Genomic DNA, 44,613 nt, shown 5'->3' with positions numbered 1-44,613 from the left:
ATAACATCTGCCGGTACATTGATCGTAGTCGTAGTACCGTTCTCTGAAGTATACGTATACGTACCGTCTTTATGACCGATAAGAGTCGTAACGGTCTCGTTTTTCTTAACTACTTCAGCCAGGTTTATATTTACAGAATTACCGTTTGCATCTATATAAGAAATCTCATAAGTAGATGGATTGTAGCTAATGTTTGTTGCTCCGGTTGAACTTCCCGCAGCGACCCATTTACTACCATCGTTGTAGTATATACCAGGTCTCACATCGTTTGCGGACACGGTATTGTATACCATCATACCCGCAACATGCTTATTCCCCTGTAATGGTGAAGGGTTTGTCGTTGAAACTAACTCTACACGTGAAAAAAGAAGCCCTTTGAACTTACTCTCAAGTTCTATCATAGCATCTTTATTCGGAAGAGCAGATTCTCCAGTAGTAGACCCATCACTGATTTTTTGCTGAGCATACACAGACCCTACTGATACAACGAAAAATAGGAGAAAGAGAGCCAAACGATTTTTCATATTCTGTAAATTATATTTTGCATTTCAGTTATTATCAAATAAACTTTTACGTCACAACACATATAAAAAAGTCAATCTGATCACGATAAAAACTACTCGTGGCTGCAAAACTAATAAAGGTATGAGAGGCTACTTTTTTTTATTTCGATAGTGTAGTTATCACGCTACAAAATGTGCGTATTTACATATATTCATTAAAATTTTATAGACAATCAACTACATTTAACTGTTAATTCTACATTAAAAAATACACTTAAGGCAATAGATCCGGAAGGTAAACGTTGATGACACATCTAAAAAAAATCACAAGCAGCATATAAAAACAGTTCCTGTTGAAAAACGAAACAGCAAGTATGGGTAACATATAAGGATCAAACCGTTCTTGATTAGCTATACCTCAACACTTTTACCAAAAAAGTGTCGGACATAATAAGAAGTTGATAAACCTGTAGGTAAAAATCGATAATTAAGTAATTAATTCTTCTATAATCAGCTGTATAGGAGAATCCGACCAAAAAAAATGTACTTTCGTATAGTTTTGACTGAAGATCACATTCAAAAATGACAAAATCAAAAAAAACTCATAAGAAGCCTACCCTGAAAAATGACAACAGAAAATCCACTGATGTCACCGAATCATTACCTCCTAAAGAATACGCAGCCAATACTTATGTTTATCTTATTTTCATCGCCCTCTACCTTATTGTAGATATTATTCCACGGGGAGATATTATTGATACGGCTGGTCAGCACAGAATACAATTGGATATCATTAATATCTCGGCGATTATCTATATCCTAAGGAACTTTTCAAAAGGATTTGGTTTTAAGATTTCCTTGTTCTTTAAACAGGTCATACCTGTACTATTTATTTCCTTTTTTGTACTATCCGGTATATCCATCTTTGCCGGTCTCAACAAAGTTGAAGGTCTGCTGGAGTATGCGGGTTACACCACTACATTAATTGCCTTCTTTAATATTTTCGCATTACTATTTTTAGCAAAAGATAACATTAAAGCAATCTCCATTATAGTTACCTGTATTGTTCTATATCAATCCGGTGCCGAACTGTATAAATTCATACGGGAGATTAAAACACTTCCGTTGTGGGATGCAGTCAATAATATAAAATGGAGTACGGGTAATAAAAACATTTTTGGGGCAACTTTGATCGTTAAACTATGCTTTGTAGTCTATACTTTTTTACGCACCAAAGGTATATTCAGGTACATTGCGCTGTTAACTTATTTTATCGCCCTGCTGACTTTATTTTTCATAAGTGCCAGAGCTATATACATCAGTTCTACCCTTATCATTTTATTCATAACTGTCGGTACAACTGTTCTGTATTGGAAATCTGAAAAAAGAAACATTACTCTCCTCCATAATGCTGTTCTCATTTCGCTCTTTGTTATCAGTTTCCTGATTGTTGATAATACCCTTACAAAGTATGCTAAAACCGGATCTGAGAAACAAGTTAATACAGAACAAACCCAGAATAGTTCTTTTATAGAAGAACGAGCACAGACAATTACGGATTTTGATAATGCAGGAACCAATATTCGGCTTTACATGTGGAAAGCTTCGTTAGAAGGTATTAAGGAGCGTCCTTTATTAGGATTTGGTTTAGGTAACTACAAAATAGAGTCGCCAAGAATTACAGGTAAATATTATACATCTAATGTTTTCAACCGCTATAATCACAATGATTTTTTACAGGTCGCTTTCGAAAGTGGTATAATTACTGGCCTCATGTATTTTGGTCTGTTTGTTTTTGCCTTTATTTACACGTTAAAAATTCTTTTCAGAGAGGAATATAATCAGGAAAGGAAATTCGCAGCAATATTGATTTTCAGTGGAATAATCGGATATTTTATAGATTCCGTCTTTAACTTTCCCCTGGCACGCCCCAATATGAATATCATGTTCGTATTATTATTAGCGATGATCATTGCTAATTATGTAAGTGTACAGGTAAAAACAGATACAACAAGCTATAAACCTGTTTACAAATACATCTATTTCTCTGTCTTAATTCTGGCTACAGGAGCTTTTTGCATCAATTACATTAATTACAAATCGTACAAAGCCCAGTATCTGATAGATACAGATTCTGACAATGTAGACTATTCCAATCCTCACCCTAAGTATACTTATCAGCAAGTTGAGCACATGTTGTCAGGATCTATTCCCAACCTGGGGGTTGACAGCGAACCTCTGATTCTCAAAAAAGCAAAATACCTTTACTTTGAAAAAAGATATGAAGAGATGCTTGATATCTTAAAGGATTATAATAAAATAAGCCCATACACGGTGTACGATGACAATATGAAAATGCTGATGTACTCCAATATGGGTAAAGTAGATTCTGCATACAAATACAGTCAGGTCATGTTTAATGAAAGACCATATAGCTATAATGACTATAAGATGAATATCGAACTAGCTGGCAGTAATAAAGATATCAATGGTGTTAAAAAAGCTTTTAATGCCTTTAATAAATACACACAAAGTCAGGAAGCCTACGAATATTATCTTAAAAATTTACTGAAATCAGAGTTTGATTTTAAATCTGACACAACTATTCTGGCAGAAGGAATAAAGCTGTATCCTGAAAGTGAGACTGTAAAATCCTTAAAGAAATATGTTGACTTCTTAAAATCTTCGAATCTGACAGCAGAACAACTCAAACACATCCTCAATCAGAAGCAAAAATAAACTAAGAAATAGTTTTGTGAATGCAAAATCCGAATACTGTACATTAGAAATATCTGTTGAATAATTAGATATTTCTAAATGTATCCCGGTCGAAGTTCTTTCTTATAGAACCGGCTATAATTCTTCTTTCTTAAAATTTTAGCACAGATTTTGCAATTATCCCATAACTGCTATTAACCAATATCAATTGCTTCCAACAAAATATGTGGTACATGTATAGCATTATCGATTCATTTTTTTAACAATTTAAAGCTATGAAAGGAAAAACGAATATTACTCCTTTTGAGCAATCTGTAATTGATTTTGTAGTTAAGTTAAGGAACAGAAAAAACCTTACGCAACAAGACATTGCGACAATTTTGCATGTTGAAAGAACATTTATTACAAGTGTGGAAAGTAAAAACAGCAGAGCGAAGTACAACTTAAACCACCTCAATATGATTGCAGATCATTTTGGCATGTCGCCGAAAGATTTCCTACCGGAAAAACCAATAATATAATTTGGAATAACAGGTATGCCTCAATAAATCCAGTGGCAGTGAAGTATTCTGACAATGCGCACACTAAGTTAAAAGACCAAAGGAGTTCGAAATGGACTAACCTTGGTAATCCAACATCAGGGTTAGCCTTTTCGGATGATCTTACAGTGACGAAAACTTTATCTGTTCTTTCTTACAATACTTATAGTGTCACTTTGCACACTAAAAATCTCTTTACTCACTTATTTCTACTACAACAGGGCAGTGATCTGAATGCATAGCATCATTCAGTAAGTACGATTTCTCAATCTGACTGGCCAACGGCGCTGATACCATATTATAATCAATACGCCAGCCCAGATTCCTTGCTCTGGCACCTGCTCTGTAGCTCCACCAGGAATACTGATGAGGCTCCGGGTTTAAGTGGCGGAAAGAATCAATATACCCCGAATTAATAAAATTTTCCATCCATTCCCGTTCTTCAGGTAAAAATCCGGAAGTATTTGCATTGGATTTAGGGTTATGGATATCTATTGCACGATGGCAGATATTATAATCCCCGCATACAATAAGGTTAGGAATATCCTTTAGAAGATGATCGCTGTATTGCTGAAAATCATCTAAAAACTGATACTTGAAAGTTTGTCGTGTTTCACCAGTTGTACCTGATGGAAAATAAGTACTCATAACCGAGAATTTTTCAAAATCAGCCCGGATTATTCTTCCTTCAAAATCGTACAGCTCGTGTCCGCATCCATATTCTACACGTTTAGGAGAGACCTTTGTAAAGATCGCAGTCCCGCTATATCCTTTCTTCTGTGCAGGATACCAGTAATGCTCATATCCCAATTGCTCCAATAAAGCTATTTCAGGAATCAGGTCCGGTGTAGCTTTTATTTCCTGAAGACAGATCACATCTGCATTCGTACTTTTCAGCCAGTCCAGCCACCCTTTTCTAAGAGCAGCACGCAGACCGTTAACATTATACGTAATGATTTTCACGAGAAAAAAATATAAAGTAAATCTTTAAATTAAATATTGATACAAGTCCTGATAGATCAATTATTCCGAGGTACTAATAATCTTTTCCTGAAAACATATCAAAAAACCGGGTTAGAAAACCTGTTTTAGGTTTCTCCCCTTTAAGTTCCAGTTCAAGGTTTAATGCTTCTCTTCGGGTTAACACTTTCATCGACATCCTTACATCATCTGTCGGCCTGTCCAAAGCATCTGTCTTCACTTTAGCAATTGTTTCCACAACCTCTACCCCATTCAAAAGTTCACCAAAAACGGTATAATTACCATCCAGATGAGGTGTTCCTCCAATAGTAGTATAAATTTTGCGTTGTGCTTCCGTAAACTTGTGCCCTTTTAATTTGAACTGTTCCAGACTATCCAGTCCGGCATTTGTAAATACACGCCCCTCAACCAGATAAAACTGAGATCCTGAAGATGCTTTAGCCGGATTATTATCTCTTGCAGCCCCTATGGTCCCCTTTTTATGGAATAAGGTATCCCGGATTTCCGCATTGATCGTATATTTCGGACCTCCCTCTCCAAGTGCCTGTCCCTTTGCAGCGTGTCGCGAATCAGGATCTCCTCCCTGAATCATAAAATGATTGATCACACGGTGAAACAGCAGACTATCGTAATATCCTTCTTTCACCAGTTTCACAAAATTATCCCGATGTAGCGGAGTTGCGTTGTACAATTTCAACAGACATATGCCTTTATCTGTAGTGATGCTAACATACTTAAATTCAGGTTTAGCAGCCCAGACATACAGGCTGCATGTCATTACAAAAAACAGTAAAATTATTTTTCTCATCATAAAAGAGTAAGCAAAAGCTACATCATTTCCATTTCCTGGAAATAATCGACTATTAAAGATTTTATAATTAGTTCTTGTTCTAATAATGTATAATTCGGAATAGGTTTAATTAATTCCCAGTGTGGCCAGCCTTCCTGATCAACGCCCTGCAATTCATAAAATCCCATTGCACTAAAAAGCTTGCAGGTAGCGATATGCATCAGTTCCTCTTTCTCTCTTTTAGAGAATGTCTGAGGTCCTTTACCTAATTCCTGTACTCCTATCAGGAAAAGCATGACTTTGATATCCGGTATATCCATATCAAAACTTTCCGCCATCTTCCCCTGTAGAACAGACCAACTCTTATTCACTTGACTAGCATTCATATCTATAAACTCAAAAGTAAAAATTAAAAAGGTAAAAACCTTTACAGTAAACGGTACTTATTCTCTAACAGTTTGTTGATAACAAACGATCTTTACTTGAGCTCATTAATCAGTTCTGCACAACGTTTTTCAATCATTTTGTAGACAGGGTCAAACATTTTAGCATCAAAATAAGGGTCAGGAACAGCATTATCCGGAATGAATAATTTTACTTTCTCCCGCTCAGCCACAGAAGTAGTTTGTGCGATTACATCTTTATAATTTTGATTATCCATTACCAGGATATAATCATATCTATCAAACAGAGTTGGATTAAAATGCTGTGCTTTTTGTTTACTGATATCGATTCCATATTTTGCTGCCACCGCTATCGACCGATGGTCCGGAGCCTGTCCGATATGCCAGTCGCCTGTGCCGGCAGAATCAATCTCCCAGTCTAAACCACCTTCATCTACTAAATGTTGTAACACACCATGTGCTAAAGGAGATCTGCAAATATTCCCCAAACAAACCATTAGAATTTTCATGCTCCTAAATTACGATTAAATATTGCAATCAAAAAAGGGTTGCCAGATGTATGGCAACCCTTTGATTTTATCATGACAGTTTTCGTTTAATATTCCACCGGAACATTCAACATAACTGTACTGCCTCTTTCCGGCACACCTTTGATACGGATAATGTTACGATCGGTATCTCCTAATGCAGATTCAATATCATCCACACTATTTACAGGTTTACCATTTATTTCAGTGATGACCAAACCTCTTTCTACTCCAAAGTATTCAAACAGTCCACCACGATTCACTTGCGCTACCACAACTCCGGAATTAACACCCAATTCTTTTTTGCGAGCTGCAGAAGCGGGTACAAAACTAGCACCTAATTTATTGTAAATTTCGGTTGCACTTTTACTGGATCCCGAAGCCGTTTTCTTAGCGTCTTCTTCTGCCTTCAATGTAACGGTTACATTTCTTTCTTTACCACCTGACTTGATAGTAAGATTGACTTTATCACCAGGACGAAGACGCGCTACACGTTCCTGAAGATCTGATGAAGAGTAAATAACTTTGTCTTCGATCTTCGTAATCAGGTCTCCCGGCTTGATTCCAGCAGCTTTAGCAGCCCCATTAGCTACTACATCCTGAACATAAAGACCGTTCAACTCATCAAGACCTTTTTGTTTAGCCAGTTCAGGAGACATTTCTGTAAATGTAACTCCGATCAAGCCTCTTTTTACTGATCCGAACTTCACAAAATCATCCATGATCTTTTTCATCAGATTCACCGGAATAGCAAAGCCATATCCTGCATATACCCCAGTAGGAGATGCAATAGCAGAGTTAATACCGATCAACTCACCGCGGGCATTTACTAAGGCACCGCCACTATTTCCTTTGTTGATCACAGCATCTGTCTGGATGAAAGATTCAATAGCGGTATTAATAATCGGCTCTTCTGATTGCTGACCATAACCTCTTGGATATCCTTGCGGATTTTGAGATTCTCCTAGAATACCAATCTGACGACCTTTTGCACTCACAATACCAGCTGTCACGGTAGACTGTAAACTCAACGGATAGCCTACTGCCAGTACCCACTCGCCAATCTGAACATCGTCCGAATTTCCTAACTTAACAATAGGAAGCTTTGTTGCACTAACTTTCAATAATGCCAGATCCGTATTGGGATCACGCCCGATAACCTTAGCTTCAAAAGTACGCTTGTCCGTCAGCTGCACTTCTATTTTATCAGCATCTTCAACAACGTGATTATTCGTTACGATATAACCATCATCGGAGATAATCACCCCGGAACCCGAAGCCTGTTGTGGGGCACGAGGCTGTGATCTGCGCCCTTGAGGCATTCCGAAAAATTCTTCAAACATATCAAACGGTGATCCGGATTCTCCTCCTCTTGAACCTTTATTTGAATAGGTGGTTCGGATATGTACTACACCCGGAGATACCGCAGCAGCTGCCTGTGTAAAATCAGGGTTACCTGTTGAAGCCATTACTTCACCAGAGGGATTATTTGCATAGTAAACTTTTTGTCTTTCTTCGAAAGACATGTTGTCATAACGTTGATTCTCGAAGAGTTTATACCCTCCGATGGCAATCGCACCACCGAAGGCCGCTGTCATCAATGTTAAAGTGATTTTTTTCATATTATCTTTCATCTTGTGTCTTTTATTAATTTACCAAAAAAACGTTAACACTCATTATTTATAAATCTTATATTCAAATGTAATACCATTTGGCAGCTGTTGTCAAGTCATGTCAGTTAAAAAGTGTTAACAATAAAGCATCTTAAGAAGATTTTAACAAGATTTAACGATTGGCCAAATTATTGTAACAAGAATATTAAATTTGTAGCATATTTCAGCAAAAATGACAGATCAAATCAAATTTTATAAATATCAGGGAGCAGGCAATGATTTTATCCTGATCGATAATCGAAAAGGAGGCTTTGAGCGTTCAAATGAAGACTTAGTAAAACAATTATGCGACCGCAGATTTGGAGTCGGCGCGGACGGATTGATGCTCCTTCAAGATACGAAAAATTTTGATTTTGAAATGGTCTATTATAATGCCGATGGCAGAGAAGGCAGCATGTGTGGCAATGGTGGACGTTGTATTGTCGCATTTGCCCGTGACCTTGATATCATCCGTCAGAACACTGCCTTTTTGGCAGTAGACGGTCCCCATCAGGCTCAAATACATGACAACCAGGTCAATCTGCAGATGATAGATGTAGACCAGGTCACGAAAGATGAAACAGCATATGTTCTCAACACAGGGTCTCCGCATTTTATTAAAACAGTAAGCGATCTCAAAAATATGGATGTGTATAAGGAAGGATACACCATTCGTAATAATGATACCTATAAAAACGAAGGCATCAATGTTAACTTCGTCGAGAAAGAAGAAAACGGATATTTTGTACGCACTTTTGAAAGAGGTGTCGAAGATGAAACATTAGCCTGCGGAACAGGCGCAACAGCAGCCGCAATGGCAATGGCCATCGAAGAAAATCTGGAAGGACAGCTCGAAATACCTATCCGTGTATTGGGCGGACAGCTCTACATTAGCTTCTTCAAAAAAGGGCTTACTTTCAAAGAAGTTTACCTCAAAGGTCCTGCAAACTATGTCTTTGAAGGAAATATTTAAAACGGAACACAAAATTTATCTACATAAAAGGTAGATTATCTCACAAACCAACAAAAAAACCACAAGAATCACTATATTAGAAACCTTTTTAGTGATTTTTAGCTTTTAAATGCAGCAGACAAAAGATAATCTGAGTTACAAACTTGTTTATTCCTTAGGGGAACATCCATATCTGGGGTTCCTGATCGAACCGCACATTGTATTTTTGAATGCAAATGGCAGCTATTCGCTCAAATACAAACGGGTGTTCAGCAACACAGTGGATGAATTTGCAGACAAACTTGATGAAACGGACTATAAGCTTATCAAATTATTAGACGAAACAGAGCAAACCCACGTAATCAAACGCTATCACAAAAAAGCCGTTCGGCCAATAGATTTCTTTGCCAAAATATTTGATAAGAAATTTTACGATTATATCCGTCCGAAATTAGACAACAAATTGCTGAAGGTATTGGATCTTATCGGAGATAAACCGCTGTTTTTAATGAGTAAAGATGGATATCCGGCAGAGCAGCAGCTACATCTTGCCCCTCTTCCGGCATCGGTATTATTCCATTTCCGGCGTAGCGAAGAAGAAACACGTTATTTCCCGACCATCAAGTACGATGACAACCGGATCGAATTTATGTTTAAAGATGCCCAGGTTGTTATCAATGAACAGGCCTGGTTGCTATTGGGAAACACACTCTATCATTTTGATCAGGCTGTGGAAGGGAAGAAACTAAGTCCTTTTCTCAATAAAAGATATATTTCAGTCCCGAGGGGAACGGAGAAAAAGTACTTTGAAACATTCGTATGCGGACTTATTGAAAAATATCATGTCTACGCAGAAGGTTTTGATATCAAAACCTATCAGCACGAAGCCACACCGATCATCAAGCTGGTGCATCTCCATACCGGATCACAATTACAGTTGTTATTTCAGTATGGCCCTTACCTTTTCGAATCCGGAGGTGAACATCGCGTCACAGTAAGAATGACCTATGATGAAGCTGAAGATCTCTACACTTTCCACCGCATAAAACGTTCTCTTGTATGGGAAGAGAAGCAATTTGCCCTTTTAGAAAAACTGGGACTGGAGAAAATCGATAAATTATTTAGCAATCTTATTCCAAACGAACAAAACGGAGGTGAGGTCAATACATTGGAGTGGCTTTCGAAGCATCAGGAACAATTGCTTGAATCCGGCTTTCAGGTTATTCAGGAAGAATCCGCAAAACGATATTTTATTGGAAAAACGGTTCTTGATATAGCCGTTGAAGAAGATAATGACTGGTTTGATGTAAAAGCAGTAGCTCGGTTCGGGCCATACGAGATTCCTTTTATACAATTAAGGAATAATATCCTCAATAACATTCGGGAATTTATACTTCCAAACGGGGAGATTGCGATTATTCCGGAAGAATGGTTCGCACAATACCAACACTTATTTCATTTCTCTTCCACAAAAAACGAGCTTAAACTTAATAAAGTACACATTGGGGTACTTAATGATATCAGTGAACATACCGCACTTACCTTCACACGTAAATTAGAAAAACTTGCTGATTTTGAAGAAATAAGTGATGTTGCCGAACCTAAAAATTTTAAAGGACAGCTACGTCCCTATCAAAAGGCAGGATATAACTGGTTTCATTTTCTGCAACATTATAAATTCGGTGGTGTGCTGGCAGACGATATGGGACTTGGAAAGACTATTCAAACGCTGGCTTTACTTCAAAAACAGAAAGAAGACACCGGAGAGGATGGACAGCCTCATACTTCTCTTTTGATTCTCCCGACTTCTCTGATTTATAACTGGCAAAAGGAAGCGTCCAAGTTTGCTCCCAAACTCAGAATCCTGCTGCATACCGGAACCAACAGGATCAAGGATAACTTCTCCCTTTCACATTTCGATCTGGTGATCACTACATATGGTATTGTACGAAGTGACGAGGAAATGCTTGAAAAGTTTTACTTTAACTACATCATTCTGGATGAAAGTCAGAATATCAAAAATCCTGCATCCAAATCATTTAAAGCTATCAAAAGCCTTAAGAGCCGGCATAAGCTTGCATTAAGTGGTACGCCGGTTGAAAACTCAGTCTCCGACCTTTGGGCGCAGATGCACTTTACCAATCCCGGACTACTCGGCACATTCACGTATTTTCAAAAGGAATTTGTACAGCCTATAGAGAAAAAGAAAGATGAAGAGCGGGCAAAGAAACTACAGTCTATTGTCAAACCTTTTATCCTCAGACGAACAAAAGATCAGGTAGCAACAGAACTGCCTCCTAAAACGGAGCAAATTATCTATTGTGAAATGACTGAAGATCAATCTGAGACTTACGAAAAGGTAAAATCCGAATACCGCAATGCATTGCTAAATGTTAATACTGAAGATAAAGCAAAGACTTCGCAGATAACATTGTTGCAGGGATTGACAAAATTACGTCAGCTGGCTAATCATCCAAAGATGATTGATGATGACTTTGAAGGAAATTCCGGCAAATTTGATTTGGTACTGGAAACCTTAGAATCTGTATTGCATGTTGGAAACAAGGTACTTATTTTTTCTCAATTTGTTAAGCAGCTAAGTATTTTCAGAACTTATTTTGAAGAGAAGGGAATTCAGTATGCTTATCTGGACGGTGCTACGAAAAACCGTTCGGAGGCCGTCGCTGAGTTTCAAAAGAATAAGAATACCAAGCTGTTTCTTATATCCATCAAAGCCGGTGGTGTAGGATTGAATCTTATCGAAGCGGATTATGTATTTATTCTCGACCCGTGGTGGAATCCTGCTGTCGAACAGCAGGCTGTGGATCGGTCGCATCGTATCGGACAGACCCGTAGTGTATTTATTTATAAGTTCATTACAAAAGATACTGTAGAAGAAAAAATACTGGCTATGCAAAACCGAAAAAGAGGAATTGCAAAAAGTCTAATCACTACTGAAGAAAGCTTCATTAAGTCCCTTTCACAGGAAGATCTGAAAGAACTTTTAGGATAAAAAAAGGCATAGGTATTTAATCTTATAAATACCTATGCCTTTTTATGGATTTACAATTGTTTTCTAAAATTAGCTACGCTCTCTTTCACATCTTCTTTATTGTTCTCCCAGTTGTATTCATATTCTGCAGAGATCATTCCTGCAAATTTCTGTCTTTTCAGTTCATTAATAACATCTTTCATTCCGATAACACCGGTGCCCCAATGTACATCGTGAGCTTTCTTATCTCCAAATACATTCAGATCCTTGAAATGAACATGGAAAATACGGCCTTCCAGTTTTTTTAAGGATTCTACAGGATTAAGTCCCGAACGTACCCAGTGTCCTACATCTGCACAAGCTCCCATTCTTTCACTTTTACCTTTTAATAAAGTCACGATTTTATCCGGATTCCAATAGAATGAAGGATTAGGATGATTGTGGATGGCAGCTTTAATATCATATTTATCACACAAATGAGATACTGTCTCCAGATCCGCCTCTTTTGGTTCACAATTAATAACCGGAATATCCATTGATTTTGCAAAAGCAAATATCTTTTCCCATTCTGCAGCATCTTTTCCGGATACTACTCCATATGCCTGAAGGGAAATATTCTTCTTCTTCAACAAAGCCTTAACTGCTTTTTTACTTTCTTCAGAAAGGTTATAATCCATCTTTCCTACAATTCCTCCGCCAATTTCCTGACCAGGAAAAGCCTCTACATAACGCAGATCACAGCTGTCAATTTTATCTAAAGCCTGAGCAAAAGTAAAGAGTCTGAACGTGTAAGCCTGTGAACCCAGCTTCCAGTTTAATTTTTTCTCAGGATAAGTTGTTGTCTTTTTCTGAGCGTAAACCGATACTGTCGTTAGTGCAATCAATGCACAAATAAGGAGTTTTATGTTTCTCATATTAGTAGTTTTTGCATCCGTAATGAGGATGGTTGATCTTCCAAATGTACTTATTTGGACTGCATTCATAAAGTGAATAGTCTATCATTTCTGTTATAAAAAAAGCCCGTCCGGAAATACTTGCATTCCGGACGGGCTTGTTCCTTTAGTACTGTGCTATTCTTTAGCTAAATAAAGGTAATGCTTTGCCAATACGTCGAATAACCTCGTCTTTACCCAAAAGTTCTGTTATCTGGAAAACATCGGGGCCAAACTTTCCACCTACCAGCATAATACGGTATGGCATCATCAATTCGCCCATCTTAAGGCCTGAACTTGCTATTTTCTCTTTGAACAAAGGCTCTAATATTTCTGCTTTCCAATCAGACTGTTGTTCAAAATCATGTATTATTTCCTGAAAAAAAGCTGTTTTTTGTTCATTCCATTTCGGCTTCACAGCTTCCACATCGTATTGTTCCGGAGTTACAAAAAAGAACGATGCCTGTGTCCAGAAATCTTCAACATAGGTGAGACGCTCTTTGACAGCGCCTAATACGGTTAACATATATGCGTCAGTCTGTGTAGAGGGGTCAACCCCATGTTGTTGTATATTTTCTTTTATTTTAGGTAACAGAGCAACATCATCCGTACGTTTGATCCACTCATGATTGAACCATTTTGCTTTTTCAAAATCAAACTTAGCTCCAGCTTTGCTGACACGTGAAACAGAGAATTTCTCGATCAGCTCTGCCAATGAAAACAATTCCTGCTCAGTCCCGTCATTCCACCCCAATACTCCCAGCATATTAACAAATGCTTCCGGTAAAAAGCCTAATTCTCTAAATCCTTTAGTCAGATCTCCGGTCTTAGGATCGGTCCAGTTCATTGCATATACCGGAAATCCCAGACGATCACCATCACGCTTGCTCAACTTACCGTTACCATCTGGTTTCAGAATTAACGGCAGGTGTGCCCATTGAGGCATTTCAGCAGACCAGCCCAGATATTCCCAAAGCAATATATGTACTGGAGCAGATGGCAACCACTCTTCCCCTCTGAAGATATGACTGATTTCCATAGCTTTATCATCTACGACTACAGCAAGATGATAAGTCGGCATTCCGTCCGCTTTCAATAGGACTTTATCGTCTACAAGACCGGTTTCAAAGCTCACTCTTCCACGAATCATATCCTCAAAAGAAACGGTCTCTTCCTGAGGCATTTTGATACGAATAGTATGAGAATGACCTTCAGCCAGCAATTGTTGCGTTTCTTCAGCAGATAGACTCAACGAGTTACGAAGGATCATACGATTCTCATGACTATATCTGAAGTTGGGCTGAATCTTTCTTTGCTCATCCAATTCCTCTGCGGTATCAAACGCATAGTAGGCATATCCCTTTTCTACCAACTGTTCTGCATACTGACGGTAAGAAGGTTTACGCTCACTCTGTCTGTATGGACCATAAGCACCTTCTTTGGAGGGGCTTTCGTCCGGTACTATTCCGCACCAGGCGAGGCATTCATTGATATATTCCTCAGCTCCCGGGACAAATCTTGTCTGATCCGTATCCTCAATACGAAGGATAAATTCACCTTGATGCTGACGTGCAAACAAATAGTTAAATAAGGCTGTACGTACACCTCCTAAGTGCAGACCGCCGGTAGGACTGGGAGCAAAGCGCACCCTAACTCTTTTTTGAGAACTCATACTGCAAAATTACCATAAAATTTTTTATTTGCGACAACTGTTATCTTCTGTTAAAGTTTGACCATATTTATCACAACTCATCTATTTTCCCTATTTTGCAGCATCATTTTGCAAAATCGGCGCATGAATCCTTATCAATACAATAAACAACGCTGGAAATTTTTATTACTGATTTTTGCAGCGATCATCGCTGGAGCATCTCTTTTCTACACCAATAATCTGGTCAAAAATCTGTCTGCATCTGAACGGACAAAAGCCCAGGTATGGGCGATGAGTACCAAAAGTATTATTACCATGCCCGATGTAGATGACGAGTTTATCACTTTCATCTATGCTGTAAGAGATAGTCTCGCACTGCCTGCCATTATCACAGATCAGAAGGATAACATTATATTCTGGAGAGATCTGGATCCTACTAAAACTAATATCAAACACAGCGAACAGGATTCTGTCGCAGCCAATACCCCGGTCTATGATCCCGGATACTTTCAGAAAGAACTGAAGGAAATGAAGCGTAGTCATCCGCCTATTACCATTAATCTGGATAATGGAGACCAATGGCAGGTATTTTATAAAGACTCTAATGAACTTATACAGCTCAGGATATTTCCTTATGTACAGCTATCCGTTATTGCAATTTTTCTTATAATCGCTTACACGGTATTTAATTCGATCAAAAAGTCAGAGCAAAACCTGGTATGGGTGGGTATGGCAAAAGAAGCCGCACATCAGTTAGGCACACCAATTTCCTCTTTAATGGGTTGGCTGGAACTTGTCAGAATGAGGTTTGATGCAGAGGATGATAATATTCTGAACGAAATGGAAAGAGATGTCAAACGGCTGGAGATTGTCGCTGATCGGTTTTCCAAGATCGGCTCCATACCGTCCTTATCTAACTACAATGTATATACAATTGTGAATGATTTCATCAATTATTTCAGAATACGGACCAGTGATAAAATTACATTCACCCTTACGGGTGACACCCATATAGAAGCCAAGCTTAATGCACCTCTGTTTGACTGGATCCTCGAAAATCTGCTCAAAAATGCAGTAAATGCTATTGAATCAGAAGGGTTAGTCAGTGTTAACATTTCAGAAAACATTGCAAAAGAAGAAATTTTTATAGACATTAGTGATACGGGAAAAGGAATTCCGAAATCAAATTTTGAGACCGTCTTCCAACCGGGCTTTACAACCCGTAAAAGAGGATGGGGGTTGGGACTGAGCCTGACCAAACGTATGGTAGACTATCATAAAGGACAGATTTTTGTCAAAGAATCCGAAATAGGAAAAGGAACAACATTTAGAATAGTATTAAAAAGTAATTTAAGATATGAACCCACTCAAATCGGATGAGTATCCGGCAATCTATGCGGACTACATTGAAACTATTGTCGGAGACGTAATGGAAGTCCTGGAAGAGCAGCTGAGCACCTTTCCTGCTTTTATTTCATCTATCCCCAAAGAGAAAGAGCTGTACAAATATGCAGAGGATAAATGGTCGATTAAAGAGGTATTGTGCCACATTCTGGATGCAGAACGCGTCATGTCCTACCGTGCATTGCGGTTTGCAAGAAATGATATGACTTCATTACCTGCATTTGAACAGGAAGAGTTTGTACAAAACGGACGGCACAATGAACGCACACTGGAAAGTATAATTGAGGAGTTCAATTATCTCAGACGATCAAATTTATCCTTGTTTCATACTTTTAATGAGACGGAATTGAATCGTAAAGGGATGGCTTCAGACCGTCTCATCAGTGTTCGTGCATTTGTTTATATTGTAGCCGGCCACTTGAACCATCATAAATTTATTATACAAGAACGTTATCTTAATCCTGACAATGAGTAGTATCTGGTTTAAAGAATATAATCTGGATGAACTAAACGTCATATTTGAAAAAAATATGACTGGTTTTCTGGGTATTAAAGCAACTGAACTGACAGAGAACAGCATTACGGCAACTATGCCTGTTAATGAAAAGACTAAACAGCCATTTGGCCTTTTGCATGGAGGAGCTTCTGTAGTATTAGCCGAATCTGTAGGAAGCATTGCTTCTAATATGGTTGTCAATGACGAAAAATATATGGGCGTAGGATTAGAGATTAATGCAAATCATATACGGTCAGCAACAGATAAAGAGGTAACAGCTGTATGTAGCCCCTTACATATCGGTGCTACAACACATGTCTGGGATATACGGATTAATAATCATCGCGGGCAATTGCTTTGCATATCGAGACTTACGGTTGCTATTGTTCCAAAAAGATAATTTGTTACAAAACTTTTTAAAAAATACATTGTCTAATACGTATATAAACCATTTTCTTGGTTTTGTGATACGGTTTAGGTTTTTAGAGCGGTTCCACCCCCTGGATTCGCTCTTCTTTTGTAATATCCTTAGTATAATTAATATAAAACTGAGGTTTTTTTATTAATATTATAAGATTTTTTAACCTGTCTATCGATTTAACAAACGTTTGCATAAACATTTGCATTTAAAAAGTGAAATTATTTCAGTAGCCTTGTAATAAAGATTTTTTCCAACAATAAAATAATCTATAATCCTAAACATGGAACCACAAAAAACTAATCAACAATCTACTCTGGGCCCAATGATAATCATTGGCTCGCTTTTTTTCATCTTTGGTTTTGCCACGTGGCTTAACTCTCTTCTTATTCCATACCTGAAAATAGCATGTGAATTATCAGAGTTTCAATCGTACCTGGTGACTTTTGCTTTTTACATTGCGTACTTAGTGATGGCACCTGTATCTACACGTGTACTTGACAAATTCGGCTTCAAGAAGGGGATGTCTATTGCGCTTGGCATTATGGCAGTAGGTGCGTTGTTATTTATTCCTGCAGCCTATATGCGTACCTATGCGATCTTTTTGATTGGTTTATTTGTTATGGGCGGAGGGTTGGCCATTCTTCAAACCGCATCTAATCCCTACATCACTATTATAGGTCCTGTCGAAACAGCTGCACGCCGAATCAGTATCATGGGTATCTGTAATAAATTTGCAGGTGCTCTTGCCCCTATTATTCTGGGTATGTTCCTGAATCTTGAACAAGCGGATCAGGTTACAAAACAGATGGACAGCATGACGCCTGAGCAACATGCCGCAGCACTGGATCAAGTTGCTCTTCAGGTTGTTAACCCTTACATCGGTATCGTTGTAGTCTTACTTATTCTTTCTATTTGGATTTCATTTTCAAATTTACCCGAAGCAAAAGGTAATGAAGAAGAGACATCGGATCATCATCAGGTCTCAGAAGGCAAGAAGAGTGTGTTCGATTTTCCACATGTTATACTAGGTTTTGTTGCTCTATTTCTCTATGTAGGAGTCGAAGTATTGGCCGGTGATAGTATTATAGCCTATGGAACATCTCAGGGCGTAGCGTTAGGCACTGCCAAATTCTTTACATCTTTCACTATGGGAGCAATGGTTGTCGGTTATCTTATCGGAATCGTAGCTATTCCTAAGTATCTGTCTCAGGAAAATGCACTTAAATTCTGTGCAATATTAGGTGCTATTTTCTCTATGGGAATTGTATTTACCAATGGAATGGTCTCCCTGACTTTTGTGGCATTACTTGGTTTTGCAAATTCATTAGTATGGCCGGCAATTTGGCCGCTTGCACTTAAAGGTGTAGGCAAGTTTACCAATGCTGTTTCAGGTCTGTTGGTAATGGGTATTGCCGGAGGGGCAATAATCCCGCTTCTGTACGGAAAACTTTCGGGATTAATTGGCTCACATCAGGCATACTGGATTGCACTACCATGCTATCTGTTTATTTTATATTATGCTGTATCCGGCCACAAAGCAGGTAAAGCATAAATTCAATCTTTAAATTTTAAACTTTTTAAAAGCAATTATAGACACGTATTATAATTGCTTTTTTAGCATAATTACACCTTAATACTATGAGCATCAAACCTTTTTTAACAGGCTTAACACTGTTTTGTTCTACCTTGTTGTTCGGGCAGATCGGACATGAGTCTGCTGATCCGAAACCCGGTAGTTCTGCTAATTGGAAGACCGTTAGTCCCGACATTAATCTTTCCTTTTCATCAACCAATTTTAGTCACTCCAAGACCACGCCCCCTCAGCAGCAGGTATTGACAAAATCATGGACTCAGAAGGCCTGGAAGGGTGAGAAAGTCGGAATACAGGCCGTGCTGTGGTCTTCAAAAGATTTTCAGGATATCGACTTGTCTGTAACAGACCTGACCGCTGCTTCTAAAAATACCATCAGCCGAGATCATATCACCATCAGCTATGTAAGCTATGTTATGTCGGATCTTATTGGAAATCTCAAATCTGGTTGTGGTATCAGCGGAAAACTGGATTCTATCTTAGTGGCTGACCGTATTGAAAACGAACAACACTTTCAATATGAGAAAAATACAACCCGCCCGATATGGATATCTCTGGATATTCCGCAGAACACCAAAGCTGGCATCTATAAAGGTAAGGTCATAGCAAAAAGTGGTAATAAAGCTCAGGAAATCAATTATAGTATAGAGGTTCTGGATCATACATTACCCACCAGCGACCAGTGGCAGTTTCACCTGGATCTCTGGCAGAACCCGTTCTCTACCGCACGTTACTATAATGTAGAGCCTTTTTCAGATAAACACCTGGAGATATTAAAACCCTACATGCAGAAGTTAGCCAGTGCCGGACAAAAGAGTATTACCGCCAGTATTATTCATGATCCCTGGAACGGACAGACGTATGATAAATATCAGACGATGATCAAATGGATTAAAACGAAAGATGGCAACTGGAAATATGACTACAGCAATTTTGATAAATGGGTCAAATTTATGACCGATCTGGGCATGGGTAAATTCATCAATTGCTATAGTATGATTCCCTGGGATCCAAAATTTTACTATGAAGATGAGGCTACAGGAAAGACGACCTTCTTAAAAGCGGCACCGACCTCTGAGGAGTATAAAAAACACTGGCTTCCTATGCTGAAAGATTTTGCCCGCCATTTAAAAGAAACTGGTAATTTTAACCGTACTACTATTGCGATGGACGAAAGACCTATGGATCAGATGCAAAGTGCCATTGCTATTATTAAAGAAGCTGATCCTTCTTTCAAAATCTCGCTGGCGGGAACATACCATAAAGAGTTGTCAGACGATCTGGCGGATTATTGTATTACGCTGAAGGAAGACATGGATAAAGAAGTCTTGGAAAGCAGAAAAGCCAAAGGGCTTACTACTACTTTCTACACCTGTTGTACCGAACCCTTCCCAAATACATTTACCAGTTCAGGCTACAGTGAAGCCACATGGCTACCCTGGAATAGTGTACAGCGCGGATTTGACGGATATCTCCGTTGGGCCTTTGACTGTTGGAACAAAAATCCTAACTTAGATACGCGTTTCGGGACCTGGCTGGCAGGTGATGCATGGTTTATCTATCCGGATGTAAAGACTTCAATCCGTTTTGAAAAACTCATTGAAGGAGTACAGGATGCAGAGAAAATCAGAATTATCCGAGAAAAGCTTAAAAAGGAAGGCAAGACTGCCGAACTTAATAAGTTAGAGTCTGTTATTCAGGGATTCAATAATAAAAATATCCATCAGAATACGATTCACGATCAGGTAATAAAAGCACGTGAATACCTGAATAGCTTATAATATTTAAGAATACACTAAACAGATATGAAAAAGTCAATTTTAACATTATTAGTTGCTTCAGCTTTAGCTTTCGGAGCTCAGGCGCAACTGAAAATACCTCAGCCAAGCAGTGCTACTGAAGTTAAGCAGGCGATCGGGATTCACAACGTAGTATTGAATTATAGCCGCCCGAATACAAACGGACGTACTATTTTCGGTGATCTTGTACCTTACGGACAAGTGTGGCGTACAGGTGCTAATACGGTGTCAACACTGACATTTGAAGAAGAAGTCACTGTTCAGGGAACAAAAGTTCCTGCAGGAACTTATGGGATTTTCACCATTCCTAACAAAAATGAATGGACAATTATTCTGAGTAAAAACAGTAAACAATGGGGAGCATATACGTACAAACAAGAAGAAGATCTTGTACGTTTCAATGTGAAACCAACCACATTAGCGAATAAAGTAGAAACGTTTACCATTAGTTTTGATCAGGTAACGACGACTTCCGGAGTAGTGAGCATCGCATGGGATAAAGTTTCCGTACAATTCAACATCAAGGTAGACCAGTCAAAAGAAATATTAGCTTCTATTGATCAGGCAATGCAAGGTGAGAAAAAACCTTATTTTCAAGCTGCATTATATTATTTCAACAACAATCTGGACATCAAAAAAGCAGTTGAATGGGTTAGTATTGCAGATCAGGGAAATACTGAGGCTCCGTGGATTAAATACTGGAAGTCACAGATTCTGTTAAAATCCGGTGATAAAAAAGGTGCTGCAGAGACTGCTCAACAAGGTATTGACATGGCTAAAGCGGGTAAAAATGATGAATATATCAAATTAAACACGCAGGCTTTGAATAACGCCAAAAAATAATATTGCGCATCAGCACAAATAATAATGCCCGGAAATCCGGGCATTATTTGTTTAATAAGGCATCGTACAGTATCTCGACAGGATGCATCGCTTTTACACCTGTACCATCTTGGATCTGATGGCGACAACTTGTCCCCGGAGCAGCAATAAGCTGTTGTGCAGCTTTATTTCTCACCTCTGGAAATAGGACAAGTTCACCGATCTGCATAGACACGTCGTAATGTTCCGCTTCGTATCCGAATGAACCAGCCATCCCGCAGCATCCTGAAGCAATTAATTCTACATCATAATGTGCAGGAAAACTTAATATCTTCTCAGAGGTTGCCTGAAGTTTCCAGGCCTTTTGCTGACAGTGTCCATGAAGTTTGATGGAACGTTGTTCCTGCGAAAACTCGGAACTGGAGATTTTACCTGACGAAATTTCTTTCAACAGAAATTCATCAATCAGCAAGGCATTAGCGGCTACCTTTCGGGCATCTTCCAAGAGGTATTCATCTACAAGATCTACATATTCATCTCTGAAAGTCAATATCGCAGACGGTTCTACTCCTATCAGAGGCGTCTCAGCCGTAATCCTCGATTTAAAAATATTGATCTGTTGCTCCGCTATTTTCTTTGCTTCACGCAGAAAACCCTTAGACATCAGCGCTCTTCCGCTCTGCGGATGAGGAATCATTAATACCTCATAATGCAAGCCTTCCAGCAGCCTTATGGTTTTCTTGCCTAATTCTACATCATTATAGTTTGTAAATTCGTCACAAAAGAAATAGACTGTACCTCTGATTTCTTTCGTATAAAGAGGTTTCTCCCGCGACAGGAACCATTTTCTAAGACTAAGAGTGCCAATGGTCGGGAGAGAGCGTTTCGGAGCAATGCCAACAGCTTTTTTAATCAGCTTACTTATCCATGCATTTGATACAGACCAATTGTAAAGCCCAGGGAAGAAAGAACCTAATCTGGATACCTGATCTATATTAGCAATCATACGCGTGCGCAACGGTACTCCGTTAGCATCATGATAAGCCTGTAAAAAGTCTGCTTTCAATTTAGCCATATCGACACTTGAAGGGCATTCACTTTTGCAACCTTTACAGCTCAGACAAAGATCCATGACAGATTTGATCTCTTCATGATCAAAAGGATTTTCCTTTGTCGAGTGCGTGAGCATTTCCCGCAGTATATTAGCTCTTGCACGGGTAGTATCCTGCTCATTCCGGGTTGCCATATAAGATGGACACATGGTACCGCCTGAAATATTTAGTTTACGACAATCCCCGGAACCATTACACTGCTCCACATGTTGCAAAATGTTTTGTCCGGGATATCTGAATATCGATTTTATGGTTGCCACAGGCGCATCCGGCTCATAGCGAAGCATAGTATTCATAGCCGGAGTATCCACAATCTTACCCGGATTAAAAATATTATCCGGATCCCATGTCTTCTTAATTTCCTTAAGCAGATTGTAATTATGTTCGCCGATCATGTAAGCGATAAACTCGCCCCTCAATCTGCCGTCACCATGTTCTCCGCTTAATGATCCTTTATATTTTTTAACCAGAACAGCTATCTCCTGTGCGACCGTTCTGAACAGCTTATTTCCTTCTTTCGTTTTCAGATTCAGGATTGGCCGGAGATGCAATTCACCGGTAGCTGCATGAGCATAGTGCACAGAATAAAGCCCGTATCTGGCCAGTATGGTATTGAACTCCTGAATATATTCAGGCAGATCCGCAACATCCACAGCTGTATCTTCAATAACAGCTACCGCCTTCTCATCGCCCGGTAGATTACTCAACAATCCTAAACCAGCTTTCCGAAGTGCCCAGATCCTTTGCATATCCTTTCCGAAAATAACAGGAAAGTGATATCCCAGGCCTTGCGACCGCATCTCATCCTCTACTACCTTCACTTTTTGCAGAATGGCTTCATCATCATCTCCATCATATTCCACAACCAGAATGGCTTCCGGATCTCCTTCTATAAAAAAACGATTCTGACGTTGTTCCAGATTATTTTTGGTACACTCCAGAATATAATGGTCTATAAGTTCACAACTTCGCGGTTGATATTTTAAGGCGATAAGATTCGCCCTCAATGCATCCTGCAAAGTCTTAAAATGGATTCCGGCCAAAGCTGTTTTCTTTGTATGTAACGGATCAACGTGCAATTTGATCTCCGTAATAAAAACGAGGGTTCCTTCCGATCCGGCAATCAGTTTGCAGAAGTTGAATGGTTCGGTTCCTGCTGTAAAAGGATCCGTTTCCAGTAACAAATCCAGGGCGTAACCCGTATTACGGCGAGGTATACTTTTCCGGGGAAATTCTTTTCGTATTTCTTCCTGATTACCATAATCGCCCAATATGGTCTTCATTTGCTGATAAAGCTTGCCTTCAAGTGTTTTTAATTCACTTTTTGCGATGAACTGATCAAATGCCAGCGGTCCGAACTCAACTTCAGAGCCATCACTCAGCAATCCTTTAATGGCTATACAGTGCTCTCTTGCACTTCCATATATCAGCGAATTGGAACCACAGGAGTTATTACCAACCATACCACCGATCATAGCACGATTAGCTGTAGATGTCTCCGGTCCAAAGTAAAGCCCGTAAGGCTTCAGATACATATTCAATTCGTCACGTATCACTCCGGGCTGTACACGTACCCATGACTCTTCTTTATTGATCTCTACTACTTTTGTCCAATATTTAGACACATCCACGACAATCCCATTCCCTACCACCTGTCCGGCCAGAGAAGTGCCCGCAGTACGTGGAATCAATGCACTTTTTTCCGTCCTGGCAAATGCAATTAACTCCTGCAGATCTTTCACATTTCTGGGATAGGCTACAGCAGTCGGCATTTCCCGATATGCAGAGGCATCCGTTGCATAGAGTATCTTTGTCTGATTATCCCACAACAGCTCCCCTTCGAGTACTTCACTTAATATCCGAAGTTTTTCTTCCATATATTCACCTGTTCTACCGAAGAGATATTACTTATTTTTTATTTGAGTTGTATAGGTACTTTCAAAGATTTTATCTGCATTATTGGTCTCGAATCCATCCCTGCGTTGTGCGGCTGTTATCTGATCCTTCGGCGTATCTTTAAATTCAGGCAATACACTTCTTTCCGCAAATTCTACATAACTTCCGGCAATCTGTAAAGTGACTCCATCCGAAAATTGTGCGTCATAAAGTGCCGAGACAGTACTGGACTGCCTCAATAATCCGTCTTCACTGGTCTTAATCTTACCACCAGATGTATTCAGCTTGATTCCCAGTCCTTCTACAAAATTGTTAAATTCTTCCAATGTATTATACCCATCTTTAAGTTCATGGATACTGATGGTATAATGATTCAGATAATACCGGTTGAAAATAACCCAGGCTGCATATTCACTTTCTTGAAGCAGACGTGTATAATCTGCAGACGAAGGGAGCTTCCACAAAGGTTTCTGAAGAAAATCTGCTGCTTCCTGACCATTTTCGAGATTCAGGGTATCAACAGGATCTGCAGTAATTCCATCTGTATATTTATGAATGATAGCCTGAGCCTCTTCACTCAATTGAGAAACTATAAGTTCAGAAACAAATATTCGCGGATAATCAGTACTCGGCGGTTTGAACCAGTACGCATCCAGTTTTTTTCCTTCAAAATAATAGTGATCCATTTTTTTATACCCATAGGCCAAAAAGATCTTTTCGAATGAGGCAATACCCAAATGAGGAACTCCCAGGGTACGGAAAGCAATATGATCATTTACAATATCTTCCTGTGACGATACCACACCTTTCTGCAATAAAGCATCTGTAATCTGACCTACTGCAGTCACATTCTTTCTGTAATGCTCAAATAAATCGTTAAGGACGATATCTAAAGGTTTATTTTCTTCAAATTTCATGTTATTGCTCTTTTAGTACTACCATTTGATCAAATTTACCTATTTTCACCATAAGTAATGATTAATAAAACTTAAATAATGATAAGCAAAACTAATCAAATAGAATTACGTCAGCTTCGCTATTTCAAAGCTTTGGCTGAGGAATTACATTACCATAAGGCAGCGGATAAGTTACATATTTCACAGTCTGCACTGAGTCAGCAGATAAAATTACTGGAACAGCAACTGGGAGTAGCGTTGTTCGACAGACTAAACAAAAAAATATCGTTAAGTGATCTGGGTGAATTATTTTATTCGGAAGCCATTCACATTTTACAACAGGTGGAGCGGAGTATGGAACGTTTGGATCAGTTCCACACAGGATCAGCAGGTACATTGAAGATCGGGTTTGTAGCATCGGCAATGTCTTCTTTTCTTCCAGAAGCGATTAAAAAGTTCCACACCGCCTATCCGGCGATACATCTTCGATTTGAAGAGATGAACAATTTTGAACAATTACCGGCACTGGAAAACGGAGACATCGACATTGGTTTTATGCGGTCCAATCAGGTCAGAGACCAGATGCATATTCTACGGGTATTCGAAGAGACATTCACACTTATCCTTCCCCGGAATCACCGTTTTGGAAACTATCATTTTAAAGATTTACGTATATTAAAGGACGAAGACTTTATTTTATTTCCAAATGCCAAAAGTGAATTTTATTTTCAGCAGATTGTGAATCTTTGCAGTGACAGCGGATTTTATCCCAGAATCACGCATCAGGCTATTCATGGCCCGACTATATTCTCCTTGGTCGGATGCGGCATGGGCATCTCCATTATACCTACTTCTTTAGCTCAGCTTCATACGGAAGATGTAACAGCAATTGAACTTAAGGCAATTCCACAGCGTACCCAAATCTTTGCGGTATGGGATAAAAGCAATCAGAATCCACAGATACAACGATTTATGAAATCCATCTGAATGTATTCCTATAATTCAGAAATGGCGTGCTGATACTTTTCCTCATCGAATTCTTTTTCACTTTTTGCGATGACGACTGTAGCGACACCATTTCCGATAAGATTAGTGATTGCCCTTGCTTCACTCATGAAGCGGTCCACTCCCAGCAATATGGCCATTCCTTCTACTGGAATAACCTTGAGTGCTGTCAATGTACCTGCCAGAACAATAAAACCTCCTCCTGTAACAGCGGCAGCACCTTTACTTGTCACTAACAATATTCCGATAATGGTTAACAGTTGTGCAAAGCTCAGATCTACATGAAAAACCTGCGCTAAAAAGATGGTAGCCATAGACAGATAGATAGTCGTTCCGTCCAGATTGAATGAATAACCTGTCGGAATCACCAATCCAACGACAGAACGGGAACATCCAAAGTCCTCCATCTTTTGCATAATATTGGGTAATACAGATTCGGAAGACGATGTCCCCAATACGATCAGAATTTCTTCCTTTATAAATTTGAGGTATTTCCACAGGCTGAATTTATACATACGACAGATAATATTCAGACATACGAAGATGAATAGAATCATGGTGGCATACACCGAAAGCATAAGTCGCCCCATAGGCGCCAGTGCTTCTATTCCGTGCGTTCCTATAGTATAGGCCATTCCTCCGAAAGCGCCTAAAGGAGCCAGCCTCATAATCATCTTCATAATATTAAAGAGTACTTTTGAAAACCGGTCAAAGCTCCGCAGCAATGGCTGTCCCTGTTCACCAAGTTTTGTCAAACCAAGTCCGAATAATATAGAAAAGAATAAGACCTGCAGGATATTTCCATCCGTAAATGCTTTGAACACATTGGAAGGAACAATATGGGTAAAAAATTCTATCCAGTTGATTTCTGCAGCTTCATTCTTATATTTCTGAATATCCGCGACCCCTTCATGATTAAAGTTGACTCCTCTTCCCGGCTCAGTGTAGTGGGCCACAAAAAGACCTATAATAAGTGCAAATGTGGTAACGATTTCAAAATAAAGAAGTGCTTTTCCACCTACGCGCCCTACCTTTTTCATATCTCCCATGCTTGCTATGCCGAGCACTATGGTTAAAAAGATAATAGGCGCAATGACCATTTTGATCATATTGATAAAAGTCTCACTGATGATTCTTGCTGTATCCGCAAAACCGGGAAAATAGATGCCTGCAAGGACACCTAAAATAATAGCAGTAAGAACTTGAAAGGTTAGGTTCTTAAATATGTTATGCATTGGTTAGGTTATAATTCTGCCTTCAAAAGCTCTTCCAGCTCTTCGTGTGTAATATTCATATTCACATTTCCGTCCTTGGCAAAGGAAATCTCACCTGTCTCTTCTGATACGACAACGGCGATGGCGTCACTGATCTCTGTCACACCAATCGCTGCCCGGTGGCGTAATCCAAATTGCAAAGGCAGATCTTCACTATCTGACAGTGGCAATACACAACTTGCAGACATAATTTTGTTGTCTACAATTACTACCGCCCCATCATGTAAAGGACTTAGTTTATTAAATATACTTTCAATCAGCCGCTTGGAGATATGCGCATCTATAAGTTCTCCGCTACTCTGATAGTATTCTTCGTCAAAATATTTGGCAAAAACCAGTAAAGCTCCGGTTCTGGATTTGGACATACTGCGGCATGCATCAATAATCGGTCTCAGAAATTCAGTATTTTCACTAGCAACGGCTTTTTTGTTACCTAAGAATGACCACAGGTACTTCTTCCGTTTCATGGATATATTCTTGCCTACATGAAGCAAAAAACGCCTGATCTCCTGTTGGAAGACCACAATCAGTGCAATGGATCCAACTGAAATAAATCCGCCAAAGATTTCTGTCAGCAAACGCATCTCCATCTGCTTGACAATAAGATATATCCCGTAAAATAACGCTACTCCTATAAGGATGTTAACGGCAATGGTTCCTCTTATCAGGCTGTAGACATAATAAATAATAATGGCCACCAGCAAGATGTCCACAATATCTAACAGCCTAAAACCACTTAAGAAACTCGAATCCATTTAAAATTGATATATCCCGCAAGTTAAAAAAAATCGACTAAAGATGAGTGTTAATAATTGACAAAAACACACAGAAGTCTCTCTTTATATTTATGTTTGTATACGCATACTCTAATTACATCTCATTATGACTAGATTATCTGTAAATATCAATAAGATCGCCACTCTTCGTAATTCCAGAGGGGGAAATAATCCGAGCGTATTAGCTGCAGCTTTAGCCTGCGAACGGTTTGGTGCTCAGGGCATCACCGTACATCCACGACCGGATGAACGCCATATCCGCTATACAGATGTGTATGATCTGAAAGAAAATATTACAACAGAATTTAATATTGAAGGCAATTGCCGGGAACAAAAATTTGTTGATCTTGTGTTAGCCAATAAACCGGCTCAGGTGACGCTTGTTCCAGACGAGGAAGGGCAGATTACATCCAATCATGGATGGGATACCATTAAGCATCAGGCTTATTTAAAGGAAATGTGCAAACTTTTTAAAGATCACGGTATTAGGGTGTCTATATTTGTAGATCCTGACCCGGAAATGGTAGAAGCCGCAGCAGAAACGGGCACTGACCGTATCGAGTTGTATACAGAAGCGTATGCAACGGCATTTCTGGATGAACGCGAAGCAGCTATACAACCTTATTTTAAGGCCGCCCAAAAAGCAAACGAAGTGGGACTGGGCATCAATGCAGGTCATGATCTGGATCTGAATAATCTGACTTATTTTAATCAGCATATCCCCGGTCTACTCGAAGTAAGCATAGGACATGCCCTTATAGCAGATGCACTCTATCTGGGTCTTGAAGAAACAATAAAGCGATATTTAGCCGCGTTAAAGTAACCCTTAACAAAGAAGGAATAATACTTTATAATACTAAAAATCCTCCTCCGAATGTTATTCAGGGGAGGATTTTTAGTATCCGTAAGGATGTTTATTTTATTCCTTTAAATATTCTGTTCCACCTTATTTTTGACAGGAAGCTTCCGTCCTTATCCCAGCTCAGCCATACAAATAGTGCTTTGCCTACAATATGGTCTTCCGGGACAAATCCCCATCCCCTGGAGTCTTCAGAATTGTCGCGGTTATCGCCCATCATCCAGTAGTAATTCATTTGGAAAGTATAGCTTGTTGCTTTAGCTCCATTGATATAAATACCATCCTTTTTTTCTTCCAGTGTATTTCCCTCATACACCCGGATAGCACGCTCATAAAGGGGCATGGTCATGCTGTCAAGCTGAACTGTCCAGCCTTTTGAAGGAACGACAACCGGACCAAAATTGTCAAATGTCCAGTCCCATTTATCGATATGTGGAAATGCTGAATTCTGATTCTGAAACGAAATAACTTGTTCCACGTGTGCCCATTTCTTTACATCTTCCGATTCTTCAGGGGTAATATGAAGAAGATAGGGCTCTATAAAACTTTCAGTAGATTCGTATCGCTTACGAACCAATTGTTTCTGATCCAGACCGGAACCATCTGTAAAGACGAGATAGCCATGCTGCATATCCTCATTCGTAAAAGCGGGTTCTCCATTGATCAACAATCTCTTGCTTTTCATGGTCACTTTATCGCCAGGCATTCCAACCAGTCGCTTAATGTAGTTTTCCCTTTTATCTATTGGTCGGTTATAAGGCGCATCAGCTTCCATCGGATAATTAAAAACAACTACGTCATTGCGTTTGATATCCTGAAATCCGGGGAGTCGTCTATAAGGGACCTGAATCCATTCTGAATAAGCTTTGCCACCGGTAACCGGCATAGTATGGTGTGCAAATGGGAAAGCCAGCGGGGTAATAGGAATACGGGGACCGTAATTTAACTTACTGACAAATAGAAAATCACCCACCAACAGACTCCTTTCCATTGAGCCGGTAGGAATCATATAGGCTTCAATCAAAAATCCCCTGATCAATGAGGCGGCAATAACAGCAAATACAATAGCGTCCGCCCATTCTCTTGCAAATGATTTGGTATAAGGATATTGTTTCTTAAACGCTGCAGTATTATATGCTCCGAGATATTTTACATTGTTATCGTGTCCCCACAACGGCAGAATGATAAAGGGAATCAATACAACGGCTGCATGTTCCCAAAATCGCCTCTTACCAAAAGATTTGATGAAGTCGAACCAGATACCGTAAAACACGAAGACATTAACGATAGGTACAAGGAGAAGCAACACCGTCCATGTTGGTCTGGCCGTACGTTGCGCCATCACATATTCTCTGTACAATGGAATAATAGCCTTCCACCCTTGTTCCCCTGCCTTTTCAAACAATCTCCAGACCCCATATACGGACAGGAGAGCTGTTATTCCAAATATAATATACCACATGAAGTTGTGTCCTTCGCTTCTTTAATCGTTTATGCTTTTAAATACTCTATTCCATCTGAAACTCGAGAATCCTGAGCCATCTTTATCTTTGCTGTATAATACAAAAAGAGGTTTTCCTACGATATGATCCTCAGGAACTAATCCCCATACGCGGGCATCTCTGGAGTTGTGGCGGTTATCACCCATCATCCAGTAATAATTCATTTTGAAAGTATAGCTTGTTGCTTTGGCACCATTGATATAAATACCGTCCGCTTTAGTCTCCACTTCATTTCCTTCATATACACGGATTGCACGTTCATAAAGTGGCATAGTCATACTGTCAAGCTGAACTGTCCATCCTTTTTTAGGGATTTGTAGCGGTCCGAAGTTATCGACATTCCAGTGATATTTGGGATTGTGTGGAAATATGCCTTCTCCCTGATCTATATCTGTAGGCTTGGCAATATTAGGGATGATCTGCTTGATATTCGCCCATGTTTTCATATCGGCCAATTCTGCTTTAGTCAAAAACACCTGATAAGGCTCCTGACCTGCGGAATAGAATTCAATACGTTTTTCTAACATACGACGTGAATCCAGCCCTGTTCCATCAGTAAAAACAAAATAATCCATCATTCCTTCCGGCGGATCAAAACCGGGTTTGTTATTCACGAATAATACAGACTCTTTAAGCGTGATAATATCGCCAGGAAGTCCCACACAACGTTTGATCAGATTTTCCCGTTTGTCGATAGGCCGGCTTAACGGCGGATCAGCCTCTTCAGGAAGATTGAAAACAAATATATCATTCCGCTTGATTTCCTGTAATCCCGGCAAACGGCGATACGGCCACTGGATTATAGTCGAATAGGCTTTTGTACCTAAAAGCGGCATGGTATGATGTGCTAAAGGAAAGGCTATTGGTGTAATAGGCAGACGAACGCCGTAGTGAAATTTACTTACGACGATACAATCTCCAGTCATTAAGCTTTTTTCCATCGATCCGGATGGTATAAAATACAATTCGATCACAAAGCTTCTGATAAAATAAGCGGCAACGATTGCAAAGACAATCGCATCTGCCCACTCTCTTCCGACAGATTTCTTGTACGGATATTTCTTTTTGAATTCTTCTGTAGCAGACAGTCCCAGGTATTTTACCTGAGGATCTTTTGCCCACATAGGCAATACGATAAAAGGAACTAATATCGCCGCAGCATGTTCCCAAAATCTAAACTTACCAAAGGATTTGATAAAGTCCAAGTAAAGACCATAGAAAATAAAGATATTAACGATCGGAATCAGTAATAGAAATACCTGCCAGGTTGGCTTTCCCGTTAATTGTGCGAATACATATTCCCGATAAAAAGGTACGATGGACTCCCATCCTTGTTTTCCTGCTTTGACAAAGAGCTGCCAAAGTCCGAATAAGGCAACAAGAGTGAATACTATAAATACAATAATACTGATCATATGATTTACTTATTAAAGTCAAACATTTCGGTTACCTGATAGAATCCTTTTTTACCCTTAAGCCACTCTGCCGCTATAACAGCTCCAAGCGCAAACCCTTCGCGGTTATGTGCGGTATGCTTAAATTCGATCTGGTCTACTTCTGAACTATAGAGTACAGTATGCGTTCCCGGTACTTCTTCGATACGCAGGCTTTCGATCAGCAATTCATTTGGTTTAGGAATGATACCGTCTCCTTCATCTACCAGTTCATTTACCCATTGCTGTTTGGTATCGCTATTATTCAGAATACCTTCTGCAATAGTAATAGCTGTCCCGCTTGGGGCATCCAGCTTATGCACGTGATGGATTTCTTCTACCTGCACATCATATTGATGATAGGGCTGGATAGCTTTGGCCAGCATTTTATTGATATGGAAGAAAATATTTACGCCAATGCTGAAATTAGAACCATATAATAAGGATTGATCGGTCTCCAGACAAATATCTTTTACCTCATCCAGATGATCGTACCATCCTGTTGTACCTACAACAAGTGGCACGGATGCTTCAAAACACAGACTGATATTCTCCAGCGCTCCTGATGGCACACTGAAATCGATAGCCACATCGGCATCCTGTATATTTTGAGCCGTTAATGTTTCTCTGTTATGCTGATCAACAACAAGTATCACCTCATGACCTCGCTTTTGTGCGAATTTCTCAATGAGCTGCCCCATTTTGCCGTATCCCAAAAGGACTATTTTCATATGGATATAATTTGTTTTTTAACTGTAATATGGTCTATCCGAATCATATCTACTCCCGTAAATGTGGTGTGAGATAGACAGATATTCATATTATCAGGATTTTTTCTTCAAGTCAAAATATTTACCACGCTAATTTAATGACTTAAATGGATTTACAAAGAGGTTTGCGTGTATTATTTGAATTGCATTGTCATTTTTAGACCAATAGACGGCCGAATGGGGCCGCTTTGGAAAGCATAACTGTTGTTAGAAATAATAGTAGGAGAAAACCGGATATTTACTTTTTTTGCATCTCCAATATTCCATCGGTTCTTAAGCATAGAATCGACATAGGCTTCTACAATGTTCAATCCATACCAACCCAGTGTACCTAATATAGCCAGATCACGGTTTCTTCTGAAATTGTCTTTAGCCTGTATCAGTCCTGTGGTAGACATTCCTTGTAGTTCTGGATCTTTCCTTTCTGTATCCCCTGTGGAAATACGAAAATCCAGCTCTTTAAGTACCTGGCTGTAATATCTTTGGTTAAATTCAATGATAAGACCTGTAGATACAAAACCCCCGTATATGACCGGAACTTTGATCCACCATACACCTCCGTTATAATGTTGCCCCCATCCGGGAAGGATAAGAGATCTTTTCCAGGCGACTTTGGACTTGTGTTCAATGGCAAGACGGGCAGAGTCTTTAAAAACTTCTTCCGCCTTTTCCTTTGCTTCCCTTTCGGCCTTTTCTCTCTTTCTTCTTTCTTTTCGGGATTCTTCCTTCTTGATCGTATCCTGAGTAACGACTTTTTCTATTTCCGGTTTTGTATTCTTTGCGGGAATAGTTTTGACAGTATCCGCTTTTTGAGCAAAGCAGGCTACTGTGGTGGAAATCAGAACGAAAAGAGTGAACAGGTACTTTATCATCATTCTATAAATTACCAATCCAATAACTCCAGGATTCGGCTCAGATCATCTTCTGATTCGAAAGGAATCTCAATAGCTCCTTTTCCTTTTGTAGATGACTTAACGTTTAGTTTTACTCTTGAAGCAAATTTACTTGCCAGATCGTCTTCTATTTTTTGAAATTGAAAAGTCAGTGCTGTTTTTTTATCTGAAGGAGCTTTCTTACGGGCAGCGGCCTGTTGTACTTCACGCACCAATTGCTCGGCTTTACGTACGGAAAGTCCCTTTTCAATGATTTCTTTAAAGATATACAGTTGTTTATCTACTTCACCTACATTGATAAGCGCGCGGGCATGCCCCATAGTAAGCTGTCCGTCACGAATTGCCGCCTGTATAACGGGAGGCAATTTCAACAGGCGCAGATAGTTCGTCACCGTAGAGCGGTTTTTACTCACACGATCACCCAACTCCTCTTGTTTAAGGTTACATTCTTCTATCATACGTTGAAAACTCAGCGCCACTTCGATAGCATTCAGGTTTTCACGTTGAATATTTTCGATAAGTGCCATTTCCAGCATTTGCTGGTCATTGGCCGTACGTACATATGCCGGAATGGAAGTGATACCCGCCAGTTTGGAAGCACGCAAACGACGCTCACCACTGATCAGCTGATAAGCGTTATCTCCTACCTGACGAACAGTAATCGGCTGTATTAATCCCTGAAGCTGTATAGATTCGGATAATTCCTGAAGAGCCTGCTCGTCAAAATCTGTACGCGGCTGAAAAGGATTGACGGTGATCTCGTCTACTTTGATAAAATTAATGCTGCCGGAAGTTTTTCCTTTTTCCATTACATCAGACTCCGATACACTTGATGATCTGGATACTTCAATATTTTCATTTTGGAGCAATGCCCCAAGCCCTTTTCCTAATCCTGTTTTACGTTGTTGTGCAGCCATATTATGCAGTTACCGTTTGCTTTTCCTCTTTAACCATTCCATTTTTTTCCAGAATCTCTCTTGCCAGATTCAGGTAATTAATCGCTCCTTTACAGGACGCGTCATGCATAATTACGGAGATACCAAAACTCGGAGCTTCGCTCAAACGCGTATTCCGTTGAATAATAGTACTAAATACCAGATCATTAAAATGTGTACGGACTTCTTCCACTACCTGATTGGACAGGCGAAGACGCACGTCATACATTGTCAGTAAGATTCCTTCGATTTCCAGATTTGTATTTAACCTGTTTTGAACAATCTTAATTGTATTCAATAATTTACCAAGTCCTTCAAGCGCAAAGTATTCACACTGTACCGGAATAATAACCGAATCCGAACCGGTAAGGGCATTGATCGTAATCAATCCTAAAGAAGGTGAACAGTCAATGATGATAAAATCGTAATCGTCTTTGATCTCATCCAGAATCTTCTTCATTTTGTATTCACGCTCGTGCATATTGATCATCTCGATCTCCGCTCCGACCAGATCAATATGTGCCGGAAGCAGATCCAGATTTGGAGTTTCGGTGGCTTGAATAGCTTCGCGGGCGCTCAGGTCATTGACCAGACACTCATATACGCTTGCTTTGATTCCTCTTGGGTCAAAACCGATACCAGACGTTGAATTAGCCTGAGGATCAGCATCAACCAGAAGTGTTTTATATTCTAACACGGCCAAACTCGCAGCCAGGTTAATAGAAGTAGTGGTTTTCCCTACTCCTCCCTTTTGATTTGCGATAGCTATAATTTTACCCATTGAATGATAATCTAAAACGTTATATGCCTCTTAATTCGAATAAACCATCAAAAAAAACCTGCTTTTGTTCTGCTTAAACGACAAATTTAATGACGATTTATGAATAAAATGCTTAAATGATGTTAAATTCGTACTTTTGATAGCAGTTTAGTCCACTAAACCACAGACCGCTAAGATACAAAAAATCAATGATATCGTAACCTCTGTACGGGGCGGTTTTTGTAAGTAACAAGACGACAATGAATTTAATTATATCGGGAACAAACAGAGTGGGAAGTCACTCCCTGAAGGTGGCATCATATTATCAGCAGGAACTCAGACGCAAAGGAGAAGACTGGAGTTTATTATCCTTAGGAGATCTTCCCGAAAACATCATCGTATCAGACCTCTACAACCACCGCAGCGAAGCCTTCAGCATCATTCAGGAGCAGGTGTCGGCAGCTAAAAAGTTTATTTTTGTTATCCCTGAATACAATGGCAGCTACCCCGGAGTGCTTAAGGTATTTATCGATGCCTGTACCTTTCCGGTAAGCTTCTTCAACAAAAAAGTAGCTTTGGTAGGCGTATCAAGTGGAAAGTATGGTAACATCAGAGGCGTGGATCACTTTACAGGAGTTTGTAACTACCTCCGCATGCATGTACTTCCTCTCAAAATTCACATCCCGCATATTCAATCCGAACTGAATGAAGATCAACAGCTGTTTCAATCAACAACGGTGAAATTTGTACAGGAACAAATCCACGAAATCATTCAATTCTAATTTCTTATCTGGATTTCAGAATATTTTCCAGAAGCTGATCTATAGAGGTTTTAAATGAAACTTCAGGAGTGGGATATTTGCCTAACAGATGTTTACTGTTTTCATATACAAACATCTCCCATTCACCTTCATGGTATTCTAATGCTGTCAGATTTTCGACCCAGTCTCCTGAATTGAGGTAGATAGTCTCCCCTTTTTTTGTTTTGACCGTCCGGATCTGAGGCTGATGGATATGTCCACAGATAACGTAATCATAATTTTGTTCTATCGCGAGCTCTGAAGCTGTCTCTTCAAAATCATTAATATATTTCACCGCTTTCTTGACACTGTTTTTTATTTTTTTTGAAAACGAGTATTTCTCTCTTCCCATTTTCGTCAGCGCCCAGTTTACCAGATTATTAAGCTGAATAAGCTTATCATAGCCCCAACCTCCCAATTTTGCCAACCACTTGGCATGATGAACGGAAGCATCAAATACATCTCCATGAAAGATCCAGGCCAGTTTACCACCAAGATTGAGAATTATTTTATTCGTCAGCAGGATATTACCAAAATGCACGTTTGCAAATTTCCGAAGCATCTCATCGTGATTACCAGTGATATAAATGACTTCTGTGTCCTGACAGGCGAGTTCAAAAATATATTTTATAACCAGCAAATGTGAATCGGGGAAATAACTTTTTTTGAATTGCCAGATATCTACGATATCTCCATTCAGAATAAGTTTGCGCGGCTTTATGGACCTGAGATACTGCAAAAGCTCCTGAGCTCTGCATCCATATGTACCCAGGTGGACATCCGACAGAATGACTAAATCTACTTCTCGCTTCATATGCAGATTGGTTTTTACAAAAAAGATAAAACTATATTAACTAATCATTTTCAGACAATTAAGAAATTATAATTTTTATATCTTTACCAAAAACCAATACGGATACATATGTACTTTATAAACAAACATCTCCTTTTCATTACATTGCTGATTTTTGTGTTTCAAAGCTGTTCAAACTCCAACTCTACTTCTAAGCCCCTTACAGAAGCTGAACAAAAGGCAGGATGGCAATTTCTTTTTAACGGAGATAATACTGAAGGGTGGCATATTTTTAACAGCACAGCCAAAGATTCCAAATGGATTGTGAACAATGGGATACTGGCCTGCTCACCGCACAAGAAAGACGGTATATTCGGAGATCTTACAACAGATAAAAACTATAAAAACTTCGAATTAGCATTCGACTGGAGTATTGCCAAAGGAGGAAACAGCGGCGTATTTATCAATGTACAGGAAGACCCGAAGTATAGTGCTACATTTGCAACTGGAGTGGAAATGCAACTTCTGGACAATGCAAATGCGGAACCCAGACACCAGAAAGACAGCACGCATTGGGCTGGCTGTATCTATGATGTAAGTTGTATGGGTAATCAGTCCAAACCAAAACCTTTCGGGGAATGGAATTCATCACGAATTGTTCAAAAAGATGGAAAAGTCAGCTTTTACCTCAATGGTATACTGACTGCAGAAGAGGATCTGAGCGGTCCTGCCTGGAAAGCAAAAGTGCAGCAAAGCAATCTGAAGGTGCACCCTGATTTTGCAAAAGCTACTGAAGGCAAGATTGCTTTTCAGAACCATACGGATTCTGTAGCTTTCCGCAATATTAAAATAAGAGAGATATAAAATTTATTAAACAGATCAGAGGTATTAATCATGACCTCTGATCTGCAGAGCTTAATTATTCAGATTACCAATTGAATACAAGCCCCACTGAACCTCCTCCATGGAAGGTATCTGCTTTTTTATCTGAACCGAAAAACTTCCATTTAACCGGCTCTTTGTCTGCATCAGGAACTATATGTTCTGAATAATGGAAAGAAGGTGCGGCATATAAAGCCAGATGTTTTGACAGATGAAATCTTGGAATTACCCGCAGACCTGCTCTGAAGTAGTCATTCTTGAAATCTTCATCATAACTTGTTCTGCTGATCAATTCAGCTGCCAATGAGAACTTTTTCTTACGAATCATATTTGCTCCTACTCCAAATTCTAAAGCATACTTGAGATCCGGATCGTCCCAATAATACCCTGCACTGATAAGGCTGTATAACACACGTCCTCCCGACCTGAAATTAAGGCTTACTAACTTGCTTTCGTCGGCACTGACAGACAATTCTTTATATCCGTTTTTTATGAGGTTAAAGAGACCAATCGGGTAGTCACTGCTATCAGCAATATTAATCAAACCGGCGATCTGCACTCCTTTTACTTTTGTGGCCACATTAACAGCTCCTGCCAATTGGTTGCTTACTTCTGAGCGCGACACATTAACCAGTCCGGCAATCTGGCTTCCTTGTGAAGAATTGGCAATATTAAGTGCTCCTGCAAGCTGTAGTCCTGACTTTACGGTATCTACCTTGTTCCATAGTCCTCCGATTTGTACTCCCGACAAATCGTTAACCACCACATTTCCAGCTCCTGCTAATTGTAATCCTTTCACATTTCCTCCTACGACATTTACAAGACCTCCGATCTGTGTACCGCGCATATTGTATTGATTGATATTTAATGCTCCGCCTATCTCGAACCCATCCACTCCGGCAGTATAGCCACCCAATACGTTAAGAGAAAACTTATTGACAACCTGAGATTCAAAAAAACCGTGTGTGCTCAGTCCCGGTGTCATGGATACCTGAAAAGGGCTATATGCAAACACACCTCCCAGATTGAGACTCTGAAGCTTTCGCGAAGAATTAGAAAACAAATTCCCGAGATAGGTGGTAAATATTCCTTTTTCTTTATTATAATCTGAATAATATCCCAGTTTTCCCTTTTTTGCCAATTTGGTAGCCTCTATGGGCAACAGCAGAATAATGGATGTATCTCTGTAGTTTTCCTTACTCATTGATATAGCGACAAGCTGCTCCGGCTTCTTGATATCAAGTTCGAAATATCCGTTTTTATCTGTTAAGGTAGATACAAATGCATTTTTATCATAGATACTGGCATATTGAATAGCTTTATTGGTACGGATATCCTTTATATATCCCGTTATCATCACTCTGTTATTTATCTGAGCGGGGATATGAACATCCACATCCATCTTTTGTGGAGAATAGGAGATAATTACATGAGAGGTTGTCTCCTTAAAACTGAACTGATCTCCCAGCAGATTTTCAAGATAACCGACCAGCACACCAGTGTACGCCGGAACATTGACGATGCTATCCTGATTGATTAACTGGCTGTTATAAGAAAAAAGAATTTGATTGGATGATTTAATCTGTTCAAAGATATCACGTATTGATGTATTTTTGAAAGCCGGAATTTTGATCTGCTGTGCTAATTTTTCCTGCGCACCAGCGTATGCATACATACAGACTGCAACAAAAAGTGAGCATAATAGATTTTTTGACAAGTATGATATGTTATTTTTAGACATGATTTTATTTGATATGGTACTCATTCCCCTTTTTCTCAATTTTTAAATCAAAGGTCTCCAGGAGCACTTTGATAATTTCGGATAATGGCTGCTGTTCAAACGTTGCTGTAAGCAAAAGCTGCCGGTGCTTCGGGTTGATCAAAACCAGGTGCTGATCGTAGGCCTTATTCAGTATTTCAATTACCCGTGGCAATGGTGTATTCTCAAATACAAATTCCTGATGTACATAGTAGCGATACAATTGATCGGGAACAGTATCTACCTTAAGCTTATTTTTCAGCGTATCACTTATCAGAACAGATTGTAACGGCTTTAAGATGACCTCCTGATCTGCACTGCGTACACGTACAGAGCCGGAGGCAACAATTACTTCTGTTTCGCCATTACTACGTCTTACGTGAAAACTGGTTCCCAGAACAGTAATTTTAGTTTTACCCGCATCGATTACAAATGGATGCTTTTCATCTCTTTTCACTTCAAAAAATACTTCTCCGGATGTAAGTTTCACTGATCTGTTTTTACTTAACCAGGACTCAGAATAGGCGATCTGAGAATATTTATTTAACGTAACCACACTTCCGTCAGGTAACTGATCTCTCCGGACATCAGCAAAAGATTGCAATTGCTTATCCACGGCAGACTGTACTGCAAAGAAATAAAGAGAAATACCCAAACACAACAAGGTGACAGCTGCGATCATCCATTTGACCGAAAAGAACTTTGAAGGTTTTTCATATTTGACCTGAGCTTCCTCTCGTTCATTCTTTCTCCGTACAAAATCTGCCCAGACCCGATCGACATCGATATCTTCCGGGACAGTTGTTTGCTTACTCAGTTCCCAGGCTTTCTTCATTTGTTGATACACTTTTTCATTTTCATGATTACTGGAGATCCATTGTTCTACCACAAGAACCTCTTCCGGAGAAGCATCTCCTACAATATATTTTGTCACTAACACGTCTTTCATAACCCAAATAGTAAAGAGATGATTAAAAAGGTTAAATAATCTACCAGATGTACACGCAGATGGCGCAATGCCTTGCTCATATGGCCTTCTACGGTCTTGATGGATAAGTTGAGCAGATCTGCAATCTCCTTATACTTTAAATCCTGAAACCGACTCATCTCAAAAACAGCCCGGCTTTTCTCCGGCAGCTGTAACAGTGCCTGATGCAATTGTTTCTTTAACTCCGAATCTCCCTGATCCATATACTCTGTATCTTTTTCATGCAGCAACTGGTATTCCTGATACCTTCTTTTTAATTGCTCGCGCTTAAGTGTATTGAGACTTTCATGATACACTGCACGATAGAGGTAGGCTTTTAAGGAAGTGTGGATATCTGTCTCCCAGTCCCGCTCCCAAAGCCTCATAAATACCTGCTGTACCACCTCTTCTGCAATAGCTGAATCCTCCAGGAAACGAAAAGCATACCGATGGAGATCCTTGAAATGTTCTCTGAAGATCATTTCAAACTTGTGTTCCTTTTGAAGCGGAATATGTTCAATACCTGCTAACATCGAAATAATTTAAATACGTTATTTATTCTTCAATTTATAGCTAAGACAACTCTAAAATCATTTACCCTCATCCTTTTTCTGTTTTTTTTCTTTTTGCCGTTTTCACCGATACTTTTCTCCTCTTTTTAAGGGTAAAAGCCAAACCAGTTGTCAAAACTATTAAAAAACAATGTTAAACATGAGCCTCCTCATCTACTCTTTTATTCTCGGCGGATTAATTTTTATTTCTTTCCTATGGATGCTGTATACCCTTATAAATGCGATACATGAAAGCGCAGAAACAGAGTAATAAAACGAATCGTAGTGCTCAACACATGAACAGCATATACCGTATTACAGGATTTATAATCGGACGAATATTTCGCTATCGATATAATGTCGTTATTCAAAACTTCGCCAGAGCATTTCCCGACATGTCGTACACTTCGATTGTACATCATGTACATGATTTCTATTGTATACTTGGCCGAATTGTCACTGAACAACTATCGGGTATATTTCGTTCACCCAAACTCCATTTGCAAAATACACAGCTACTGGACACGCCTTACCGCGAAAAGAGACATATTATTATGCTGATGGGTCACTATGGAAACTGGGAACTTCTGAATCGCCTGCCAGGTGTATTAAACAAACCTGTACAAGCACTTTACAAACCTTTAAAAAGTGATCTTTTTGATCACCTCTCCACAAAAATCAGAACACGGGAAGGCTTACGGCTTATTCCTTCATCTCAGGCTTTAAGGACATTATTAAAGGAAAAGAACGCTCCAAATATCACAGTATTTCTTGCGGATCAATATCCCGGAATTGAGAATGGCTATCCTGTTACATTTCTGAATCAGCAAACCTATGCCTTTAGCGGAGCGGAAAAAATTGCGAAGACTTTAAATGCTTATGTAGTATATGGGGAATTGTCTCCTGCAGGTGATTACGCATGGACGCTTAGCTTAGATCTTATCTGTGATTCCGCAGGCCAAACTTCAGCAGGTGAAATAACACTCAATTATATCCGGAAACTGGAAGATAGCATTATGAAAGCGCCTTGTTATTGGTTATGGTCACACCGGAGATGGAAATAAAAAAAAAATTAAAATGCGACAAGGGTATAATGCAATTACACTGTCTTATCCCTAAACAACAATAAAAATTTCATTATCTACTAAAATCAAAAAAGATGAACAAGAACTTAAAAACAGGATTCACACTATTAGCACTTACTTTGGGATTGTCTCTAACTGCACATGCTCAAAAAATTGAATATGGCATAAAGGCGGGGGCACAGTACAGCAGCTTTTCATATGGAAATAAAACAATTAAAGACGAAGCCGGCAAAATAGGTGCACATATAGGAGTATTTGCACGTACTACTGAAAAATTATACTTTCAACCAGAACTGAATTTTTCCATGTTTAATGCAAAATATACGTACGACAGCAAAGTGTACACACCAAAATTCTATCAGGCAAATCTACCTCTACAAGTGGGATATAAAGTCCTTGAAAAAGATGAATTGAACTTACGTGTATCTGCAGGACCTCAACTTAACTATGATCTGAAAAAAGTGAAGGCAACTGCTACATCCTCATTCAAACAACTGTCCTACGACGCATTAATAAATGTCGGAGCTGATGTCGAGAAATTCACTTTCGACCTGAGATTCAATTACGGCCTCAATAAAAGAAATAAAGACCTGGGTGCCCGTAATGAAACTTATGGCTTGTCAGTAGGATACAAATTCTAATTCCTTTCCCCTCTATTTTAGTAATCAGGCATCCGCGAGGGATGCCTTTTTTTGTTAGCATATATAATAACAAAAAATAATATTAATTTTATAATCTAGAATTAATAAAAAAAACCATATCTTTAATAAAAGAATCCTAAATAGATATTGTTTTTTTCATGTTTAGAAATAATCACTTTAAATGTATATTATTTCTCCAAAGATTAACAATTGACATAAAACTGAGATAACCAATCTTTTCGAGCTAACAAAAATTATTAATCCAACACTTACTCAGAACTATTACAAACAATAAATAATATGAAACATCTTTTAAAATTATTTTTCATTTTGTCATTACTATCGTGCTCAAAAAATGATTCAATCATGCTTTCTGATTCCACAAAACCCAAAAGGACAGAACTTAATACTTTTGATAGTAAAAAGATAGCTAATACTCGAATTAGTTTTTGGACAGTTGCTTCCACCATTAAGCTTTTTATTTCTGATCTAAAAGGAATTGATGTAGCAAATATCCCTTTGGATGCGGATTTATATGCCGATTTAGACTTTGAAGAAATCGATTTCTTAGACCTCATTAGTTTTATTGAGAATGAATATGAAATGTCTATAGAAGATCAAGACGCAGATAAAATTAAAACCGTAAATGATGTTGTTAATATCTGCTTTTCCTATTTACTTAATGAAGTATCCGTTGATCCCCCAAATAATAGTACAACACCGATCACAATAGATTATATCCCAAAGTGGGATTTTGATAGCCCAAGTGTATTAATAGTTCCAATGACCATAACAAACCAAATCAGTAACGAATGTTTAAAATCAATGGTTAATGAAATAATTAATAAAAACATTTCTACCTTTACTAATGATCGTCTGTTCGACATTTTTAAACAAAATGGTTTAGTAAACCTTAAATTTACTCAAAGCACAAATCTACCAGAATTAACTGGAGGTATTGCTAGTACAACTATTAGATCTGGAGATCCTCGCCTTGATGTTGAAGTAAAATTAAATGTAAATACTTTACCAAATGCATCTCAAGAATACATAGCAACGGTAGTAATCCACGAATCTATACATGCCTATCTTTACACTAAAGGAGTTGCTAATAATTTAATTCAAAATCATGATGTAATGTGGGCCAACTATACAGAAATTATTGCAGGTTATCTAAATCAAAATTATGGAACAAATATAGATGAAGCTCGTGTTTTAGCAACAGAAGGTTTACAAGAAACATTTCAAAGTATACAGCTAAATAAGATTTATGCGAATCAAAAAAATAAAACAGACTTACCTTCTGTACAAAGAGAAGAATTAATTCAGAAATATAGAAAAGGACAAAAAGGTAAAAAATGTCAGAAATAATATGTATAAATTAAAATCCATGAAAATGCGCGCAGCAATATTAATATCATTTATAGTCTTCATCGTTACGTCTTCTCTCGTAAGTTGCTCTTCAACAGTAAAGCTAGGTCTATCGGGAAAGTATAATATGAAGCACGTTCAAAGCGAAGAAATTGGAGAGAACAAAGTAGCGATTGCAATTAACCTCTTTGATATCAAGACCAAAGATAAAATTGATATTGCGGATGTAAAAAATCTACCGGGTATTGTTATAGATAGTTCAAGCAATTACAAATTGCTTCTATTTGAACGGGACTTATTACCTCGAAGTATTATAATCAATAAACGAGGAAAAATGCCCTTGCCACTTCATCCTGAGAAAAGCAAAAAGAACCTTCTTATATTTAAAGTATACCTAAGCAAAGATACAAGAGGTGTTATCTGATCTCTAAAGAATATAATTAACCATAATTAGGCCATAACAAAAAAGCATCCTGTCG

40 protein-coding genes are annotated in these 44,613 nt (G+C 39.0%); 18 read left to right on the top strand and 22 right to left on the bottom strand.

What is annotated here, in order from left to right:
* Positions 1-524: hypothetical protein (locus B4B65_RS06175; RefSeq protein ID WP_293914351.1), on the bottom strand; the 524-nt coding region annotated here is incomplete at its 3' end.
* 561 nt (positions 525-1,085) lie between these two features.
* Between B4B65_RS06175 and B4B65_RS06170 the strand changes: the two genes are divergently transcribed.
* Positions 1,086-3,242: an O-antigen ligase family protein gene (locus tag B4B65_RS06170; protein WP_293914349.1), complete on the top strand. Its 2,157-nt coding sequence runs from the start codon at positions 1,086-1,088 to the stop codon at positions 3,240-3,242.
* 254 nt (positions 3,243-3,496) lie between these two features.
* Positions 3,497-3,742, top strand: a complete 246-nt coding sequence (locus B4B65_RS06165; RefSeq protein WP_002999910.1) for a helix-turn-helix domain-containing protein — start codon at positions 3,497-3,499, stop codon at positions 3,740-3,742.
* A 213-nt stretch (positions 3,743-3,955) separates the two neighbouring features.
* Here B4B65_RS06165 and B4B65_RS06160 read toward each other — a convergent pair whose 3' ends face one another.
* From B4B65_RS06160 to B4B65_RS06140, 5 genes are all read right to left on the bottom strand, one after another.
* Positions 3,956-4,723, bottom strand: coding sequence for an exodeoxyribonuclease III (locus B4B65_RS06160; protein WP_201680836.1), 768 nt, complete (start codon positions 4,721-4,723; stop codon positions 3,956-3,958).
* A gap of 73 nt (positions 4,724-4,796) precedes the next feature.
* Positions 4,797-5,552 (bottom strand): peptidylprolyl isomerase, encoded by a 756-nt coding sequence (locus B4B65_RS06155; protein WP_293914346.1) that lies wholly within the window; start codon positions 5,550-5,552, stop codon positions 4,797-4,799.
* A gap of 17 nt (positions 5,553-5,569) precedes the next feature.
* On the bottom strand, positions 5,570-5,917 hold the full coding sequence (locus tag B4B65_RS06150) for a hypothetical protein (RefSeq protein ID WP_201680838.1): 348 nt from the start codon (positions 5,915-5,917) through the stop codon (positions 5,570-5,572).
* Between the two features lie 92 nt (positions 5,918-6,009).
* A complete protein-coding gene (locus B4B65_RS06145; RefSeq protein ID WP_201680839.1) occupies positions 6,010-6,444 on the bottom strand; it encodes a low molecular weight protein-tyrosine-phosphatase in 435 nt (144 codons plus the stop codon).
* An 86-nt stretch (positions 6,445-6,530) separates the two neighbouring features.
* Positions 6,531-8,096, bottom strand: a complete 1,566-nt coding sequence (locus tag B4B65_RS06140) for a Do family serine endopeptidase (RefSeq protein ID WP_201680840.1) — start codon at positions 8,094-8,096, stop codon at positions 6,531-6,533.
* Between the two features lie 211 nt (positions 8,097-8,307).
* On the opposite strand from B4B65_RS06140, the gene dapF reads away from it, so the two are divergent.
* Both dapF and B4B65_RS06130 read left to right on the top strand, forming a co-directional pair.
* Complete coding sequence (dapF, locus tag B4B65_RS06135) at positions 8,308-9,087, top strand: diaminopimelate epimerase (protein ID WP_201680841.1); 780 nt, start codon at positions 8,308-8,310, stop codon at positions 9,085-9,087.
* Between the two features lie 109 nt (positions 9,088-9,196).
* Positions 9,197-12,079 (top strand): DEAD/DEAH box helicase, encoded by a 2,883-nt coding sequence (locus B4B65_RS06130; RefSeq protein WP_293914341.1) that lies wholly within the window; start codon positions 9,197-9,199, stop codon positions 12,077-12,079.
* A 50-nt stretch (positions 12,080-12,129) separates the two neighbouring features.
* Here B4B65_RS06130 and B4B65_RS06125 read toward each other — a convergent pair whose 3' ends face one another.
* The gene (locus B4B65_RS06125) at positions 12,130-12,972 is read right to left on the bottom strand and encodes a sugar phosphate isomerase/epimerase family protein (protein ID WP_293914339.1); all 843 of its coding nucleotides are present in this window, start codon (positions 12,970-12,972) and stop codon (positions 12,130-12,132) included.
* A gap of 163 nt (positions 12,973-13,135) precedes the next feature.
* The gene (gene gltX, locus B4B65_RS06120) at positions 13,136-14,662 is read right to left on the bottom strand and encodes a glutamate--tRNA ligase (RefSeq protein ID WP_293914337.1); all 1,527 of its coding nucleotides are present in this window, start codon (positions 14,660-14,662) and stop codon (positions 13,136-13,138) included.
* Between the two features lie 123 nt (positions 14,663-14,785).
* Here gltX and B4B65_RS06115 point away from each other — a divergent pair, with 123 nt between their 5' ends.
* From B4B65_RS06115 to B4B65_RS06090, 6 genes are all read left to right on the top strand, one after another.
* Positions 14,786-16,021: a sensor histidine kinase gene (locus B4B65_RS06115; RefSeq protein ID WP_201680844.1), complete on the top strand. Its 1,236-nt coding sequence runs from the start codon at positions 14,786-14,788 to the stop codon at positions 16,019-16,021.
* Positions 15,999-16,520: a DinB family protein gene (locus B4B65_RS06110; protein WP_201680845.1), complete on the top strand. Its 522-nt coding sequence runs from the start codon at positions 15,999-16,001 to the stop codon at positions 16,518-16,520. Before B4B65_RS06115 ends, B4B65_RS06110 begins: the two co-directional genes overlap by 23 nt.
* Positions 16,513-16,941: a hotdog fold thioesterase gene (locus B4B65_RS06105; RefSeq protein WP_293914334.1), complete on the top strand. Its 429-nt coding sequence runs from the start codon at positions 16,513-16,515 to the stop codon at positions 16,939-16,941. The genes B4B65_RS06110 and B4B65_RS06105 overlap by 8 nt, the downstream gene beginning before the upstream one ends.
* Positions 16,942-17,242: 301 nt before the next feature.
* Positions 17,243-18,514, top strand: a complete 1,272-nt coding sequence (locus B4B65_RS06100) for a sugar MFS transporter (RefSeq protein ID WP_201680847.1) — start codon at positions 17,243-17,245, stop codon at positions 18,512-18,514.
* A gap of 86 nt (positions 18,515-18,600) precedes the next feature.
* Positions 18,601-20,334 (top strand): DUF4091 domain-containing protein, encoded by a 1,734-nt coding sequence (locus B4B65_RS06095; protein WP_293914332.1) that lies wholly within the window; start codon positions 18,601-18,603, stop codon positions 20,332-20,334.
* Positions 20,335-20,358: 24 nt separating this feature from the next.
* Positions 20,359-21,195: a DUF2911 domain-containing protein gene (locus B4B65_RS06090; RefSeq protein ID WP_293914330.1), complete on the top strand. Its 837-nt coding sequence runs from the start codon at positions 20,359-20,361 to the stop codon at positions 21,193-21,195.
* Positions 21,196-21,238: 43 nt separating this feature from the next.
* Here B4B65_RS06090 and B4B65_RS06085 read toward each other — a convergent pair whose 3' ends face one another.
* Positions 21,239-24,163: an FAD-binding and (Fe-S)-binding domain-containing protein gene (locus tag B4B65_RS06085; RefSeq protein ID WP_293914328.1), complete on the bottom strand. Its 2,925-nt coding sequence runs from the start codon at positions 24,161-24,163 to the stop codon at positions 21,239-21,241.
* Positions 24,164-24,190: 27 nt separating this feature from the next.
* Complete coding sequence (locus tag B4B65_RS06080) at positions 24,191-25,099, bottom strand: DUF1338 domain-containing protein (protein ID WP_293914326.1); 909 nt, start codon at positions 25,097-25,099, stop codon at positions 24,191-24,193.
* 78 nt (positions 25,100-25,177) lie between these two features.
* Here B4B65_RS06080 and B4B65_RS06075 point away from each other — a divergent pair, with 78 nt between their 5' ends.
* Positions 25,178-26,065, top strand: a complete 888-nt coding sequence (locus B4B65_RS06075; RefSeq protein WP_293914324.1) for a LysR substrate-binding domain-containing protein — start codon at positions 25,178-25,180, stop codon at positions 26,063-26,065.
* A gap of 8 nt (positions 26,066-26,073) precedes the next feature.
* On the opposite strand, the gene B4B65_RS06070 is transcribed toward B4B65_RS06075, so the two are convergent.
* Both B4B65_RS06070 and cdaA read right to left on the bottom strand, forming a co-directional pair.
* Positions 26,074-27,318: a dicarboxylate/amino acid:cation symporter gene (locus B4B65_RS06070; protein ID WP_293914322.1), complete on the bottom strand. Its 1,245-nt coding sequence runs from the start codon at positions 27,316-27,318 to the stop codon at positions 26,074-26,076.
* An 8-nt stretch (positions 27,319-27,326) separates the two neighbouring features.
* Complete coding sequence (gene cdaA / locus B4B65_RS06065; RefSeq protein ID WP_002999975.1) at positions 27,327-28,112, bottom strand: diadenylate cyclase CdaA; 786 nt, start codon at positions 28,110-28,112, stop codon at positions 27,327-27,329.
* Positions 28,113-28,239: 127 nt separating this feature from the next.
* On the opposite strand from cdaA, the gene B4B65_RS06060 reads away from it, so the two are divergent.
* Positions 28,240-28,956 carry a pyridoxine 5'-phosphate synthase gene (locus B4B65_RS06060; protein WP_003012623.1) on the top strand — a complete coding sequence of 239 codons (717 nt, stop codon included), beginning with the start codon at positions 28,240-28,242 and terminating at the stop codon, positions 28,954-28,956.
* A gap of 91 nt (positions 28,957-29,047) precedes the next feature.
* Here the strand turns inward: B4B65_RS06060 and lepB (B4B65_RS06055) are convergent, their stop codons facing one another.
* The 6 genes from lepB (B4B65_RS06055) to B4B65_RS06030 all read right to left on the bottom strand — a co-directional run bounded on the left by lepB (B4B65_RS06055) (position 29,048) and on the right by B4B65_RS06030 (position 35,306).
* Positions 29,048-30,454: a signal peptidase I gene (gene lepB / locus B4B65_RS06055; protein WP_293914318.1), complete on the bottom strand. Its 1,407-nt coding sequence runs from the start codon at positions 30,452-30,454 to the stop codon at positions 29,048-29,050.
* Positions 30,455-30,475: 21 nt separating this feature from the next.
* Complete coding sequence (gene lepB, locus B4B65_RS06050; protein WP_293914317.1) at positions 30,476-31,909, bottom strand: signal peptidase I; 1,434 nt, start codon at positions 31,907-31,909, stop codon at positions 30,476-30,478.
* A 5-nt stretch (positions 31,910-31,914) separates the two neighbouring features.
* Complete coding sequence (gene dapB / locus B4B65_RS06045; protein WP_293914315.1) at positions 31,915-32,658, bottom strand: 4-hydroxy-tetrahydrodipicolinate reductase; 744 nt, start codon at positions 32,656-32,658, stop codon at positions 31,915-31,917.
* A 173-nt stretch (positions 32,659-32,831) separates the two neighbouring features.
* Positions 32,832-33,572, bottom strand: coding sequence for a DUF5683 domain-containing protein (locus B4B65_RS06040; protein WP_293914313.1), 741 nt, complete (start codon positions 33,570-33,572; stop codon positions 32,832-32,834).
* 8 nt (positions 33,573-33,580) lie between these two features.
* Positions 33,581-34,507 carry a ParB/RepB/Spo0J family partition protein gene (locus tag B4B65_RS06035; RefSeq protein WP_201680858.1) on the bottom strand — a complete coding sequence of 309 codons (927 nt, stop codon included), beginning with the start codon at positions 34,505-34,507 and terminating at the stop codon, positions 33,581-33,583.
* A gap of 1 nt (position 34,508) precedes the next feature.
* Positions 34,509-35,306 carry a ParA family protein gene (locus B4B65_RS06030; RefSeq protein WP_003012633.1) on the bottom strand — a complete coding sequence of 266 codons (798 nt, stop codon included), beginning with the start codon at positions 35,304-35,306 and terminating at the stop codon, positions 34,509-34,511.
* Positions 35,307-35,545: 239 nt separating this feature from the next.
* Between B4B65_RS06030 and B4B65_RS06025 the strand changes: the two genes are divergently transcribed.
* Positions 35,546-36,067 (top strand): NADPH-dependent FMN reductase, encoded by a 522-nt coding sequence (locus B4B65_RS06025; RefSeq protein ID WP_201680859.1) that lies wholly within the window; start codon positions 35,546-35,548, stop codon positions 36,065-36,067.
* Positions 36,068-36,071: 4 nt separating this feature from the next.
* Here the strand turns inward: B4B65_RS06025 and B4B65_RS06020 are convergent, their stop codons facing one another.
* A complete protein-coding gene (locus B4B65_RS06020; RefSeq protein ID WP_201680860.1) occupies positions 36,072-36,899 on the bottom strand; it encodes a UDP-2,3-diacylglucosamine diphosphatase in 828 nt (275 codons plus the stop codon).
* Between the two features lie 108 nt (positions 36,900-37,007).
* On the opposite strand from B4B65_RS06020, the gene B4B65_RS06015 reads away from it, so the two are divergent.
* Entirely contained in the window at positions 37,008-37,742 is a 735-nt protein-coding gene (locus tag B4B65_RS06015) for a 3-keto-disaccharide hydrolase (protein ID WP_293914308.1), read from the top strand.
* 64 nt (positions 37,743-37,806) lie between these two features.
* Here the strand turns inward: B4B65_RS06015 and B4B65_RS06010 are convergent, their stop codons facing one another.
* The 3 genes from B4B65_RS06010 to B4B65_RS06000 form a co-directional block, all read right to left on the bottom strand.
* A complete protein-coding gene (locus B4B65_RS06010) occupies positions 37,807-39,435 on the bottom strand; it encodes a hypothetical protein (protein ID WP_293914306.1) in 1,629 nt (542 codons plus the stop codon).
* Positions 39,436-39,505: 70 nt separating this feature from the next.
* Positions 39,506-40,468 carry a FecR family protein gene (locus tag B4B65_RS06005; protein WP_293914304.1) on the bottom strand — a complete coding sequence of 321 codons (963 nt, stop codon included), beginning with the start codon at positions 40,466-40,468 and terminating at the stop codon, positions 39,506-39,508.
* On the bottom strand, positions 40,465-41,019 hold the full coding sequence (locus B4B65_RS06000) for an RNA polymerase sigma-70 factor (protein ID WP_003000010.1): 555 nt from the start codon (positions 41,017-41,019) through the stop codon (positions 40,465-40,467). Before B4B65_RS06000 ends, B4B65_RS06005 begins: the two co-directional genes overlap by 4 nt.
* A 266-nt stretch (positions 41,020-41,285) precedes the next feature.
* On the opposite strand from B4B65_RS06000, the gene B4B65_RS05995 reads away from it, so the two are divergent.
* From B4B65_RS05995 to B4B65_RS05980, 4 genes are all read left to right on the top strand, one after another.
* Positions 41,286-42,101 carry a lysophospholipid acyltransferase family protein gene (locus B4B65_RS05995; protein ID WP_293914301.1) on the top strand — a complete coding sequence of 272 codons (816 nt, stop codon included), beginning with the start codon at positions 41,286-41,288 and terminating at the stop codon, positions 42,099-42,101.
* 95 nt (positions 42,102-42,196) lie between these two features.
* Positions 42,197-42,763: a porin family protein gene (locus B4B65_RS05990; protein WP_293914299.1), complete on the top strand. Its 567-nt coding sequence runs from the start codon at positions 42,197-42,199 to the stop codon at positions 42,761-42,763.
* Positions 42,764-43,063: 300 nt separating this feature from the next.
* Positions 43,064-44,134, top strand: coding sequence for an acyl carrier protein (locus tag B4B65_RS05985; protein ID WP_293914297.1), 1,071 nt, complete (start codon positions 43,064-43,066; stop codon positions 44,132-44,134).
* Positions 44,135-44,261: 127 nt separating this feature from the next.
* Positions 44,262-44,558: a hypothetical protein gene (locus B4B65_RS05980; protein WP_293914295.1), complete on the top strand. Its 297-nt coding sequence runs from the start codon at positions 44,262-44,264 to the stop codon at positions 44,556-44,558.
* Positions 44,559-44,613: the final 55 nt, after the last annotated feature.

The organism is Sphingobacterium sp. UBA5789 (genome assembly GCF_002418355.1).
Taxonomy (GTDB): domain Bacteria; phylum Bacteroidota; class Bacteroidia; order Sphingobacteriales; family Sphingobacteriaceae; genus Sphingobacterium.
The sequence above is the reverse complement of the archived record's forward strand: the minus strand, read 5'-3'. Positions and strand labels throughout refer to the sequence as shown.

Excerpts from the sequence above, each read along its gene's own strand:
- B4B65_RS06170 (WP_293914349.1), top strand. The coding sequence starts at position 1,086 with ATGACAAAATCAAAAAAAACTCATAAGAAGCCTACCCTGAAAAATGAC.
- B4B65_RS06165 (WP_002999910.1), top strand. The coding sequence starts at position 3,497 with ATGAAAGGAAAAACGAATATTACTCCTTTTGAGCAATCTGTAATTGAT.
- B4B65_RS06155 (WP_293914346.1), bottom strand. The coding sequence starts at position 5,552 with ATGATGAGAAAAATAATTTTACTGTTTTTTGTAATGACATGCAGCCTG.
- B4B65_RS06150 (WP_201680838.1), bottom strand. The coding sequence starts at position 5,917 with ATGAATGCTAGTCAAGTGAATAAGAGTTGGTCTGTTCTACAGGGGAAG.
- B4B65_RS06145 (WP_201680839.1), bottom strand. The coding sequence starts at position 6,444 with ATGAAAATTCTAATGGTTTGTTTGGGGAATATTTGCAGATCTCCTTTA.
- B4B65_RS06140 (WP_201680840.1), bottom strand. The coding sequence starts at position 8,096 with ATGAAAGATAATATGAAAAAAATCACTTTAACATTGATGACAGCGGCC.
- dapF (WP_201680841.1), top strand. The coding sequence starts at position 8,308 with ATGACAGATCAAATCAAATTTTATAAATATCAGGGAGCAGGCAATGAT.
- B4B65_RS06130 (WP_293914341.1), top strand. The coding sequence starts at position 9,197 with ATGCAGCAGACAAAAGATAATCTGAGTTACAAACTTGTTTATTCCTTA.
- B4B65_RS06125 (WP_293914339.1), bottom strand. The coding sequence starts at position 12,972 with ATGAGAAACATAAAACTCCTTATTTGTGCATTGATTGCACTAACGACA.
- gltX (WP_293914337.1), bottom strand. The coding sequence starts at position 14,662 with ATGAGTTCTCAAAAAAGAGTTAGGGTGCGCTTTGCTCCCAGTCCTACC.
- B4B65_RS06115 (WP_201680844.1), top strand. The coding sequence starts at position 14,786 with ATGAATCCTTATCAATACAATAAACAACGCTGGAAATTTTTATTACTG.
- B4B65_RS06110 (WP_201680845.1), top strand. The coding sequence starts at position 15,999 with ATGAACCCACTCAAATCGGATGAGTATCCGGCAATCTATGCGGACTAC.
- B4B65_RS06105 (WP_293914334.1), top strand. The coding sequence starts at position 16,513 with ATGAGTAGTATCTGGTTTAAAGAATATAATCTGGATGAACTAAACGTC.
- B4B65_RS06100 (WP_201680847.1), top strand. The coding sequence starts at position 17,243 with ATGGAACCACAAAAAACTAATCAACAATCTACTCTGGGCCCAATGATA.
- B4B65_RS06095 (WP_293914332.1), top strand. The coding sequence starts at position 18,601 with ATGAGCATCAAACCTTTTTTAACAGGCTTAACACTGTTTTGTTCTACC.
- B4B65_RS06090 (WP_293914330.1), top strand. The coding sequence starts at position 20,359 with ATGAAAAAGTCAATTTTAACATTATTAGTTGCTTCAGCTTTAGCTTTC.
- B4B65_RS06085 (WP_293914328.1), bottom strand. The coding sequence starts at position 24,163 with ATGGAAGAAAAACTTCGGATATTAAGTGAAGTACTCGAAGGGGAGCTG.
- B4B65_RS06080 (WP_293914326.1), bottom strand. The coding sequence starts at position 25,099 with ATGAAATTTGAAGAAAATAAACCTTTAGATATCGTCCTTAACGATTTA.
- B4B65_RS06075 (WP_293914324.1), top strand. The coding sequence starts at position 25,178 with ATGATAAGCAAAACTAATCAAATAGAATTACGTCAGCTTCGCTATTTC.
- B4B65_RS06070 (WP_293914322.1), bottom strand. The coding sequence starts at position 27,318 with ATGCATAACATATTTAAGAACCTAACCTTTCAAGTTCTTACTGCTATT.
- cdaA (WP_002999975.1), bottom strand. The coding sequence starts at position 28,112 with ATGGATTCGAGTTTCTTAAGTGGTTTTAGGCTGTTAGATATTGTGGAC.
- B4B65_RS06060 (WP_003012623.1), top strand. The coding sequence starts at position 28,240 with ATGACTAGATTATCTGTAAATATCAATAAGATCGCCACTCTTCGTAAT.
- lepB (WP_293914318.1), bottom strand. The coding sequence starts at position 30,454 with ATGTGGTATATTATATTTGGAATAACAGCTCTCCTGTCCGTATATGGG.
- lepB (WP_293914317.1), bottom strand. The coding sequence starts at position 31,909 with ATGATCAGTATTATTGTATTTATAGTATTCACTCTTGTTGCCTTATTC.
- dapB (WP_293914315.1), bottom strand. The coding sequence starts at position 32,658 with ATGAAAATAGTCCTTTTGGGATACGGCAAAATGGGGCAGCTCATTGAG.
- B4B65_RS06040 (WP_293914313.1), bottom strand. The coding sequence starts at position 33,572 with ATGATGATAAAGTACCTGTTCACTCTTTTCGTTCTGATTTCCACCACA.
- B4B65_RS06035 (WP_201680858.1), bottom strand. The coding sequence starts at position 34,507 with ATGGCTGCACAACAACGTAAAACAGGATTAGGAAAAGGGCTTGGGGCA.
- B4B65_RS06030 (WP_003012633.1), bottom strand. The coding sequence starts at position 35,306 with ATGGGTAAAATTATAGCTATCGCAAATCAAAAGGGAGGAGTAGGGAAA.
- B4B65_RS06025 (WP_201680859.1), top strand. The coding sequence starts at position 35,546 with ATGAATTTAATTATATCGGGAACAAACAGAGTGGGAAGTCACTCCCTG.
- B4B65_RS06020 (WP_201680860.1), bottom strand. The coding sequence starts at position 36,899 with ATGAAGCGAGAAGTAGATTTAGTCATTCTGTCGGATGTCCACCTGGGT.
- B4B65_RS06015 (WP_293914308.1), top strand. The coding sequence starts at position 37,008 with ATGTACTTTATAAACAAACATCTCCTTTTCATTACATTGCTGATTTTT.
- B4B65_RS06010 (WP_293914306.1), bottom strand. The coding sequence starts at position 39,435 with ATGTATGCATACGCTGGTGCGCAGGAAAAATTAGCACAGCAGATCAAA.
- B4B65_RS06005 (WP_293914304.1), bottom strand. The coding sequence starts at position 40,468 with ATGAAAGACGTGTTAGTGACAAAATATATTGTAGGAGATGCTTCTCCG.
- B4B65_RS06000 (WP_003000010.1), bottom strand. The coding sequence starts at position 41,019 with ATGTTAGCAGGTATTGAACATATTCCGCTTCAAAAGGAACACAAGTTT.
- B4B65_RS05995 (WP_293914301.1), top strand. The coding sequence starts at position 41,286 with ATGAAAGCGCAGAAACAGAGTAATAAAACGAATCGTAGTGCTCAACAC.
- B4B65_RS05990 (WP_293914299.1), top strand. The coding sequence starts at position 42,197 with ATGAACAAGAACTTAAAAACAGGATTCACACTATTAGCACTTACTTTG.
- B4B65_RS05985 (WP_293914297.1), top strand. The coding sequence starts at position 43,064 with ATGAAACATCTTTTAAAATTATTTTTCATTTTGTCATTACTATCGTGC.
- B4B65_RS05980 (WP_293914295.1), top strand. The coding sequence starts at position 44,262 with ATGAAGCACGTTCAAAGCGAAGAAATTGGAGAGAACAAAGTAGCGATT.